Source organism: Burkholderia guangdongensis (assembly GCF_013403875.1).
Taxonomy (GTDB): Bacteria; Pseudomonadota; Gammaproteobacteria; order Burkholderiales; family Burkholderiaceae; genus Burkholderia; species Burkholderia guangdongensis.
Genome location: NZ_JACBNX010000016.1, coordinates 57672 through 115342 on the forward strand (window position 1 = coordinate 57672; position 57671 = coordinate 115342).

The following is a 57671-nucleotide window of genomic DNA, read 5'->3' on the forward strand; positions in this document are numbered from 1 at the left end:
CCTCAATTTTCAGATTGGTCTTATATTCAACGCTGGCTTGAACCGATATCGTCGCGTCATGGTTCCTTGTGCGGAGAAATCCATGACACCGTATCGCGATCTGACCGACGACGAGTGGCGCTGCGTGGCGCAGCAGTTGCCGGAAATGCACCCGCGCGCCGGGGTGCGCGGCAGGCCGCTCACCAACACGCGAGCCGTGCTCAACGGCGTGCTGTGGGTGATCTACAGCGGTGCGACGTGGTCGGCGATGCCGCGCCGCTATCCGTCCTATCAGACCTGCCATCGGCGCTTCAAGATCTGGCACGAATCGGGCGTGCTGAAGCGCGTGATGAGCGCGTTGTACGGCGAGACGGGCGAACTGCTGTGCGACTCGCTGACCACGCGGATGCGCAATCATGCGCACTCGAAAGCCGCGGCGGCGCGCAGCATGATGACCGTGCCCGCGCACCTCGTCGCGCAGCATCTGCCCGCGCAGCATCTACCGTATATCGCCAAAAACCTGACGCGCGCGGCATGACCGCGCGGGGGCTTATTGCTGGCGAACCCAGGTCTGCGACCGGCCGAGCAGCGACACGCCGATGTAGCCGCGCACGATGAGCTTCTGGCCGCCGTCCTCGAGCGTCATCTTGCACTTGTAGACCTTGCCGTTTTCCGGGTCGAGGATGTTGCCGCCGTCCCACGCGTCGCCGTCCTTCTTCATCGCCTTGATGATCGTCATGCCCTTGATCAGCTGATCCTTGCGTTCGTCCGTGCACGCGGTGCAGCGGCGGTCGGGCGTGTCGTTCGCGCCGAGCCCCTTGAGGACCGTGCCGTTCAGATTGCCGTCGGTGTCCTGCGAAATCTGCACGATCGCCTTCGGCTTGCCGGTGCTGTCGTCGATCGTCTGCCACGTGCCGAGCGGGGTATCGGCCTGTGCGAACGCGTGAGCGGCACAGGCGAGCAGCGCGCCGGCCAGGGCGATCGAACGCATCGGGCGGGTCAGGTGAATCATTGTCTTCCTCCTTGTATCGCATTGTCGTTTTCGAGCGGCCCGCGCGACCGCCTGAAACGGGCGGTGCGCTGACGAGCTGGATGCAGAATACGTGAAAGCAGGCGCTACGTTTTGATAGAGGGGACTCTAATCGAAACAGCCCGCGCGGCGTCGGTTGAGCTTCGGCGGGCTGTCGTCGAGGTCAGTAAAGCTGATAGGAGAACGTTGCATTCACGCGCGGGCTGCGCGATGCGCTTTCGACCGGCGCGTCGCCGATCGGCTTCGCGACGGACAGATCGAGGTTGTAGAAGCGGCTGTCCGACAGCCGCACGCCGATGCCGAGCGACGACAGCTTGCTCGGCGAGGGCGTGCCCGTGTGCAGGTAGACGCGCGCCATGTCGTATGCCAGATACGGCGTGATCGTCTTCATGTACGTGAAGCCGGGCGCGAACGAGCGGTTCAGCTCGAGCGACATCCCCCAGCCCGAATCGCCGGACGTTTCGCCGGGCTGGTAGCCGAGCGCATAGCGCTGCGCGCCGAACGAGATCTGCTCGGACGTCGGCAGCGAATCCGGGCTGTACTGGCCGGTCAGCGACACCGACGTGCCGAAGTTGAACGGCCACTGGTTCGTCTGCACGAACGTCGCGCCGGTGCGCACGAACGTCAGCGACACCGGGTTGGTGAGGGCCGCGCCCGAGCTGCTGTCCTCGGACTTCGACGCGCCGAGAATGTCGAACGCCTTCGCGACGTTGAAGCTGAGCTTGCGCACCTGGTTCGGCTCGACGCTCGTGTAGTCGAGTTGCGCCTGCAGCACGCGTACCTGCGAGCGCAGCGCGAGGCTCGCGCCGTTGCTCTGGTTCTGGTAGCGGTCCTCGTTGTGCGACGCATAGCCGGACACCGTGCCGAGCAGGCTGTGCTGGTTGTTCAGCAACAGTGGATAGGACGCCGAAAGACCCAGCTTCTCGCTGATCACCGTGCGCTTCACGTTCGATGGCAGCCCCGGGTTGTCGACCGGATTGCCTCGGTAGGTGCTCGCGTCGAGGCGCGTGATCAGGCCGTCGCTGCCGACCGGCACGGCGCCGCTGAACGCGAAGTAGGTCTGGTTGTCACGCCCCTTCGGCAGCAGCGCCGACACGCTGAGCTGCTCGCCGAGCGACGTCAGGCTGTTCTCGGTCGCGGTGATGAGCCCCTGCACGCCCGGATGATTGAAGTCGATCCCGGTGCTGATGTTGAACGGCTTGCGGTCGACGTTCAGCTCGAGCGTGGTCGCGCCGTCGGTGTTCTGCGGCGGCGGCACGTTGGCCTTCACCGCGACGCCCGGCAGCAGGCCGAACGTGTTCACGTAGCGCTCGAACGTGGAGCGCCGCAGCGGCCGGTCCGCGGTGATGTGCGCGGCGATCGCGCGAATCTTCGATTCCAGCGCGCCCGGCTTGCCCGTCACCTTCACGTCGGACACGTAGCCCTCGACGACGGTTACGTGCACGACGCCGCCCGCGAACGTTTGCGCGGGAATGAAAGCGAACGACAGCGCATAGCCGTGATCCTGATACAGCTTCGTGACGCCGTTCGCGGTCTCGATCAGCTGGCCGATCGTGATGTCCTTGCCGACGAGCGGCGTGAAGCGGCGCGAGACTTCCTCGAACGGAATCGACTTCACGCCTTCGACCTGAAACGTGGTCGGCGTCACGTGGCGCGCGAGCAGTTCCTGTAGTTGCTGGGCCGGCGGCGAGACCTGGACGGTCACGTTCGGGCCGCGCTGCGGCGCGTTGATCTGCGGAAGGGAATCGAGCGGATTGCCTGCTCGCGATTGTGCGTGGACCGTGCCCGCTGTCGCCGCGACGGCGAACAGCATCATCCACGTATCGAGTCTGCGATTCATTGTTTTGTTGTCCTCGTTGGCCTTGCTTCTCGTCTTCTAATACTCGAGCGCGGCATTCATGATGCCGCGCGTCGTGTGCCCTGATGTCGATTGTAATGACAAGAACCGCACGTTCGCTGAGGTTTCGAACGTGCGGTTCCGTTTTTGCTTACTTCGCGATGCTGCCCAGCGAGCCGAGTGCGCCAGTCACCGGCGCGAGGAGGCCGGTCGAGCCGCCGCCCGCCGCACTGGTCACCGTGCCGGTGACAGTATTCAGCAAACCGGTGACGGGAGCGAGCGGATTCCCGCTGCCCGTGCCGCCCGTCGCGCCGCCGAGCGTGCCGGTTGCGGTCGACACGAGGCTGGTGACGGGCGCGAGCGCGTTGCTGCCGCCGGCCCCGCTGCCGAGTGCGCCGAGTGCGCCGGTGACCGGCGCAAGCGGATTGCCGCCGCTGCCGCCGAGCAGGCCCGTGATCGGGGCGAGCGGGTTGGTCGCGCCCGAGCCAGACGGTGAGCCGGGCTGCACGGTCGTCGTCGAGGCGCCGGCGAGGCTCGTGATCAGGCCGGGAATCGGCGCCGCGCCGTTCGGGCCGTTCGGGTCGACGACGCCACCCGCGTTCGTGACCGTGTTGCCGAGCACGCCGACGAGCTGGCCGACGTCGCCGACGACCGGCTGCGACGAACTCGCGCTGACCTGCTTGCCGGCCGAGCTGAGTGCGCCGCCGACCTGGCCGAGGAGGCCCGACACCGGTTGCCCGACGCCCGTCGCCGTGCCGACCGCCTGTGTCGTCTGGCCGGCGGTGATGACGAGCGGCGTGATCGCCGAGCTGACCTGCTGCCCGACCTGCTGCACAGGGCCCGACGACAGCGTGGAGTAGAGCGTCGTGCCGCCGGCGTAGAGTGCGTTCGCGACGGTGTCGAGCGTCGAGCCGACGGGCGTCGTGACCGGCGCGAGCGGTGACAGCGGACCGGCGCCGAGCGCCTTGACGGTCGTGCTCACGCCTTCGACGGTGCCGCCCGTCGCGCTGACGACGTTGCCGAGACCGGAGGCCGTCGTGCCGACCGGATTCGACGTGGAGCCGATCTGTCCGAGCCCGTTGCTGAGCGCGTCGGCGGTGGCGTCGAGGATCGAGCCGGTGCTCGACACGGTGTTGCCGAGACCTTGCGTGACGCCGCTGCCGAGGCCGGGCACGCTGGTGTTGCCGACCGTGCTGCCGAGCGCGCTGAGCGTCTGGCCGGCCGTGTTGATGGCGCCCTGGGTGCCGGTCGGCGACGTGCTGCTGGTGGTGGTGCCGCTCGGTGTGCTGTTGGTGGTGCCGCTCGTGCTGCCGCCGCCGTTGCCGTTGCTGGACGACGGCGCGGTGATGCCGCCGCCGCCGCAGGCGGCCAGCACGCAGGCGGCCGCGAGCGCGGTGAGGGGCGCGCGCCATTGCCGTAAAGCGGGCGAGGGAATGCGTTGCTGAGTCATGTTGGACTCCCCGTGGTCTTTTTCAGTCATGAATGGAGTGATGCCGATTTACTTGTGCGTGCCGCCGAGCAGCGACGTGATCGGCGAGAGCAGGCCGCCCGCGCCGGTCGTGCCGCCCGATGCCGAGCCGCTGGTCGCGCCCGCCGAACCGCTCAGGCCGCCGCCGAGCGCGCCGGTGACGGTCGACACGAGGCCGGTCACGGGGGCGGCCGTGTTGCTGCCGCCCGTCGCGCCGCCGAGCGCGCCGGTGACGGTCGATACGAGGCCGGTGACCGGTGCGGCCGTGTTGCTGCCGCCGCCTACCGAGCCGCCGAGGCCGCCGGTGACGGTCGACACGAGACCGGTGACGGGTGCGAGAAGGCTGCCGCTGCCGCCCGCCGAGCCGCCGAGGCCGCCGGTGACGGTCGACACGAGACCGGTGACGGGCGCGAGCGGGCTGCCGCTGCCGCCCGCCGAGCCGCCGAGACCGCCGGTGACGGTGGACACGAGGCCGGTGACGGGTGCGAGCGGGCTGCCGCTGCCGCCTGCCGTACCGCCGAGGCCGCCGGTGACGGTGGACACGAGACCGGTGACGGGCGCGAGCAGGCTGCCGCTGCCGCCCGCCGTGCCGCCGAGGCCGCCGGTGACGGTCGACACGAGACCGGTGACGGGTGCGAGCGGGCTGCCGCTGCCGCCTGCCGTACCGCCGAGGCCGCCGGTGACGGTGGAGACGAGGCTGGTCACGGGCGAGAGCGGGCTGCCGCTGCCGCCCGCCGCACCGCCGAGTGCGCCGGTGATCGGTGACAGGAGGCCGGTCACCGGTCCGAGCGGATTCGCCGTGCCGCTGCCCGTCAGCAGGCCGCCGGCGGTCTTCACGGTGGTGCCGGTTGCCGACACGGTTTCGCCGAGGCCCGTCGTGACGGGGTTGCTGCCCGTCGACGCGAGCAGCGCACCGGCCTGGCTGACGCCGTTGCCGATCGTCGTGAGCAGCGAGTTGACCGGCGTGCCGACGCCGGTCGCGTTACCGATGGTCTGGGTCGTCGTGCCGACCATCGCCGTGATCGGCGTGATCGCGGAGCTGATAGTCATCGTGACTTGCTGGACGGGGCCCGTCGACAACGCGTTCGTCAGCGTTGCGCCGCCGCCGGTCACCGCGTTGCCGAGCGTCGACACGGCCGCGCCGAGCGGCGTGGTGAGCGGCGCGAGCGGCGACAACGGACCGTTGCCGAGGCTCGACACGAGATTGCCGGTTTGCGTGACCGCGCCGCCGAGCTGACCGACCGCGCCGCCCGTGCTGGCGAGCGTCGTGCCGACGGGGTTGTTCGACGCGCCGAGTGCGCCGAGGCCGGTGCCGAGCGCCGACACGGCGGCGCCGACGTGCTGCACGATGCCGCCGGCATCCTGCGTGGTTTGCGGGTTGACGGCGGGAAGCGTCTGGTTGCCGATGACGGCGCCGAGGCCCGACAGGGTCTGCCCTGCGCCGTCGACGATGCCGGTGCCGCTTGCGAGGAGGTTGCTCGTCGGGTTGACCGACGCCGTGCCGCTCGACGATCCGCTCGTGCTGCCGCTGGTCGACCCGCTGGTGGAGCCGCTCGTGCTACCGCTGGTCGATCCGCTGGTGGAGCCGCTCGTGCTGCCGCTGGTGGAGCCACTCGTGCTGCCGCTGGCCGACGCGTTGGCGGAACCGCTGGTCGATCCGCTCGTGCCCGCCGTGGACGCCGTCGCGGCGCCGCTGGTGGAGCCCGAGCCGCCGAGGCCTTGACTGAGGGTGCCGGAGCCGCCGCAGGCGGTGAGGGAGAGCATGGCTGCTACGGTGGCCGCGATCAAAGTCGTCCGGAGCGTGCCATGAGAGATCGTCTGAATGTCCATTTTTATCCTCGCATTTGCCCATGTTGTGTGGTGCTGCGAGGAATACTCTGCAACTGTCATGCCATGTTATCGGCAGCTTCGTAGATCAATGTCTTCAAACAAAATAATTCCTTACCGGAAAAGGACTTACGTGACGCGCAGGATTGTTGAAAATCGTTGAACACGAGTCGGCGAACGTGATTTTTGCGCGTTCGTAACGTAACGCCGCGGGACTGGCGTTACGCAAACGGCGTAACGCAACGGGCAGCGCTCGGTCAAAAGCGTGGCTTGCCAATTCATGGATGAATTAGGTATGCGCATCTAACCTATCGTAAGTCCGGATGGGTAAAACATGCCGAAGTCCTTTACAAGTACACAGCCCGTTCAGTCAATGCTTCCGATCAAAATTGTTGAAAAATGTTGGAAACGTGGGGGATCGGAGATAAGATCGGGCGAGCGCGTAGAGCTTGGCAATCGAACGGCGGAAACATGCCGTCGGCGCCAATGTCAATTTGTATCAAAATGTGACACGCGCGCTTAAAAGGGCACTATAAAGAAGGGGCGCCGCACGCCGTAGTACCGTAGGCGATGCGGTGCGGGGGCCAGATACGTGGGAACGTATTAATGGCCAAAGAGAAAGTACATGGGCACGAGGAATATAAAATGAAAGCATTGATTCATCGCTTCCTGGCGGAAGAAGCTGGGGTGACCGCGATCGAGTATGGGCTGATCGCGGGTCTCATCGCTGTCGTGATCATTGGGGCCGTGAGCGGCATCGGCACCAATCTCAACACGATATTCACGAATATCAAGACCTGTCTCGCGAGTTCCGCCACCTGCACCGGCTGATCGTCGTATTTTTCGCGACGGCAAACGGGGCGTTTTAGCGCCCCGTGCGCCGTCGCATCTGCGGTCGGCTTATATGGCACGTCTTTTCTTCGCTGCGCTTTTTCTGGCTTGGGCGACGCTCGTCACGGCCGGCGATATTCGTTTGCGGCGCGTTTCGAATCCTCTCGTTGTCGCGGGCGTGATCGGCGCATTTGCCGGCACGTTTATCGGCGCGAATCCATTCGGTATTTCTCCGGTGCAGGCTTTGATTGGCGCGGCCGCTGGTCTCGCCGGCCTGTTTCCGTTTTTCGCATTGCGCGTGATGGGTGCGGCCGACGTGAAAGTTTTCGCCGTGCTGGGCGCGTGGTGTGGCGTGCACGTGCTGTTGTGGCTCTGGGTTGCCGCGAGCATCGCAGCCGGCGTGCATGCGCTCGGTCTGATGCTGTTGTCGCGTACGTCGCCGCGCGCGCTGTGGCGGCGCGGCGCACCCGCGATGACGCTGGGCGGACGCCGTTCGACACCGTATGCGGCGTGCCTCGCGGTGCCGGCGGCCGCATGGCTCGTGCATTTGATGATCGTCGGAGGCGCGTGATGAGTCGGAAGCAGCAGCCGCACGGGCGGCGGTGTCAGCGTGGTGCGACGGCGGTCGAGTTCGCGCTCGTGTTTCCGCTGTTCTTCGTGATTTTCTACGCGATCGTGTCGTACGGGCTGATCTTCGCGATCCAGCAGAGCCTGACGCTCGCGGCGGCAGAAGGCGCGCGCGCGGCGCTGAACTACGTGTACGAGTCGAACGGCTCGTCGTCGCAGGCGCTGACGGACCGCGCGAGCGCCGCGCAAACGACCGCGAAGAACATGACCAACTGGCTGCCGAACGTATCCGTGCAAACGCCGACGCCCGGCCCCTGCAGCTACAGCGCATCGATGTATTGCGTGACGGTGACCGTCAGCTATCCGTACTCAACGCATCCGCTGGTGCCGCCGCTGCCGCTTCTCGGCCTGGTGATGCCGGCCGCGCTGACGAGCACGGCGACCGTGCAGATCGATCCGGTCAACATCATCTAGCGGCCGGGACGCAACGCGCTCACGACAGACAACAGGCATCCAGAACATCACACACGGCACCGACATTCCAATATGGCCAACAATTTGACGAAGATCATCGCCGGGCTGCTGATCGCGATCGCCGTTCTGCTCGGGATCTATGCGTGGCTGCTCGGGCGCAGCGGCGCACATCAGGCCGCTGCGGCCGCGCCGCAGTCCGCCGCCGCGACGCCGGTGTCGATCGTGGTCGCGACGCGCGCGCTGCCGGCCGGCCAGCCGATCACCGCCGACGCGCTGAAGGTCGTGCAGACCACCGCGGCGCCGGCCGGCGCGTTCACCGATCCGGCCGCGATCGTCGGCCGCGTGCCGGCGGCCGACATTCTCGCGTCGTCGCCGGTCGTCGCCGGCGCGCTGGCCTCCGGTCTCGCCGAGGACGTCGCGCCGGGCGAGCGCGCGGTTGCGATCCGCGTCGACGAGACGACCGCGGTCGGCAACCGGCTGCGGCCCGGCAATTTCGTCGACGTGTTCCTGAACCTGAAGCGCGAGGGCGGCAACGGCCCGGTCGACGGCGAGGTGTCGCGGACGCAGGCGCGGCTGCTGCTGTCGAAGGTGCGCGTGCTGTCGTTCGGCGATGCGACGCCCGAGCGCGACAGCAACGCGAACGGCAACAACGGCCAGCCGGGCGGCACACGTATCGCGGTGCTCGCGGTGCCGACCGCGCTGGTCGATGCGCTGACGCTCGGCGAATCGAGTGGCCGCCTGACGCTCGCGCTGCGTAACCCGCACGACGACGAGATGGCCACGCAGACGGTCGCGGTGCGCGCGCAGGTCGGCCTCGCGCCGTCCGCGCTCGCGGCGGCCGGCGTGTCGCTCGAGCAGCTGTCCGGCTCGCACGGCGGCACCGCGAACAGCGGTGGCGGCAGCGGCAGCGTGAATCTGCCGCCGTTGCCGCGCCTGTCGCCGGTGGTGCGGCCGAGCGGCGGCGGCAGCATCGAGGTGATTCGCGGCGGCCATACTGAAACGGTTGCGTATTGAACGAGATAGACGGTCATCGACAGCAGCGACAAGGAAGGGAGGGCCGCGTGACGGTCTCGGGGACAATGAAGAACACACTGTTTGCATTCGTGATTGCCGTCTGGACCCTGGCGCTCGCCCCACTGGCGAACGCGGCCGGAACGATCCAGCTCGCGGTCGGCGCGCAGCGGCAGATCAGCGCCGGCCGGGCGCTGCAGCGGGTCGCGGTCGGCGATCCGACGGTCGCGGACGTGCTCGTGATGAAAGGCGGCCGCGCCGGCTCCGTGCTGCTGGTCGCGAAGGCGCCCGGCGCGACGAACGTGATGCTGTGGGAGCGCGGCCGCGACGAGCCGCAGGTCTGGAACGTCGAGGTCGTCGACGCGGCCGCGCACGCGGTGCTCGACGGCGCCACGCCCGACGTGAAGGCGTATGGCGGCACGGCGGTGCTGAGCGGCGCAGCGGCGTCGCTCGACGCGCACGAGCGCGCGGTCGCGATCGGCAAGAGCATGGGCGCGAAGGGCGGCGTGATCGACACGTCGACGATCGGCGGCAAGAGCGTCGTGCAGGTCGACGTGCGCGTCGTCGAGTTCAGCCGCTCGGTGCTCAAGCAGGTCGGCCTGAACTTCTTCAAGCAGTCCAACGGCTTCTCGTTCGGCGCGTTCTCGCCGGGCGGGCTGCAGTCGTTCAACGGCGGCGGCACGTCGGCGTTCACGATGACGGCCGCACAGCCGGTCGCGGCCGCGTTCAATCTCGTCGTGAACGCGGCCGGGCACGGGATCTTCTCGAACCTGTCGCTGCTCGAGGAGAACAATCTCGCGCGCGTGCTCGCGCAGCCGACGCTCGTCGCGCTGTCCGGGCAGAGCGCGAGCTTTCTCGCCGGCGGCGAGATCCCGGTGCCGTCGCCGCAGGGGCTCGGCTCGACCGCGATCCAGTGGAAGCAGTACGGCGTCGGGCTCACACTGACGCCGACCGTGCTGAACCAGCACCGGATCGCGCTGAAGGTCGCGCCCGAATCGAGCCAGCTCGACTTCGTGAACGGCGTGACGATCAGCGGCGTCACGGTGCCCGGGATCACGACGCGCCGCGCGGACACGACGGTCGAGCTCGGCGACGGCGAGAGCTTCGTGATCGGCGGGCTGATCGACCGCGAGACGGCGTCGAACGTGAGCAAGGTGCCGGTGCTCGGCGACCTGCCGATCATCGGCGCGTTCTTCAAGACGCTGAGCTATTCGCAGAACGACAAGGAACTGCTGTTCATCGTGACGCCGCATCTCGTCGCGCCGATCGCGAAGGGCGCGGCGCTGCCCGCGACGCCGGGCGAGCTGTCCGAGCAGCGCGACGGGCCGGTCTGGCGGTCGTATCTCGGTGGCATCGCGTCGCCGGACGCCGCGCCGGGGTTTTCGAAATGAGTGCCGTGGATCGTGTACCGCCGCGCGTCATTGTGGCGCGCGTAACCGGGGGTGTTCATCATGAATGCGCGAACCCTGTCGTTGTCTGAGCCCGCCGTGACCGATTATTTCGTCTGCGCATCGCCGCAGGAAGCGCATGTCCGCTGGCTCACCGGCACGCTCGCATCGGCCGGCACGGTCGAGGCCGCGCCGCTCGAGCCGGGCGCGCTCGCGCAGCGCATCGCGGGCCTCAATCCGGCGCTCGTGTTCATCGATTTCACCGGCGCGAACGCAGCGGCGAGCACCGCGGCCGCTTCGGTGCGCGTATCGCACCCGGGGCTGCCCGTCGTCGCGCTCGGCTCGCTCGCGGAGCCGGAGAGCGCGCTCGCCGCGCTGCGCGCCGGCGTACGCGACTTCATCGACGTATCCGCGCCGGCCGAGGACGCGCTGCGCATCACGCGCGGGCTGCTCGCGCACGTCGGCGAGCCGGCGAGCCGCCACGGCAAGCTCGTCACGCTGCTCGGCGCGCGCGCCGGCATGGGCGTGAGCACGCTCGCCGCGAATCTGGCCGTCTGGCTGCAGAAGCGCGCGGCCGGCCCGGGTGGGGCCGGCTCAGGCGCGGCCGGCCCGGGCGCCGCGCCGCTCGGCCGGCATACCGCGCTCGTCGATCTCGGCCTGCCCGCCGGCGACGGCGCGCTGTTCCTGAACACGCGCTGCGAGTTCCATTTCGTCGACGCGGTACACAACGTGCGCCGCATCGACCGCACGTTCGTGAACACAGCGCTGACCCGCCACGCGAGCGGCGTCGCGCTGACGACGCTGCCGCCGAATCTCGGCGACCTGCGCGACGTGTCGTACTCGTCGTGCGTCGGCCTGCTGAACCGGCTGCGCGCGTTCTTCGACCAGCAGGTCGTCGATCTCGGCGGCTTTTCGAACCGCGATTTCATCGCGCAGATCGCCGCGTCGGCCGACGAGGCGTGGCTCGTCTGCGACCAGGGCGTCGCGTCGATCGTGTCCGCGGTCGATCTGCTCGACGGGCTGCGCGACGCGGGCGTGGATACCGACCGCGTGCAGCTCGTCGTCAACCAGTACGATGCCGCGCTCGACCTGACGCCCGCGCAGATCGCCGAGCGCCTCGGCATCGCGCTGCTCGCGACGCTGCCCGCGCGCCGCGTCGCGATCGGCCACGCGGCGAACCAGGGGCGGCTCATCGTCGAGACGGCCGAGCGCGACCCGTACGTGCGCGCGCTCGAGTCGCTCGCCGCGCGGCTCGCCGGCTCGGCCGCGTCGTCCACGGCATCGCGCGCGGCGACCGGCCTGTCCGCACTCAAGCGTTTCATTCAACCTTCGTCCAAGCGGGCGTAAGCGATGGCACACGACATTCAATTCGCCGACGGCGCAGCGCCGTTCTCCCAGACGCAGCAGTTCCACGACATCAAGAATGCCGCGCACGAGCATCTGCTGACGCGCATCGAGGAGCTCGGCGCCGAGTTCGGCCGCTGGTCGCGGCAGGCGATCAACCAGTTCGTCGACCTCGAAATCGACAGTTTCGTGCGCCTGCGCCGCATTCCGCTGAACGAGAACGAGGTGCGCGCGATCGCCGAGGCGCTGACGAAGGAGCTCGCCGGCTTCGGGCCGATCGAGGATCTGCTGGCCGATCCGCATGTCGAGGACATCCTGATCAACGGCTACAGCGACGTCTACGTGTCGCGCCACGGGATCCTGTCGAAGCTGCCGGTGCGCTTCGCGGACAACGCGCACCTGCTGCGGATCGTGCGCCGGATCCTCGCGCCGATCGGCCGCCGGCTCGACGAGTCGAACCCGATGGTCGACGCGCGGCTGCCGGACGGCGGACGCGTGAACGTCGTGATCGAGCCGCTGTCGATCGACGGGCCCGTCGTGTCGATCCGGAAATTCCGCAAGGATCCGCTGAAGCCGGCCGACCTGCTCGCCAACGGCACGTACAACGACGAGGTCGGCGCGCTGCTCGAGGCCGCGGTCGACGCGCGCTGCAACATCCTCGTGTCGGGCGGCACGAGCTCGGGCAAGACGTCGCTACTCAACGCGCTCGCGTTCCACATTCCGGAGCCCGAGCGCGTCGTGACGATCGAGGATACGGCCGAGCTGTCGCTGAACCACCCGCACGTCGTCCGGCTCGAGAGCCGGCCGGGCGGCTTCGACGGCACCGGCGTCGTGACGATCCGCGACCTGCTGCGCAACACGCTGCGGATGCGGCCGGACCGGATCATCGTCGGCGAAGTGCGCGGCGGCGAGGTGCTCGAGATGCTGCAGGCGATGAACACCGGTCACGACGGCTCGATGGGCACCGTGCACGCGAGCTCGCCGCGCGAATGCCTGTACCGTCTCGAGATGCTCGCGGGCTTCGCGGGCTTCCAGGGCACCGAGTCGAGCCTGCGCCGGCAGATCTCGAACGCGATCGATTTCATCGTGCAGATCGGGCGGCTGTCGAACGGGCGGCGGCGCATCCTGTCGATCACCGAGGTCACGGGGCTGTCCGACAACATCATCGCGACGCAGGAGCTCTATCGCTACGAGGCGCGCGTGAGCGCCGACGGCGAGGAGATCGACCACTGGGAATCGCTCGGCATCCATCCGCATTCGCCGAAGCTCGCGCGCTTCCGGCAGACGCTGTCGGGCGGCGGCGGTGGCGGTGGTGGCTTCGGCGGGTTCGGTGGTGGCGGCTTCGGCCGCGGTGGCGGAGGCTTCAATGTATAGCGTGGCGGCGTGGGCGCTCGCGCTGGCGCTGATCTGCGTCGCGGCCGCGCTCATGCTGTGGCGGCACGCGGAGGTCAAGCGCGTGCGCACCGGCGCGCAGCGCTTCATCGACAGCCGGATCGAGCCCGCCGCGCGCGCGGCCGCGCGGCCGATGCCGGCGAGCCCGCCGCAGCACAACATGCCGTCGCGCGACATGCCGCCGCCCGCGGCGCGCAACGCGCCGTCCGGCCCGTTCGCCCGCTGGCGCGCGGCGGCCGACGAATATCTGGCCCAGCTGACGAGCCGCGCGGGGATCGAGGATGCGCGCGGCAAGATGGTCGCCGCGATCGTCACGCTCGCGGCGATCGCGCTGCTCGCGGGCAGCCGGGGCGGCGCGCTCGCGTTCATCGCGGCGCTCGCCGGCGGGATCTCGCTGCTCTGGTTCTGGCTCGCGTCGCGGATCCAGCGCCGCCGGCTGCGGATCGTCCAGCAGATTCCGTCGTTCCTCGACGGGATCGTGCGTCTCGTCACGCTCGGCAACAGCGTGCCGGCCGCGTTCCAGGCCGCGCTGCTGACCACCGAGGCGCCGCTGCGCGGCTGCCTCGACCACGTGTCGCGCATGCTGCGCACCGGCGTCGAGATCGACCGCGCGATGATGCATATCTCGCAGGTCTACCGGACCCGGGAGTTCGAGCTCGTCGGCTCGGTGCTGCGGCTGTCGGTCAAGTACGGCGGCCGCGCGGACGTGATGCTCGACCGGATGGCGGTGTTCATGCGCGACCTCGAGCAGGCCGAGCGCGAGCTGATGGCGCTGTCGTCGGAGACGCGGCTGTCGGCGCTCGTGCTGATGGCGCTGCCGGTCGCGATCGGCGGCTTCGTCGTCGCGACCAATCCGTCGTATCTGCACGGCATGTGGATCGACCCGACCGGCCGGCCGATACTTTTTGTCGCGTTCGTGCTGCAGCTCGTGGGGGCAGCATGCTTGTACCGGATGGCCCGGCTCAGGTGACGTCATGACGCCCATTCAACTCGGATCGATCGCACTGGCTCTCGCCGCACTCGGCGTGCTGATGTTCGCGGTGACCGCGCTGTTGCGCGCGAGCGCGGTTACGCGCGCCGAGCGCGCGCTGTCCGACGCGCTCGACCGGCGGATCGCCGCGCTCGAGGCCGCGAAGGCGCGCGGCGCGGCGGACGACGGCGTGCCGCGCGCGGCGCCGGCTGCGCCGAGCCGCGAGCGCATCGCGCGCTTTCTCGAGCGGCTGTCGACGACCGGGATGCGCTGGCTCGACACCGGCTTCGGCCAGCGCGTGGTTGCGGAAGAGGACCGCCGTCTGCTCGAGCAGTGCGGCTTCGTCGACGCGCGCACGCGCGGCCTGTTCCTGAGCGCGCGGATCGCGGGCGGGACCGTGCTGCCGCTGCTGTTCGCGGCGTTCGCGAGCGGACGCGTAGGCGGCGCGCACTGGATGACCGGGATGACCGTCGCGTTCATCGTCGGCTTCATGCTGCCGAAGCTGTACGTGAAGCGGCGCGCGGCCGCGCGGCGGCAGGGCGTCGTCGACGAGCTGCCGCTGCTCGTCGACATGCTGCGCCTGCTGCAGGGCGTCGGGCTGTCGCTCGACCAGAGCCTGCAGGTCGTGACGAACGATTTTCGCGGGATGCTGCCGGTGCTGTCGTCGGAGATGGGGATCGCGCAGCGCCAGTTCGCGGCGGGCCGTTCACGCGAGCAGTCGTTGCAGCGGCTGTCGACCGGATTCGACAACGAGGATCTGCGCGCGGTCGTGCGGCTGATGATTCAGGTCGACAAGCATGGCGGCGCGGTGCAGGAGCCGCTGAAGCAGTTCGGCGAGCGGCTGCGCGAGACGCGGCGCTCGATGCTGCGCGAGCGCATCGGCCGGCTGACGGTGAAGATGACGGGCGTGATGATCCTGACGCTGCTGCCGGCGCTGCTGATCGTGACGGCCGGCCCGGGGATGCTCGCGGTGTTGCGCGCGCTGTCGTCGGTGCAGCACTGACGGATGGAAGGAACGACGATGAAGCGAATCGGCGAAACGGTGAAGCGGGTGGTGAAGCGGGCGGGCGTGGTGGCGGCGGCGCTGCTGCTCGGCGCGTGCGCGACGAAGGAAGGCGGGTACGGCGTCGGCGCGCAGACCGAGCGCGCGGCGCTGCTGCAGGCGGCCGGGCAGAAGCAGGACGTGCCCGATACGCCAGGCATGTATCTGGGCCTGATCGAGCGGATGCAGACGCAGGGGCTCTATTACGCGTCGCTCGCGCACATCGACGCTTACGAGAAGCAATACGGCGTGTCGCCCGACTCGATCCTGCTGCGCGCGGACGCGCTGCGGATGACCGACCAGCCGGCCGCGAGCGCGGCCGTCTACACGCAGTTGCTGAAGACGCCGCTCGCCGCGCGCGGCTATCGCGGGCTCGGACTGCTCGCGGGCGCGGCGGGCGACTTCGATCGCGCGAAGCAGGCGCTGTCGCAGGCATCGCAGCTCGCGCCGACCGACGCGTCGCTGCTGTCCGATCTCGCGTATGCGAAGCTGCGCGCGGGCGACATCGTCGGCGCGCGCGTGCCGCTGATGAAGGCGGCCGAGCTGGACCCGAAGAATCCGAAGATCGTCAGCAATCTCGCGCTCTACCTGCTCGCGGCGGGCCGCGCGCAGGACGCGCAGCGGCTGATGGTCCAGCAGAATCTGCCGGCGGACATCCGCGGCGACATCCGCAACGATGCGATGAAGGTCGTCGCCGCGTCGCGCGCGCTGCAGCGCGCGGTCGCGACGCCGCCGGTCGTGTCGCGGGGCGGCGGGCCGGGTGGGCCGATCGCGCCGATCGCGCCGATGGCGAACAACCAGGGCTACGATCCGACCTTGCCGCTGCTTCAACGATTCGCACAATGACGAGACGTCCGGGAAAAGACATGAACAACGACAAGATGGGCCGAAACGGATGCGCGGGACGTATCGCGGTGCTCTGCGCAATCGTGTGCGCGGCGCTGGGCACGACGGCCGCATATGGGCAGGACGGGGCGCCGAATGCGTCCGACGTCGAGCGTTCGACGAACGAGTGGCTCGCGCTTCAGCGCGAGAACCGCGCGGCGGCACCGGTGCAGCCGGTGCTCGGCGACGTCGCGACGATCGTCTATCAGCGCTATGTCGATTCGTTCAAGAACAAGATTCCGGACTCGATGAGTTCGCAGCTGGGTGGCGGCGGGTCCGGCGGCGGTGGGTCGGGCGGCGGGCAGGCAGCGCAATAGGCGAGACGGCGATGCGGGCAGTTCAATCACACGTGGCTCATGCGGCTCAGCGCAAGCGCTCCGGCCTGTCGCGACGGCGCCGTCAGCGCGGTGCCGTCGCGATGCTCGCGGCGATCTGGGTGTCGGTCGCGATCATCTCGCTCGCGACGATCGACATCGGCAACCTGTTTTACCAGCGGCGCGATCTGCAGCGCATCGCGGATCTGGCCGCGCTCGCCGCGGTGCAGTCGATGGATCCGACGGACACGACCTGCGGCGGCAGTGCGAACGCGGCGAAGCCGAATGCGACGTCGGTTGCGTTGAGCAATGCGCAGAAGAACGATTCGAACACGGTGAGCACGAGCGCGCCGGTCGCCGGCAGCGACCAGCTGTCGCTGACGTGCGGCCGCTGGGATGCGAGCGGCACCGGCGTCACCTATACGCCGGCGACGGCCGGAACGACGCAGCTGAACGCGACGCGTGTAACGATGACGCGCGCGATGCGCTATTTCTTTCTCGGCGATTTTTCGTGGCTCGGCGCGGGGCCGGCGACGGTGTCCGCGAGCTCGACCGCGCGCGCGAGCCAGATCGACACGTTCTCGGTCAGCGGGACGCTGCTGAACCTGAACCCGACCTGGCTGAACGCGATCCTGAGCAAGCTGCTCGGCGCGAACGTCAATCTGACGCTGGCCGATTATCAATCGCTTGCGGGCGCGAGCATCAAGCTCGGTGACCTGGCGACGGCATTCGGCGTCGGCTCCGTGAACGGGCTGATCACGATGGGCGCGACCGACACCGCAACGCTGGCCGGCAAGCTGAATACGTATGTCGGCGTGGTCAAGCCGGGCACGGATTCGTCTGGCATCAGCCACAGCAGCGGCTATGTCGCGCAACTGCAGGCCGCGTCGTCGACGCTCGGGAAGCTCGTGGGCTTTGGCCTCGCGAAGCAATCGCTGAGTCTCGCGAGTTCCAGCGCGTCGAGCGCGTCGGCGCTGAAGATCGGCCTCGGCAATCCGCAGGCGGGCGCCAATTCGACGATCAACCTGTTCGATCTGTTGTTGACCTCGGCCGAAGTCGCGAACGGCACGAACGGGATCGCGCTGAGCGGGACGCTGCCGCTCGGAACATTGACGCAGGGCACGCTGACGCAATGTCCGTCGGGATCATGTGCGATCAGTGCGACGAACGTGCAGTTGCAGATTCTGAGCCCGCCGTCGATCGCGATCGGTGAGGCGGGCCTGCTACCGGATGGGGTGACGTGGCGCACACAGGCGTCGTCGGCCGAGATCGGTCTGTTTCTCGACGTGGTGACGCCGACGCTGAACGTGTCGATTCTCGGTCTCGTCGGCGCGCAGCTGAGCGGCGTGTCGCTGCCGCTGTACCTGGTCGCGGGCGGCCCGGCCAACGCGTGGCTCGCCGCGACGAATTGCCAGGCGAGTGCCGCGCAGAGCACGATCACGATCGGCGCGCAGCCGCACATCGCGCGCTTGTGCGCGAGCAGCCCGCCGGGCGGCACGCTCAATCTGAATAACACGAGCAGTTGCCCGGCCGCGTCGGGCACGCTCCAGATCGCGACGCTGTCCGCGACGCTGGTGGGCCTTCCGCTCGCGTCCGTGCCGATCTCGGCGACTGTTGCGAATCCGCTGCTGCAGATCGGCAGCAGCGACACGCAGAAATACTACAGCGCGCCGTACACGGAGCCGAGTACGCTGACGGGCAACGCGTATCCGGCGAACACGCCGTACCAGTTCTGCAACGACACGGTGAACTATCCGTCGCCGGCCGTGTGCCCGGACGGCTGGTCGAGCAATCCGTACTGGACGACGTACAACAACAACCTCGGCTCGCAGCTCGGGAAGGCGGTGACCAATTTGAACCTGCAGCAGCTGAATGTCTCGGTGACGACGATTCTGGGCGTCACGATTCCGCTGACGATCCCGGTCGCCACGCTGACCACGATTCTCGGCGACATCCTGACGCCCATCCTGTCGTCGCTCGATACGCTGATTGTCCCGTTGCTGAACACGCTCGGCGTGCAGGTCGGCCAGGCCACCGTGCATCAGATATCGCTGACCTGCAACGCCGCGCAACTCGTCAACAATTGAAGTCGCACCCGAATTATGAGAACCACGCCAGCAATCGAAGAACTCGACCTGTACGTCTGGGAAGGCAAGGCGGACATCGTCGATCGCGTCGCCCGGTGCATGGCGAGCTTCGACGTCGAAGTGATCCGCGCCGACAACGCGGAAATTTCCCCGGAGCGCACCGTGATGCGCCCGTCGCTCGCGATCATCAGCGTGACGATGATCGAGAGCGGCGCCGCGTTCCTGCGCGACTGGCAGGCCAATATCGGCATGCCGGTCGTATGGGTCGGCGCCGCGCGCGATCACGATTCGTCGCAGTATCCGCCCGAGTATTCGCATATCCTGCCGCTCGACTTCACGTGCGCGGAGCTGCGCGGGATGATCGGCAAGCTCGTCACGCAACTGCGCGCGCACGCGGCCGAGACGCTTCATGTGTCCGAGCTCGTCGCGCACTCCGAATCGATGCAGGCGCTGCTGCGCGAAGTCGACACGTTCGCCGACTGCGACACCAACGTGCTGCTGCACGGCGAAACCGGCGTCGGCAAGGAGCGCATCGCGCAGCTTCTGCATGAAAAGCACTCGCGCTACCGGCTCGGCGAGTTCGTGCCGGTCAACTGCGGCGCGATTCCGGACGGGCTGTTCGAGTCGCTCTTCTTTGGCCATGCGAAAGGGTCGTTCACCGGCGCGGTGGTCGCGCATAAAGGCTACTTCGAGCAGGCCGCCGGCGGCACGCTGTTCCTCGACGAGGTCGGCGATCTGCCGCTCTACCAGCAGGTCAAGCTGCTGCGCGTGCTCGAGGACGGCGCGGTGCTGCGCGTCGGCGCGACCGCGTCGGTCAAGGTCGATTTCCGCCTCGTCGCGGCGAGCAACAAGAAGCTGCCGCAGCTCGTGAAGGACGGGCTGTTCCGCGCGGATCTCTACTATCGGCTCGCGGTGATCGAACTCAGCATCCCGTCGCTCGAGGAGCGCGGCGCGGTCGACAAGATCGCGCTGTTCAAGTCGTTCGTCGCGGAGATCGTCGGCGAAGCGCGGCTCGCGCAACTGCCGGATTTGCCGTACTGGCTCGCGGACGCGGTCGCCGACAGCTATTTTCCCGGCAACGTGCGCGAGCTGCGCAATCTGGCCGAGCGCGTCGGCGTGACGGTGCGGCAGACGGGCGGCTGGGACGCCGCGCGGCTGCAACGCCTGATCGCGCACGCGCGCAACTCCGCGCAGCCGGTGCCGGTGGAGAGCGCGGCGGAGGTGTTCGTCGACCGCAGCAAGTGGGACATGGGCGAGCGCAGCCGCGTGATCGCCGCGCTCGACGCGAACGGCTGGCGGCGCCAGGACACCGCGCAGCAACTCGGCATCAGCCGCAAGGTGCTGTGGGAGAAGATGCGGAAATACCAGATTTTCGACGAAGAGCCGGAAGTCCGCGAAAGCGAGTAGGCGTGCCGGCGGTCAATAATGAGATAATCGCGGCGAGCATTACAACGCATCGTAGCGGGAATAATTACATGAGCCAGATGACGGGGTTGGGGCGAGCATGCGTCATGCTCGCCGTATGGGGATGTGCGCAGGGCGCGCACGCACAGGCGTTGGCGACCGGCATGGGGACGCCGGCGGCCACGCAGGCGGTGCAGCCGGTCTCGTCGACCGTTGCCGCGCTGCCGTCGGTCGACACGCAGGTTCAGCCGGGCGAAACGACGGGCCAGAGCACGATCGACGAGCTGCAGCGCCAGATCCAGGCGCACGCGCTGACCGAAATGCGCACGAGCTACAACGGCAGCTACGGCGCGAGCCTGTTGTTCAATGTCGGCGACGGCACGTATTTCGTCGCGCTGTTCCAGCAAAAGGCATTCTGGCGCGTGATCAGGACGGACAACGACACGCGCGCGGAAGCGATCTATCGCGACTTTTCCCGTCAGGCCGAGCGCCTGGCGACGAACGAGCTGCAGGCGGCGAAGCTGGCTTCGCAGAAGGCGCAGACGGACCGGCAGATCGCGGTCACGCAGGCGCGCGCGCAGCGCCTGCAGACGGATCTGAGCATCGCGCGCGAGCAGCAGGCGTCAGTGGCCGATCGCCAGCGCGAGGCGCGTAGCGAGACGGTGGCGCTGCAGGCGCAGCAGGCGCAACTGCAGTCGCAGCTTCGCGCGTTGCAGCAGCAGGTGCGGTCGCTGGAGCGCCAGACCGATGCCGGCTTGCCGGCGGCACGCTAGGCGGAGAAGGGCGCGCCGCGCGACGCGGCAAGGATCAAACGAAAAGGGCAAGCATTCGCTTGCCCTTTCGCATTTCCGGCTGCCCGGCCGGCCTTACTGGCCGTCCGGCACGATCCGCCGGCGGCGCGTGACGATCACGGGCCCGTTGGTGTTGCGCGTGTCGGACGATCCCGTCGATCCCGGCGAACCCGACCGGTCGCCGCCTTCGCGTGATCCCGATCCACCACCGTACGATTCTCGTGATCCGCCACCGTACGATTCGCGCGATCCGCCGCCATACGATTCGCGCGATCCACCGCCGTACGACTCGCGAGATCCGCCGCCATACGGTTCGCGCGGTTCGCGCGGCTCACGCGGCCCGTGACCTTCGCCGCGAGACTCGCGAGAGCCGCCATGCGAACCGTACGGGCTGTGCCCGCCGCCTTCGCGGCCGCCGGGGCGGCCGCCGCCACCGGGGCGCGGGCCGCGCGGGCCGCCGCCGCCCGGACGGGCGCCGCCGGTGTCGAGCTGGATCGTCGAGATCGCGCGCTTGTAAATGCCTTGCAGACCCACGGGGGTGCGCAGCATCACCAGGTATTGGTCGAACGACTCGATGCAGCCCGTCAGGCGAATGCCGTTGACGAGATAGATTTCGACGCGCTTGCGTTCCTTGCGCGCCGCATTGATGAAGTCGTTTTGCGGATGGGATTCTGCGGGATTGGCCATTGAGATGCGGCAGGAGCCTGCGTCAGAAAATATGTTGTGCGTATGGGCGTAGCGTGAAAAAACACGAGCCAGTTGGCCGAATTCTACCCTGTTCGATCGGCAAGCGCGCGCCTGCGTTCGTGCTCAGCCGTTTCCCACTATAGACGGTTCCGCCCGTTTGCGCGATTCGGCCGAATGGACGAATGACTCTGTTACGTTGCGTTACGTCTCTCGCATCGGCGTTGCACCCCGGCGCGCGCGATTCGTCTACAGTCCGGATCGCAAGCCGGGCAGGCCGGCGCATAGAGATCAGAACATGAACAAGAGGCGAATGGTGATGTGGCTGGGCGGTGCGGCGTGGCTCGCATCGGGCAGCGCGATGGCGGCGCACGTCGACGTGGCGGTCGGGCTCGGCGTACCGGTCTATGCCGAACCGCCGCCGGTCTATGTCGCGCCGCAGCCGGCGGTCGTCGCATATCCGGGCTATGACGGTGGCTACGACGACGAGGACCGCGACCGCTACCGCGAGTGGCGCAAGCACGAGTACAAGCGCTGGCACAAGCATCACGAAGACGACGACGAGGACTGATCGCCGCCCGGGCGGCGCGGATGGCGCCGCTCGAAACCGATCGTGAGTTCGTGCGACGGATAGCCGTTCGGGTCGTTTCGGATGGACTCGCACAGCCGCGTCACGTGCGCTCACGCATCGGGCTTCCCGTTCAGCTTCGCGATCTCCTCGTCGCGCAGCGCGCGGCGCAGGATCTTGCCGACGTTGGTCTGCGGCAGCGAATCGCGGAACTCGACGATCTTCGGCATCTTGTAGCCGGTCAGGTTCTTGCGGCAGTGCGCGAGCACGTCGTCGACCGTCAGCGCCGGATCGCGCCGCACGACGAACACCTTGATCCGCTCGCCCTGCACCGGATCCGGCACGCCGATCGCGGCCGCCTCGCTGATCCCCGGATGCATCACGAGCACCGCCTCGATCTCGTTCGGATACACGTTGAAGCCCGACACGAGGATCATGTCCTTCTTGCGGTCGATGAGCCGCGTGTAGCCGCGCTCGTCCATGATCCCGACGTCGCCGGTCGCGAGCCAGCCGTCGGCGTCGATCACCTTCGCGGTCTCGTCGGGGCGCTGCCAGTAGCCGCGCATCACCTGCGGGCCGTGCACGCACAGCTCGCCGGCCTCGCCGATGCCGGCCCACGTGCCGTCCTCGCGGCGAAAGCGCACGACCGTCGACGGCGCCGGCAGCCCGATCGACCCGCTGAACGCCTGCATGTCCTGCAGGTTCACCGGATTCATCGTGACGATCGGCGAGCATTCGGTGAGGCCGTAGCCTTCGATGATCGGCTTGCCGGTCACCTGCTGGAAGCGCTCCGCGACCGCGCGCTGCATCGCCATCCCGCCCGCCATCGCGAGCTTCAGCTTCGAGAAATCGCGCTTCCTGAATTCCTCGTCGTCCAGGAACGCGTTGTACAGCGTGTTGATCCCGGTGATGCCGGTGAACGTCTCGTGGCGGATGATCTTCATCACCATCTTTGTGTCGCGCGGGTTCGCGATCAGGATGTTGCGCCCGCCGAGCCCGAGGAAGATCAGCGCGTTCACCGTCAGCGAATAGATGTGATAGAGCGGCAGCGGCGTGAGCACCGTCTCGGCGTCGCCGGTCATCTGGTCGGCGGTCCACGATTTCGCCTGCAGCAGGTTCGCGATCAGGTTGCCGTGCGTGAGCATCGCGCCCTTCGCGACGCCCGTCGTGCCGCCCGTGTACTGCAGGAACGCGAGATCGTCGCGCGTGAGCTTCACAGGCCGCGGCGCTTCGCGCGCGCCGGCCGCGAGCGCCGCGCGCAGGCCGACCGCCTGCGGCAGATGGTAGGCGGGCACGAGCTTCTTCACGTGCTTCAGCACGAAGTTGATCAGGCGGCCCTTCGCGTTGAAGCCGTCGGCGAGCAGGTCGCCGAGCGCGGTGACGAGCACGTGCTTCACCTGCGTTTCCGGCAGCGCCTCCTGCAGCGTGTGCGCGAAGTTCTCGAATACGACGATCGTCCGCGCGCCGCTGTCCTTCAGCTGATGCGCGAGCTCGCGCGCGGTGTACAGCGGATTCACGTTGACGACGATCGCGCCGGCCTTCAACGCGCCGAACAGCGCGACCGGGTACTGGAACGTGTTCGGCAGCATGATCGCGACGCGCTCGCCCGGCTGCACGCCGATTTGCTGCAGATATGACGCGAACGCGGCCACCTTCCGGGCGAGCCCGCGATAGGTCAGCGACGCGCCCGCGCTGACGAACGCGACGCGCTGCGCGAACTTCGTCGTGCACTCGTCGAAATACTCGACGAGCGATGCGTACTGCGTGACGTCGATCTCGCGCGGCACGCCGGGCGGATACGACGCGTACCAGATGCCGTCGGTGTTCGGCGGCGTCCGCGCCGCTGTCTGCGTGGCTGGCTGCGCTGCCTGGTTCGCTGCTTCGTGCGCCGTGGGGGTGGGCATGGCGGGTCTCCGGTGTCTCGTCAGGTCGCGTGATCCAGCGCCGCGCTGACGGCGTCCTGCGGGATCGCGAGCTCCATCGCGCCGGCATCGTCGAGCACGGCCGCGAAGATCGCGAGCTGTGCGCTGTCGGGCAGCGGGGCCTTCAGCGCGGCGACGATCAGCGACGACAGCCGCGCGATCATCTGCACGTCGTTCATCGTGCGGCCTTGCGAGAATTCGTCGATCAGGCTCTCGGTCTCCGCGCCCGCGAGCGCGCCGGACAGCGCGCCGATCGCGAAGTGCAGCCGCCAGCCGAGCTCCGCGCGCGGCAGGTTCGGCAGCGCGCGCTGGAACGCGTCGAAGAAGCGCACCGCGACGCTCGCGTAGTGCGCGGTCAGGAAATTGCGCACGAACGACGACGGATCGGTGTACGCGCGGCCGATCAGGCGCAGGAACGCGGGGCCGCCGCGCGCCGGATCGCGCGACGCCTTCAGCGCGGGGATGAACATCGCGCCGAGCACGTGCTCGCACGTGACGTGCGGGCCGAGCTGCGCGTCGAAGCGGTCCAGCAGATGCAGGCGCTCCTCGTTCAGCTGGTCGAGCCGCCGCGACAGCATCGCGTGGATCAGCGCCTCCTTGCTGCCGAAGTGATAGTTGACCGCGGCGAGATTGACCGCCGCGCGCGACGTGATCTGCCGCATCGACATCGCTTCGAAACCATGCTCGATGAAAAGGTCTTCGGCCGCGTCGAGAATGCGCGCCTTGGTTCCGCCGGACTGCCGGCTGCCGGCCGGGCGGCCCGCCTGACGAACTGTCATGCCTGTCTCCGATGCCCCGGGCCGGACTGCCGGCCGCGAACGGGCGATTCAAATAGCTAATTCAAACGGCTGTTTCGCGTAAAGATAAAAAACCGGGAGCGATATCGGCAAGCGTTGAATCTCGACCAAACCCTCTAGATCGATGTGCGGCCGCAAAAAAAATTGCCGCGCGGCCCGGGCAAATCGGGCCGCGCGGCATGCTGCGATGCGTAAGAGCGACGCGTCAGGTCGCGGGGGCGGGTGCCCGGACCGATTGCGTCATGTCGACCCCGCGCCGCTCGCGGCTGAACAGGATCAGGACCGCGATCACGATCGCGACGGTGCCGGCGACGACCGCCAGCGCGAGCGCGTAATCGTTGCCGTGCGACTCCGCGAACTTCGCCTGCATCGTCGCGTTGCCGGACGCCAGCAGATTGCCGAGCTGGTACACGAAGCCGGGGAACGTCGCGCGCACCTCATCCGGCGAGATCTCGTTCAGGTGCACCGGAATCACGCCCCACGCGCCCTGTACCGAGATCTGCATCAGGAACGCACCGGCGGCGAGCGCGAACGCGCCGCTCGAGAACGCCCACAGCGGCAGCACCGGCAGCGCGATCAGCGCCGCGATGAAGATCGCGCGGCGGCGGCCGATTCGCTCCGAGATATGCCCGAACGCCAGCCCGCCGACGATCGCGCCGACGTTCAGCACGATCGTGAGCAGCGATACCGTATGCGCGTCGAAGTGGTGCTGCTCGCGCAGGAACGTCGGATACATGTCCTGCGTGCCGTGCGAGAAGAAATTGAACGCGGTCATCAGCACGACCGCGTAGATCGTCAGCTTCCAGTTGCCTTTCAGCGTCGCCGCGAGGCTCGGGCGCGGACGCTTTTCCATCTGCACGAAGGCGGGCGACTCCGGCACCTTCGAGCGGATGTAGAGGATCAGCAGCGCGGGCAGCACGCCGACCATGAACATCCCGCGCCAGCCGATGTACTGGTAGAGGAGGCCGAATACGACCGACGCGACCAGGTAGCCGCTCGGATAGCCGGCCTGCAGCAGTCCGGACACGATCCCGCGCGAATGCGTCGGCACGGTCTCCATCGTCAGCGCGGAGCCGACGCCCCATTCGCCGCCCATCGCGACGCCGAACAGCGTGCGCAGCACGAGCAGCGACGCGAGGTTCGGCGCGAAGCCCGACGCGAGCTCGAGCAGCGAGTAGCACGCGATATTGATCATCAGCGTCGGACGGCGGCCGAAGCGGTCCGCCAGGCGGCCGAAGATCAGCGCGCCGAGCGGGCGCATCGCGAGCGTCAGCAAGATCGCGACCGTGACATCGGAAATCTTCGTGTCGAACTCGGCGGCGATATCCTTCAGCACGAAGACCATCAGGAAGAAGTCGAACGCGTCGAGCGTCCAGCCCAGATAGGCGGCGATCGTCACGTTGCGTTGCTCTCGGGTCCAGCTCATCGCAGGCGTCTCCTCGGTGGCGCGCGCCATGACGGACCGCATGCGCGCCGCCCGTCGGGCGCACGGCGCGGACGGCGTATCAACGAGTGTACGCCGCCGCGACGCGTCGTGTGGCGCTGCGCTTCGCGTCGCGCATCGGGAAAAATCCCTAGGGTCGCGACGCGCGTAGCCGTTTTGTCGACGTGTGTCGCGCATGCGCGAAAAAAGTTGCGCGCGCATCGTCCCGCGCCGATCGTTCGACGCGCCCGCGCCGGAAATCGTCGGCCGCCGCGTGCGCGGGCTTAACGGCGAACGCTTTCCGGGGTATCGTTGCGTGACTTTTGACGACTACGGAGCGATTCCATGACATTCGGCACCGACGTCCACCTGATTCCCGTCAGGCTCGACACGCTGCGCCCGACCCAGATGACGGTCGGCTATCGCGAGGTGAAGGCGAAGCGCAAGCACTGGAAGGCGCTCGACAAGAAGGCGCGCAAGGCCGCGATCGAGTCGCACTGGTTCCCGGCCGTGCTCGGGCCCGGCGGGCAGCACTTCATCACCGATCATCACCACCTCGGGCTCGCGCTGATCGAGGAGGGCGAGAGCGACGTCAACGCGATGCTGATCAAGGATCTGTCGTGGCTCGACGAGACGATCTTCTGGCGGATGATGGAGCACAACCAGTGGGTGCATCCGTTCGGCGCCGATGGCTCGCGCCGTGACTACGCGAAGCTGCCGAAGCTGTTGACCGGTCTCGAGGACGATCCGTACCGGAGCCTCGCGGGCGAGCTGCGCGGCGCGGGCGGCTACGCGAAGGATGCCACGCCGTTCAGCGAATTCCTGTGGGCCGACTTCCTGCGTCAGCGCGTGACGCTCGACGCGATCCGCAAGAACTTCGACAAGGCGCTCCAGACCGCGCTTTCCCACGCGCACGAGCAGGACGCGCGCTATCTGCCCGGCTGGTCGGGCGTGATCGCCGCGAAACCATAACGGACGCGCGCCGATGCCCGCCCCCACGCCCCATCCGGATGCCGGCCCGCAGCGCGCCGAGCATTTTGCGGCGCTCGATGCGCCGCCCGTGCCGCCGCGGCAGCGCGCCGGCCGCGACGCGCTCGCCGGCGTATCGATCGCCGGGCTGCTGATCCCGGAAGCCGTCGCGTATGCGGGGCTCGCGAACCTGCCGCCGCAGGCCGGCCTGATCGCGCTGCTGTCGGGCCTCGTCGTCTATGCGCTGACGGGCAGCAGCCGGTTCGCGATCGTGTCGTCGACGTCGTCGTCGGCCGCGGTGCTCGCGGCGACGGTGTTCGCCGAATCCGGGATCGGGCCCGCCGCGCAGCTCGCGCTCGCGGCCGCGATGGTCGCGGCGACCGGCGTGCTGTTCATCGTCGCGGGGCTGCTGCGGCTCGGCGGGATGTCGGACTTCATCGCGCGGCCGGTGCTGCGCGGCTTCGCGTTCGGGCTCGCGGTCACGATCGCGATCAAGGAGTTGCCGAAGATCCTCGAGATCCATGTCAGGCACAGCGACACGCCGCACATCGTGCTCGACATCGTGCAGGGCGCCGCGCAGGCGAACGTCGCGAGCCTCGCGCTCGGCGCCAGCGCGCTCGCGCTGCTGTTCCTGCTCGGGCGCAGCAAGCGCGTGCCGGCGACGCTCGTCGTGATCGTGCTGTCGATCGCGCTCGGCTACGTGCTCGACTGGCAGCACTACGGAATCGCGATCGTCGGGCATATCGACCTCCAGAACCTGTCGTTCGACCTGCCGCGGCTCGACCGCAACGCGTGGCTGCAGACGGCCGAGCTCGCGGTCGCGCTGATGCTGATTCTCTACGCGGAGTCGTACGGCTCGATCCGCAACTTCGCGCTGAAGCACGGCGACACCGTGTCTCCGAACCGCGATCTCGTCGCGCTCGGCTGCGCGAACCTCGTGTCCGGGCTGCTGCACGGGATGCCGGTCGGTGCCGGCTATTCGGCGACGTCCGCGAACGAGGCGGCCGGCGCGCAGAGCCGTTTCTCCGCGCTGTGGGCGGCGGGCGTGATCGCGCTGATCGTGTGGCTGCTGCTGCCGCAGCTCGCCCGCACGCCGGAGCCGGTGCTCGCGGCGATCGTGATCTTCGCGGTCAGCCATTCGCTGCATCCGTCGGTGTTCCGGCCGTACTGGACCTGGCGGCGCGACCGCCTCATCGTCGCCGCCGCGCTGCTCGCGGTGCTCGTGCTCGGTGTGCTGCAGGGGCTGCTCGCCGCGATCGGCGTGAGCCTGCTCGTCACGCTGCGCAAGCTGTCGGAGCCGAACGTCAGCGTGCTCGGCCGGCTGCGCGACAGCCACGACTTCGTCGACGTGTCGCATCACGCGGACGCGAAGGCGATTCCCGGCGTGCTGATCGTGCGGCCCGAGGCCCAGCTCTTTTTCGCGAACGCGGACAAGATGCTCAATCGCGTGCGCGCGCTGCTGAAGGCGACGCCGGATACGCATACCGTGATGCTGAGCCTCGAGGAGACGCCCGACGTCGACGGCACGACGATCGAATCGCTGAAAACGTTCGCGGCCGAATGCTCGGCGCGCGGCCAGCGTCTCGCGCTGGTGCGGATGAAGCAGCACGCGCTGAACGCGCTGAAGCGCGCCGCCGACGACACGCTGCGTGCGGACGCGATGTCCGAGCTCAGCGTCGACGAAGGCCTGCAGACGATCGGGGCGGGCGGGGTGGGCGGCGGTGCGGCGGCTTGATGTGACGCACTGATGTGAAGCCTTGACGTGACGCGTGCCGCTCAGCGCGCGTCGAGCACCTCGAACCGGTACGCGATTTCGGTCGGCGCGCCCGGGCTCAGCGCGAGCGCGGTGCGCACGCCGCGCGCGTCGATCGGATTTGGCGCGAGCGACGCCGCGCAGCCGAGTTCGAACGCGGCCGCGACCGGCTCGACGCCGACGCACAGATTGCGGCCGTTCCACGGCGCATGCGTGCGGCCGCGGTTGCTGATCCACAGCAGCAGCGACGGCAGCGCGTCGGCATCCCAGGTCAGGCGATAGCGGGTGCGTGCGGCGTCGTCGGCCAGCGTGACGGTGCCGTCGATCCCGCAAAGCTGCACGATTTCCTCGGTCGCATCCGCAAGCGGCAGGCGGTCGAACGCGCCGGTGCCGCCGCCGCGCAACGGCACGCTGCCGAGCGAGTCGAACGTCGCGCCCGCGAGCGCACGCGACACGCCGGGCTCGGGGCCGCCCGGATGGACCATCCCGAATGCGAACGCACCCGGCTCGATCCGGAACGCGCCGGTGAGCGCCGGCAGCGCGAGGTTCGGATGCAGGCCGACGGGGCGGCGCGCGGCGGCGCGCGCGTCGATCCGCAGCACGACGTCGAGTGCCGCGCACGACGGGTCCGCGCGCACGATTCGCGTGAGCCGCCTGATCGGCGAGCCCTCGGGATAGTCGAGTGCGATCTCGATCTCGTGCGCGCTCTGCCGCATGAGCGTCCACGCGCCGGTGCAGCCGTAGCCGTGCTGCAGGTCGTCGCTCGCGTCGTGCGCGGCATCGCGCGCGTCGATCGGCGTGACGACCGCGTCGCGCCAGCCGCCCGGCAGGCCGTCGTCCGGTAGCGCGGCACGCGCATACGGCACGCCGAACGGCACGCACGGGAACTCGCTGCGCATCACGCCGAGCAGGCCCGCGGGTTGCGGCTCCGGCCGGTCGAGCCACGGTGCTTCGTAAAACGGCCGGATCGTGCGGCCGCCGAGCGCGAACGCGACGCCGCCGAGCATGCCGCCGTTCGCGTGGACGTCGCACGCGCCGTGCGCCCATTCGAGATGCCAGGTTGTATCCACTCAGTTTTCCTCTTCGCGCCAGCACGTGTCGTGCCGTGCGAGCAGCGCGCTCGCCTGCGCCGGCCCCCAGTTGCCCGCCGCATACGGCTTCGGCGCGCTGTCCACGCCGAGAATCGGCGCGACCCAGCGCCACGCCGCTTCCTGCTCGTCGCGGCGCACGAACAGCGCGAGCCGGCCCGCGATCACGTCGAGCAACAGGCGCTGATACGCCTCCATCCGGTCCTGCTGGAAGAAGCGGTCGAACGCGAGATCGAGGTACACGCCTTGTAGCGTCATCCCGAGCCCCGGTTGCTTCGCGAGCGCGCTCATCCGGATCGATTCGTCCGGCTGCAGCCGGATCGTCAGCCGGTTCGAGCCCGAGCGCAGCGCGGCGGGCCCGAGCGCCGAATGCGGCACCGGCCGGAACGTGACGACGATCTCCGCGACGCGCTCCGCGAGCCGCTTGCCGGTGCGCAGAAAGAACGGCACGCCGGCCCAGCGCCAGTTGTCGACTTCGGCCTTCAGCGCGATGAACGTCTCGGTCGTGCTGTCGGGTGCGATGCCGGATTCGTCGAGATAGCCGGGCACCGCGTGGCCGCGGATCGCGCCCGCGCGGTACTGGCCGCGCACGACGCTCTGGTGCAGCGCATCCTCGGGCAGCGGCTTCAGCGCGCGCAACACGCGCAGCTTCTCGTCGCGCACCGCATCGGCGGCCATCGACTGCGGCGGCTCCATCGCGACGATCGCGAGCAACTGCAGCAGATGGTTCTGCACCATGTCGCGCAGCGCGCCGGTGTGGTCGTAGAACGCGCCGCGCCCGCCGACGCCGAGCTCCTCCGCGACCGTGATCTGGATGTTGTCGATCCATTCGCGGCGCCACAGCGGCTCGAACATCACGTTGCCGAAGCGCAGCGCGAACAGGTTCTGCACCGCTTCCTTGCCGAGGTAATGGTCGATCCGGTAGATCTGCTCCTCGGCGAAGATCGCGCCGACCGCATCGTTGATCGCGGCCGACGATGCAAGGTCGTAGCCGAGCGGCTTCTCGAGCACGACGCGCGACGACGCCGGCGCGAGGCCCGCTTCCGACAGCGCGCGGCAGATCGGCACGAACAGCGACGGCCCGGTCGCGAGATAGAAGATGCGGCGGCCCGGCACGTGCACGAGCGCGTCGCCGAGGCGCGCGAACGCGCCGGGCTGGCTCGCGTCGAGCTCGACGTACGCGAGCCGCTCGATGAAGCCGCGCCACGCGTCGTCGTCGAACTGCGCGTCCTTCACGTGCGGGCGCACCGATTCGTCGACCCAGCGCAGATAGCCGTCGCGATCGAGCGGCGTCATCGCGACGCCGACGATGCGGCCTTCGGGCGCGAGCAGGCCGTCGCGGTGCGCGGTGTAGAGCGCCGGCAGGATCTTGCGCATCGCGAGATCGCCGGTGCCGCCGAACAGCACGAACGCGAACGCGTCGCGCGCGGAGAAGGGCGTCGGCGTGCTCATCGCGGCTGCCCGGCCGCGTGCGCGTCGATCATCGCGTTCACTTCGGCGACCGTCGGCGCATACGCGCCGGCGCGCGACGCGACGACCGCCGCGCACGCGGCCGCGAAGCGCAAATGGGCGGCCGCCGGCGCGTCGGGGCGCATCAGCAGGCTCGCCATCCAGCTGCCGACGCACGAGTCGCCGCAGCCGACCGTGTCGGCGACCGTCACCTCGAAGCCGGGCTGGAACACGGTCTGGTCGCCGACGAGCAGTTCCATCCCGGCCGCGCCGCGCGTGACGAGCACCGCGGCCTGCGGCGCCCACGCGCGGATCTGCGCGAGCGCGGCGGCTTCGTCGAGCTCCGGGAACAGGCCGGTCAGATCTTCGTCGGACACCTTCAGGTAGTCCGCGAGGCCGGCCATCGTGCGCAGCGTGTCGCGATACGCCGGATCGGCCATCGGCGCGCGGAAGTTCGGGTCGAACGAGATGCGCTTGCCGGCCGCGCGCGCGGCCTTCGCGACGTCGATCAGCCGGGACGCGAGCGGTTCGCGCACGACGCCGAGCGAGCCGAAGTGGACGATCTCGACGGTGTCGAGCCAGCCGGCCGGCAGTGCGGCCGGGTCGAACGCGAGGTCCGCGCTGTTCTCGCCGATGAAGAAATACTGCGGCGGCTGTTTCGATACGACCATCGCGAGGAACGGCGCCCGGTCGACCTGTCGCGTGAAGCGCATGTCGAGGCCGGCCTCCGCGCTCTGCTGCATCAGTTCGTCGCCGAACACGTCGCGGCTCACGGTGCCGGCGAAGCCGGTCGGCACGCCGAGGCGCGCGCCGACGCGCGCGACGTTCCAGCACGAGCCGCCGGCGAGGCTATGCCAGTGATTGGCGTCGTCGCGGATGAAGTCGGTCAGCGCTTCGCCGAATATGACCAGTCGGGGGAGGTTCATCGTGCAGTCCTGATTGTCAGGTTGCGGCGCGGCGCCGCGCGTTGTAACGGTTGATCAACTGATTCGTCGAGCCGTCGTGCGAGCTCACCGGGCCCGGCGCGGCCAGCTCCCGCTCGATCGCGACCGCGAGCTTCTTGCCGAGCTCGACGCCCCACTGGTCGAACGAGTTGATTTGCCACACGACGCCCTGCACGAACACCTTGTGCTCGTACAGCGCGATCAGCGCGCCGAGCGACGCCGGGTCGAGCATGTCGATGCAGATCGTGTTCGTCGGCCGGTTGCCTTCGAAGTTGCGGTGCGGCTCGTCGACCGAGCGCGATCCGTTCATCAGCGCCTCGGACTGCGCGAAGCAGTTCGCGACCAGGATGTCGTGGTGCGCGTCGAGCGTGTGATGCGGCCGCATGCAGACGATGAAGTCGGTCGGGATGATCGCGGTGCCCTGGTGCAGCAGCTGGAAGAACGCGTGCTGGCCGTTCGTGCCGGGCTCGCCCCAGATCACCGGGCCCGTCGCGTAGTCGACGCGCTCGCCGCCGAGCGTCACCGACTTGCCGTTGCTCTCCATGTCGAGCTGCTGCAGATACGCGGGCAAGCGGTGCAGATAGTTGTCGTACGGCGCGATCAGCTGGCTCGTCGCGCCGAGGAAGTTCTGATGCCAGATGCCGATCATCGCGAGCAGCACCGGCAGGTTGCGCTCGAGCGGCGCGTCCGCGAAATGGCGGTCCATCGCGTGCGCGCCGTCGAGCAGCTGTTCGAACGCGTCCATCCCGGCCATGATCGCGATCGGCAGCCCGATCGCCGACCACAGCGAATAGCGGCCGCCGACCCAGTCCCAGAACTCGAACATGTTCGCGGTGTCGATGCCGAACGTCGCGACCGCGTCCGCGTTCGTCGACACCGCGGCGAAATGCTTCGCGATCGCCGCTTCCGGTGCGCCGGACGCGAGCAGCCACGCGCGCGCGGTGTGCGCGTTCGCGAGCGTCTCGCGCGTCGTGAACGTCTTCGACGATACGATGAACAGCGTCGTCTCCGGGTTCGCGCGTTTCAGCACTTCGGCGATGTCCGCGCCGTCGACGTTCGACACGAAGTGCATCGTGAGCCGTTCGTGCGCGTAAGGCTTCAGCGCCTCGCAGACCATCTTCGGGCCGAGGTCCGAGCCGCCGATGCCGATGTTCACGACGTCGGTGATCTCGCGGCCGGTGTGGCCGCGCCACGCGCCCGAGCGGACGGCGTCGGAGAACGTGCGCATCCTGGCGAGCACGGCCGCGACCTGCGGCCATACGTCGACGTGGTCGACGCCGTCGACGATGCGCTGCGCGCCCGAGCGATCGCGCAGCGCGACGTGCAGCACCGCGCGTTGCTCGGTGCGGTTGATCCGCTCGCCGGCGAACATCGCGTCGCGATGCTTATCGACGCCGGCCTCGCGGGCGAGCGCGACGAGCCGCGCGATCGTGTCGGCATCGACCGGGTTCTTCGAGTAGTCGACGAAGAGCCCGGCCGCGTCGAGTGAGAAGCGCGCCGCGCGTTCGGGATCGCGCTCGAACAGCGCGCGGATCGAGATGCCGGCCAGCGCGTCGCGATGGTCGGCGAGGGCCCGCCACGCGGGCGTCCGTGTCAATGAGGTCATGGTCGTTCAGCCAGGATGAGGTCGAAGCGGATCAATGCGGGATCAGCGCGGGATCGGTGCAACGCTCAGTGCGAGCCCCAGCCCTTGTAGCCGCTCACGTTGTCGCGGGTGACGAGCAGCGGGTCGAGCAGGATCATCGGGTTCGCGGGCTTCTTGCCGTTCATGATCCCGTAGCCGACGGTGACCGCTTCCTTCGCCATCGCGAACGGATCCTGGCTCGCCGACGCCTGCACCAGCGTGTTCGACTTCAGCGCGGTTTCGATGTCCGGCGCACCGTCGACCGACGTGATCACGATGTTCGCGCGATTGAGCTGCTTCGCCGCGAGGTCGCTGCCGACCGCCTGCGGATCGTTGATCGTGAACAGGCCATCGAGCTTCGGAAAGCGCGTCAGGTAGCCCTGCATCGCGGCCATCCCGCCTTCGCGCGAGCCCTTGCCGTCCTGGTCGGCCGACAGGATCTTGATCCCCGGGTTCTTCGCGAGCACCGCCTTGCAGCCGTTCACGCGGTCGACCACCGCCGACACCTGCGGGCCGTTCTCGATGATCACGTTGCCTTTGCCGCCGATCTTCTTCGCGAGGAACTCGCAGGAAATCTGCCCGGCCTTCACGTTGTTGGTCTGCACGGTCGCGTCGGCGCCGGCCGCGGCGACGTCCACCGCGATCACCGGGATGCCGGCCGCCTGCGCCTTCTTCACGGCCGGCGCGATCGCCTTCGGATCGGCCGCGTTCAGCAGGATCATGTCGACGTGCGCGGAGATGAAGTTGTCGATCTGCGTGAACTGCTTGTTCAGATCGTAATCGGCCGACACCGCGACCACCTTCGCGTTCGGATTGAGCGCCTTGGCCTGGGCCTCGGCGCCCTTGACGACCGTCACGAAGTACGGGTTGCCGAGCGAGCCGACCGTGACGCCGATCGATTTCAGCTGCTTGTCCGCCGCGTGCGCGGCGCAGGCCGCGAAGGCCAGCGCGCAGGCGAGGGTGGTCTGAAGGGCTTTGCTCTTGATCTGGAACATGTCGTGTTGTCTCCGTTGGGTCCGGGAAGGCGGCGCGCACGAGGACCGGCATGCGCGCCGAACGTCAGGATTTCGTAATATTTCGAGGGGTGCGACGGGATGGCGATGATGCTCAGGTGCGGGCGCCGCTCTGGCGGTAGCGATCGAGCGCGACGGCGCCGATGATCACGAGGCCCTTGATGATGTATTGCCAGATGTCGGACACGCCGAGCAGCACGAGGCCGTTGGACAGCACCGCGATGATGAGCGCGCCGACGAGCGTGCCGACGATCGAGCCGACGCCGCCGACGAAGCTGGTGCCGCCGAGAATCACCGCGGCGATCGCGTCGAGCTCGTACGACTGGCCGAGCTGCAGGCCGTTGGCCGCGTAGAGGCGGGCGGCGGACATCAGCGCGCCGAGGCCGGCGAGCAGGCCCGACGCGGCGTAGACGAACAGCTCGATGCCGCGCACGTTGATGCCCGACAGGCGGGCGGCCTCGGGGTTGCCGCCGACCGAGTAGATGCGCATGCCGAGCACGGTGCGGCGCAGGATGAACCAGGACACGGCGACGACGACGAGCGCGATCACGACGAGCCAGGGCACGCCGAGGATCGAGCCGTTGCCGATGAACGCGAACGGCAGCTGCGGATTGAAGATGGTGGTGTCGTTGCCCATCAGGCGGGCGATGCCGCGCACGGCGGTGAGTGCGCCGAGCGTGACGATGAACGGCGGCAGGCGCAGGAACGAGATCAGCGCGCCGTTGACGAGGCCGAACACGAGGCCGATCGCCAGCGCGACGGGGATGCCGAGCCAGCCGAGGCCGGGGATGTTGGACGCGATCAGCGCGCCGACGGCGGCCGCGGCGAGGACGGAGCCGACGGACAGGTCGATGCCGCCGGTAAGGATCACGAAGGTCATGCCGGCGGCGAGGACGATGTTGATCGACGCCTGCTGGGCGACGATCGACAGGTTCTGCAGTGACGCGAAGCCGTCGGTCATGAAGCCGAAGCCGATGCAGAGCAGCACGAGCACGGGCAGCATGCCGGCGGTGCGCATCAGCGACTGCATGCGGGCGCGTTTTTCGGCGCGGCGCGCTTTCTGCGCGAGTTCCGGCGTGGCGGGCGCGGTGGCGACGTCGCGCGGTTGGGTCTGGTTCATGTCGGTATCCTGAATGTGGGATGACTAATCGTCGGCGGGGATCAGCGCTCAGTGCTCAGTGCTCAGTGCGTCGGTGCCCGCTCGGTTTGCGAACCGGTGGCGAGTGCGATGATCGCCTCCTGTGAAATCGGCTCGCCGCTATGTCCGCCGAGCTCGCCGGCGATCCTGCCTTCGCGCATCACGAGCACGCGGTCGGCGACGCCGATGATCTCGGGCAGCTCGCTCGAGATCACGATCACGCCGACGCCCGAGTTCGCGAGCGCATTGATGATTCGGTAGATTTCGGATTTCGCGCCGATGTCGACGCCGCGCGTCGGCTCGTCGAGAATCAGCACGCGCGGCTTCGTTTCGAGCAGCCGCGACAGCAGCACCTTCTGCTGGTTGCCGCCGGACAGCGCGCCGACGTTCACGTTCGCGTTCGGCACGCGAATCGACAGCGACGCGATCGAATCGCGCGCACGCTCCGCGCCGCGCCCGAGGTCGAGCACGCCGCCGCGCGCATCGCGGCTCGCCACCGAGATGTTGATGTTGTCAAGCACGCTCATGTCGAGGAACAGGCCCTGGCGCTTGCGGTCTTCGGTCAGATACACGAGGCCCGCGTCGATCGACTCGCGCGGCGAGTGCGCGCCGAACGTCTTGTCGCCGATCTTCACGTCGCCGCGCGTGCGTGGCTCGGCGCCGAAGATCAGCCGCGCGAGCTCGGTGCGGCCCGCGCCGACGAGCCCCGCGATGCCGAGCACCTCGCCCGCGTGCAGGTCGAGGCTGCAGCCGCGCACGCGGCCGGCGTCGGCGACGTCGCGCACGGACAGCAGCAGGTGGCCCGGATCGTACGGCGCGTGCTCCTTCTTGTAGAACCCCGAAATGTCGCGGCCGACCATCATCGACACGAGCCGCTCGGCCGACAGCGATTCGCGTTCGAGCGTGCCGACGTACGTGCCGTCGCGCAGCACCGACACGCGGTCGGACAGTTCGTAGATCTCGGCCATCCGGTGGCTGATGTAGATGATCGCGAGGCCTTCCTCGCGAAGCTGGCGGATCAGCGCGAACAGGTGCTCGGTCTCGCGCGACGACAGCGGCGTCGTCGGCTCGTCCATCACGAGGATCCGCGCTTTCGTATGGACCGCGCGCGCGATCTCGACCAGTTGCTGCTCGGCGATCGACAGCGAGCCGACCAGCGTGTGCGGGCCGAAGCTCGCGCCGAGGCGGTCCAGCACGTCCCGGCAGCCCTGCGCCATCGCCGCGCGGTCGATCGTGCCCCAGCGCGCGCCGCCACGGCGCAGCTCGCGGCCGACGTAGATGTTCTCGGCGACGGTCAGGTTCGGCGCGAGGCTGAGCTCCTGATAGATCACCGCGACGCCGGCGTCGCGCGCGGCGAGCGGGCCGTCGACGACGATCGGCTGGCCGTCGATCAGGATCTGCCCGCCCGGGTCGGCCTGATAGGCGCCGGACAGGATCTTCATCAGCGTCGACTTGCCGGCGCCGTTCTCGCCCATCAGCGAATGCACTTCGCCGGGGTAGACGGTCAGGCGCACGTCGTCGAGCGCGCGCACGGCGGGGAACGTCTTGCTGATCCCGCGCATCTCGAGCAGTGGACGTGACGACTCAGAACGAGACATAGGTGACCTCCTGCGTATCCACGCTTGCGCCCTTCAGGATGCCGGCGCGCGGGGAGAAGTTGAAGAACATCGGGAGCGTCGCGGCGCCGATCGCGCCGGCGTCCGGGCCGAACGAGCCGCGCACGAACGTCGGCGTGCCGCGGGCTTCCGGGGTGATCGCCGCGAGCGCGGTGGACAGGCGCGCCATCAGCGTGTCGAGCAGGCCCGCGTCGGTATCCGCGTCGAGCACGACGACCGGCGAATCGAGCACCGACAGCACCGCGCGCAGCGCGGACGCGAGCGCGTCGACGCAGTCGTCGATCCATTCGTCGACGGCCGGCACGCCGCGCGCGATGCACGCTTCGAGTTCCGCGCGGGTATCGACCGTCTCGCCGCAGTAGCGCAGATGGCGGATCAGCGAGCTCAGCGACGTGCGGGTCAGCAGGATGTCCCACGCGGCGAGCGGCGCGGGCGCGGACGGCAGGCGGCTCGGCAGCACCGGCATCACCGCGAAGTCGCCGGCGTTGCCGGTGCGGCCGCGCAGGCAGTCGCCATCGACCGCGATCCCGCCGCCGATCACCGGCCCGAGAAACAGGTAGACGAAATCGTCGCACTGGCGGCCGCAGCCGTAGAACAGCTCGGCGATCGCGGCCGCGTTGCCGTCGTTCTCGCTGAACACGGGCAGATCGATCGCGCGGCCGAGCTCGGCCGCGAAGTCGACTTCGGCCCACGCGCGGAACGCGTCGACCGGCAGGCCGAGCTCGCGCAGCCACGCGCCGAGGTTGAACGGCTGCGCGACGCCGACGCCGGCGAGGCGCTCGCGCTCGTGCAACGGCAGCAGCTGCCGCATCTCGTCGATGTCGCGGCGGACGATCTCGAGCACGGCGGCGGGCGGGGGGAGGAGCGTGTCGTGCGAGCGGCGGGCGATCACGTCGCCGGCGAAGTTCACGAGCGCGGTCTCGATGCGCATCCGGTCGAGGCGCACGCCGATGCCGAACGCGCCGCGCGGGTCGAGGCGGATCAGCGACGCCGGCTGGCCGCGCTGGCCTTCGACGCGCCGGCCGGTGAACTCGATCAGCTTCGCGTCGGCGAGCGACGTGATGATGCTGCCGACTGCGGTGCCGGTCAGGTTCGCGAGGCGGGCGAGGTCGGCCTTCGACGCGCTGCCCGCGCGCCGCAGCGCCTTGAGCAGCAGGCGCTCGTTGTAGCGGCGCACGTTGACCGAGTTGCTGCCCTGGCCGATGTGCGGACTTCTCATGATGTCTCCTCCGGGCGGCGCCGCTCGTCTGCGCCATTAATTAAATCAAGTTGATTTATTTAAACCCGACTAGAGGAAAATGTCAGCCTAGGGAAATCCCGGTTATGGCGGTGGTGGGGAGGGAAGGAGGTGGGGTTTCGATATGGAGCGCCGCGCCGGACGGCGACGCGTGACGGTTGGCTCGCGGTGCTCGGACTGCTGAGCGCGGGGCATGAAGGTTTGACCGCCGAACTCGGGCCTCTGGGCGCCGCTCATGGCGGTCTGAGCGCCGTATTCGAGGCTCTGACCCTCGATCACGAGGATTTGACTTCCGCGCACGGGCCTCCGACCTCCGTGTACACGAGGGTTTGACCTCGACGCACGGGCCTCCGGGCTCGGCACATGGGTCTCCGGCCTTCGTGCGCGAGGATTTGACCTCGGCGCACGGGCCTTTGACTTCCGAGCAAGACGATCCATCCGCACCCTACGCTCGGCGAGTCGATCCGGATGGCCGCGCTGCGCTTCGGCTGGAACGCGCCGGTGCCGATTGGGTGAGAAACGGATACGGCTCGCGAAGGTAACTTATCGAACCGAGTTCACCGCAAAAGCGCATCGTCCGACCTTCGTTATCCTGATTTATTGATCAGGCTCAAGCCATCATGAAGGTAGATATGGATACTCATGCCGTTCGCGCTTGGCGCAGATATCCGGGCGTTTCATTTGTTGATCAACCACGACGCCCGATTGCATGTAGGCATGTAGGCATGCAGATGCGGCAAGTGCGCGTGGCATCCCCCTCGGCATATGAAGCAAGGAGACTTAACGGCCATGAGGCGATACAACCTGAGAGAGAACGACAACTCGACCAGCGGCGGCGTCGTGATCGAGGGTATCCCCGACGATACTCTTGACGGCGTTCCGTTGACCTTCCTCGGTGCGAAGGTCGTATGTCCAGTATGCAAACAGACGGGCGTAATCGTTGGTCAGGGGCCGCGGTATCCCGATACCTCCATGGGCAAACAACCCGCGCTGGATGACGACATCTGTGTGTGCGGTTGCGAACCGTCTCCTCGCATGATTGCATCGCAGAACAAAATGTTCGAGGACCATCTGGAAAGCAATATCGCAAAACCGGGGTTTGCCAGCAAGAGTCCGTCTCAGTTGGCAGCAGCGGCAGGAACCATCGCAATGGCCGTCGCCTATGACGAGAGGTTCACTCTACGAAGTGTCGATGGGCGTGCGCTTGCATATGCCGCCTACGCGCTGCGCCGTGAAACCGGTACTTTCGAATACGGAGAGGCAGACGGGAACGGACACACGCATCTGCTTTCAGCAGTTGATGCGACTGAAGACATCCACGTGTTTCTTGCAGGGTGAGCGGCAGGACATGATGCGTGGAATCGCCCAGTGGCCCCCGGCCCATCAACTGTATGCCAATGGGCATACGCATTTATTATCGTCCGTTGCTCGCGCCAAAGACACCAACATCTATGTTAACCCATGACAACGCCTGAACCGATTCATATTGGCCCCGATGGTACGCGGTATCAGTTAATTGCCACAAAGACGACCACCCCGACTAGTGACACATCACCTAAGCCGGTCACCGTCAGGTTCAAGACCTTTTGGAAAACTACTCGGAAATGGAGCGATGCTGAGATTGCCGGATATCAGGATGCAGTGCCGCGACTGGCGAAGCAAATTCGTCAGGAGCAGTATTGGGACCGGCAAGGCAGCGTCAAAGAAAATCGTTTCACTTGCGAAGATTTTGCCATTCGGGTGCTTGTCCAGTTCGCCTCCTCAAGAGGACTGCCACTGAAGCTGGAAACGGGAGTGCGGACTTACCGGAATGTGGAGGTCCATGGTCAACCTGAACATGAACGGTATGATTCGACCATGTACGGATTTGTCGATATGGTTGAATTGACCTATGGCGCACCGGACATGCAACGTATCACAACAAACACTGTTTCCTTGAGTGGACCGGAAGCATTGTTGCCAGGCGATATTCTGGCCTTGGCGCACGATTGGAAGGGCCGCCATTCGGGCGGTGCTGCGCACCATATTCAACTGGCTACCATGACGTCATCCTCGTCCATTGAAATATATCAGGGCAATTCAGACAGTACGATCCATAGGCCAATTACATGGTTCAATAAACTGCGCGGGAGGAACGCTGCTGACCCACAACAGGCCGCATATGCGGGGCTCCCCATCGAAACAGGGCGCTTTACGAGGGATGGGGCCAAGTGGAATTACCGAAATGATGTGACGGGCAACAGTGAGTCGGACTATCTGAAATTCTTTGACCTCTACCGCTGGAACTTCATGGAGTTCAATCGTTGAGCACAAACATTCAAGCGCTTTTTTCAGTTCTGACGGACGATCCGAGCGGTGCGATCTGGATCATCGCCGTGCTCAATTTGTTAAGCATCGCGTGTGGAACACGCCCGCGCATCTGGCAGGCAAAAGCATTCAAGATACTGATTTTTGCGCAACTATTACTCATCCCAATAGTTGCAGCTATCGGATTCCATTACGCCGTCCGACCGCCTGCGTGAAAGGTCAGCGCGATTTTTCCGGCGATTTCGCGCGTCGAATGCGCGGCGTCAGATCGATCGGCACCGGCGCGTTCCAGCCGAAGCGCAGCGCGGCCATCCGGATCGCGAAGCCGGCGCCGATCGTCACCGGCGCGGCGAGCGCGTCGGCGACGTGCGCGCCCGCAACGAGCCCGACGTGGAGTACGCTCGCGATGCCGGCGGCGATCGCGTAGACGGGCCCCGGCTGCACGAGCTGCGGCTGATCGCCGGCGAGGATGTCGCGCAGCACCCAGCCGCCGATCGCGTTGATCGTGCCGACGAGGATCGCGGCGAGCGGGCCGAGCCCCGCGTGCAATGCCTTCGACGCGCCGACGACCGCGAAGAAGCCGATCGACAGCGCGTCGAACACGACGAGCAGCGGATGCACCCAGCGGATCACGGTCGAGAAGAAGAAGCCGATCGTTGCGCAGATCAGCACGGTCAGCAGGTAGATGTAGTCGGTCAGGATCACCGACGGCCCGCTCTGCAGCAGCAGGTCGCGCATCATGCTGCCGCTGACGCCGGTGCTGAGCGTGAGGCAGAACACGCCGCTCAGGCCGAAGCGGCGCTCGACCGCGAACAGCGCGCCGGACAGCGCGCCGACCGCCGTCGCGCCGACCGCGAAGATCTGCGGGCCGCTCGCGAGATCAATCATGGCCGGCCCCCGGCAACGTGCACGTCGAAACGATGCTTGAACGCGTCATGGTGTCTCCCGTCGGCGGTCGTGTCTGTACGCGAGGGGCGCCCGCAAGCGCCCCGTCCGCGTTTTGCCTGCCTGTTACCGTTACTTCTTCTTCATCGGCGGCAGATCGGTGCAGGTTCCCTCGAACACCTCGGCGGCCATTCCGATCGACTCGCCGAGCGTCGGGTGCGGATGGATGGTCTTGGCGATGTCTTCCGGATGGCAGCCCATCTCGACCGCGAGGCACACTTCGCTGATCAGGTCCCCCGCATGCGTGCCGACGATCCCGCCGCCGATCACGCGATGCGTCTCTTCATCGAAGAGCAGCTTCGTGAATCCCTCGTCCCGACCGTTCGCGATCGCGCGCCCCGACGCCGCCCACGGGAACACCGCCTTGCCGTACTTGATCCCCTCGGCCTTGCACTGGTCCTCGGTTTTGCCCGCCCACGCGACTTCCGGATCCGTATAGGCGACCGACGGAATCTGCCGCGCATCGAAGTAGGCCTTCTCGCCGTGCGCCGCCTCCGCCGCGACGTGCGCCTCGTGCACCGCCTTGTGCGCGAGCATCGGCTGCCCGACGATGTCGCCGATCGCGAAGATGTGCGGCACATTCGTGCGCATCTGGTTGTCCACCGGGATGAAGCCGCGCTCCGTCACCGCGACGCCCGCCGCGTCCGCGCCGATCTTGTTGCCGTTCGGGCTGCGCCCGACCGCGACGAGCACCAGGTCGTAGCGCTGCGCGTCCGCCGGCGCCTTCTCGCCGTCGAACTTCACGTAGATCCCGTCCTTCCTCGCCTCGGCACCGACCGTCTTCGTCTTCAGCATCACGTTGTCGAAGCGCTTCGCGTTCATCTTCTCCCAGACCTTCACGAGGTCACGGTCCGCGCCCGCCATCATCCCGTCGAGCATCTCGACCACGTCGATCCGCGCGCCGATCGTCGAGTAGACCGTCGCCATTTCGAGGCCGATGATCCCGCCGCCGATCACGAGCATCCGCTTCGGTACCGACGCGAGCTCGAGCGCGCCGGTCGAATCGACAACGCGTGGATCCTCGGGCATGAACGGCAGCTTCACCGCCTGCGAGCCCGCCGCGATGATCGCCTTCTGGAAGCGCACCACCTTCTTCGCGCCGGTCGTCGCCTGGCCGTCGCCGTCGGTCACCGCGACCTCGACGTGATACGGATCGAGAAAGCGCCCGACGCCGCGCACGACCTCGACCTTGCGCGCCTTCGCCATCCCGGCCAGACCGCCGGTCAGCTTCTTGACGACACCTTCCTTGAAGCCGCGCAGCTTGCCGACGTCGATCGCGGGCCGGCCGTATTCGATCCCGTGATGCAGCAGCGCGGCCGCCTCGTCGATCACGGCCGCCGTGTGCAGCAGCGCCTTCGACGGAATGCAGCCGACGTTCAGGCACACGCCGCCGAGCGTCGCGTAGCGCTCGACGAGCACGGTCTTCATCCCGAGATCGGCCGAGCGGAACGCGGCCGAGTAACCGCCCGGGCCCGCGCCGAGCACGAGCATCTCGCATTCGACGTCGACCGTGCCGGTGTATGAGCCCGCCGGCGCGGGCGCAGTGACGGGCGCGGCGGGCGCGGCAGGGGCCGCCGCCAGTGCGCTTGCCGGTGCGGCCGGCGCGGCAATCACCGCATCACCGGCTGCCCCGCCGACCACGTCGAGCACGACGATCGTCGCGCCTTGCGACACCTTGTCGCCGACCTGGATGCGCACCTCGCGGACCGTCCCCGCGTGCGATGCCGGCACCTCCATCGTTGCCTTGTCCGATTCGAGCGTGACGAGCGGATCCTCGACCTCGATCCGGTCGCCGACCTTGACCAGCACCTCGATCACCGGCACGTCCGTAAAATCGCCGATGTCCGGCACCTTGACTTCGATCGCGTTAGCCATCGATTTCCCCCTAGACGAGCACGCGCCGCAGATCGGCGAGCAGATTGGCGAAGTAGACGTTGAAGCGCGCGGCGGCCGCGCCGTCGATCACGCGGTGATCCCACGACAGCGACAGCGGCAGCGTGAGCCGCCAGTCGGACTGCCTGCCGTCGGGCGACACCTGCTTCCAGAACGACTTGCACACGCCGAGGATCGCGACTTCGGGTGCGTTGATGATCGGCGTGAAGTGCGTGCCGCCGATCCCGCCGAGCGACGAGATCGTGAAGCTGCCGCCCTGCATCTGCTCGGGCTTGAGCTTGCCGTCGCGCGCGAGCTTCGCGAGTTCGCCCATCTCCTGGCCGATCTGGATCACGCCCTTCTTGTCGGCGTCGCGGATCACCGGCACCACGAGGCCGTTCGGCGTGTCGGCCGCGAAGCCGATGTGGTAGTACTGCTTGAGCACGAGGTTGTCGCCGTCGAGCGACGCGTTGAACTCGGGGAACTTCTTCAGCGCGAACACCGACGCCTTGATCAGGAACGCGAGCATCGACAGCTTGACGCCGGCCTTCTCGTGCTCCTTGTTCAACTGCACGCGGAACGCCTCGAGGTCGGTGATGTCGGCCTCGTCGTGGTTCGTCACGTGCGGGATCATCACCCAGTTGCGGTGCAGGTTCGCGCCGGAGATCTTCTTGATCCGCGACAGCGGCTTCGCCTCGATCGGGCCGAACTTCGTGAAGTCGACCTTCGGCCACGGCAGCAGGTCGAGGCCGGCGCCGCCGGCCGACGCGGCCGCGGGCTTCGCCGCTGCCGCCGCGCCGCCGCCTTTCGCGAACGCGTCGACGTCCGCCTTCGTGATGCGGCCGTGCTCGCCGCTGCCCTTGACCTTGCCGAGATCGACGCTCAGCTCGCGCGCGAGCTTGCGCACCGCCGGGCTCGCGTACGCGAGGCGGAACGCGGCTTCGTCGATCGCACCGGCGGGCGCGGCCGCTGCGGCCGCTGTGCTCGGTGCAGCGGGGGCGGTGGCCGCCTCCGGGGAGGGCGCGGCCGCAGCGGGTGCCGCGGCGGGCGAGGGCGCCGCGCTCGCCGCGCCGTCGCCCGTCTCGAGCGTCAGGATCACGGTGCCCTGCGACACCGCATCGCCGATCTTGACCTTCAGCTCGCGCACCACGCCGCCGAGCGGCGCGGGCACGTCCATCGTCGCCTTGTCGGATTCGAGCGTGACGAGCGCGTCCTCGGCTTTCACGACGTCGCCCGGCTTGACCAGCACCTCGATCACCGGCACGTCGGTGTAGTCGCCGATGTCCGGCACGCGCACCTCGGCGATGCCCCCGGGCGCGCTGACCGCGGCCGGCGGCGGCACGACCGACGGCATCGACGGGGCCGGCGCCGCCGGCTCGACGCCGTTGTGCGTCGCGGCCGCCGCGCTTTCGAGCAGCAGGATCAGCGTGCCCTGCGAAACGGTGTCGCCGACCTGGATCTTCAGTTCCTTCACGACGCCGGCCGACGACGACGGCACCTCCATCGTCGCCTTGTCGGATTCGAGCGTGACGAGCGCGTCTTCTGCCGCGATCACGTCGCCGGGCTTGACGAGGATCTCGATCACCGGCACATCGGTGAAGTCGCCGATGTCCGGCACGCGGATTTCATTGATTGTCGACATGTCTTCCCCATGAACACTTCGGTGCCGGTGCGCCGGCCGGCCGCCAACGCGGCCGTGCTCGACGCACCGGGCGGATTGCGAACGGGCGCGGCCGCGTCAGACCGTCCACGGATCGGGACGCTCGGCGTTCAGGCCGTACTTGCGGATCGCCTCCTCGACGAGCTCGGGCTTCACCGTGCCGTCGTCCGCGAGCGCCTTCAGCGCGGCCGCCGCGACGTAGTAGCGGTTGACCTCGAAGAACTCGCGCAGCTTCACGCGGTAGTCGCTGCGCCCGAAGCCGTCGGTGCCGAGCGTCACGTAGCGGCGCGGCACGTGCTCGCGGATCTGGTCCGCGTAGTTGCGCATGTAGTCGGTCGACGCGACGACCGGCCCCGCATGGCCGTCCAGGCAGGTCTCGACGTACGACTGGCGGCGCGGCTGCGTCGGATGCAGCAGGTTCCAGCGCTCGGCGCTCATCCCGTCGCGGCGCAGCTCGTTGAAGCTCGTCACGCTCCAGATGTCGGCGACGACGCCGAAGTCGTCGCGCAGCAGGTCGGCCGCCGCGATCACCTCGCGCAGGATCGTGCCGGAGCCCATCAGCTGCACGCGCGGCGCGTTCTTCGTCTTGGCCTTGCCGCCGTCGCGGAACAGGTACATTCCCTTGACGATCCCTTCCTCGGCGCCTTCCGGCATCGCCGGCTGCCGGTAGTTCTCGTTCATCAGGGTCACGTAGTAATAGACGTCCTCCTGCTCCTGCAGCATGCGCCGCATGCCGTCGCGGATGATCACGATCACCTCGTACGCGAACGTCGGGTCGTACGACACGCAGTTCGGAATCGTCGACGCGAGGATGTGGCTGTGGCCGTCCTCGTGCTGCAGGCCTTCGCCGTTCAGCGTGGTGCGGCCCGCGGTGCCGCCGAGCAGGAAGCCGCGCGAGCGCATGTCGCCGGCCGCCCACGCGAGATCGCCGACCCGTTGCAGGCCGAACATCGAGTAATAGATGTAGAACGGGATCATCGGCACGTCGTTGGTGCTGTACGACGTCGCGGCCGCGATCCACGAGCACATCGCGCCGGCCTCGTTGATCCCTTCCTGCAGCACCTGGCCGGATTTGTCCTCGCGGTAGTACATCAGCTGGTCCGCATCCTGCGGCTTGTACAACTGGCCGACCGCCGAGTAGATGCCGAGCTGGCGGAACATCCCCTCCATCCCGAACGTGCGCGATTCGTCCGGCACGATCGGCACCACGTGCTTGCCGATCTGCTTGTCGCGCACGAGCGTGCCGAGCATCTGCACGAACGCCATCGTGGTCGAGATCTCGCGCTCGCCGGAATCCTTCAGCAGGCGCTCGAACGTGGACAGCGGTGGCACCTCGAGCGACGTCGACTTGCGGCGACGCTGCGGCAGGTAGCCGCCGAGCGCTTCGCGGTGGCGGCGCAGGTACTGCATTTCCTCGCTGTCGTCGGCGAAGCGAATGAACGGCATCTCGTCGAGCTGATCGTCGGCGATCGGGATCTGGAAGCGGTCACGGAACTGCTTCAGCGAATCGTCCGTCATCTTCTTGGCCTGGTGCGCGATCATCTGGCCTTCGCCGGATTCGCCCATCCCGTAGCCCTTGACGGTCTTCGCGAGAATCACGGTCGGCTGGCCGCGATGCTTGACCGCCGCCGCGTACGCGGCGAACACCTTCGCGGGGTCGTGGCCGCCGCGGTTCAGGCGCCAGATGTCATCGTCGCTCATGTCGGCGACGAGTTCTTTCAGTTCGGGATACTTGCCGAAGAAGTGCTCACGCACGTACGCGCCGTTCTTGGACTTGAAGTCCTGATACTCGCCGTCGACGCATTCCTCCATGCGCTTGAGCAACAGGCCGGTCTTGTCCTTCGCGAGCAGGCGGTCCCAGCCGCCGCCCCAGACGACCTTGACCACGTTCCAGCCGGCGCCGCGAAACACCGATTCGAGTTCCTGAATGATCTTGCCGTTGCCGCGCACCGGGCCGTCGAGACGCTGCAGGTTGCAGTTGATCACGAACACGAGGTTGTCGAGCTTCTCGCGGCCGGCGAGCGAGATCGCGCCGAGCGATTCGGGCTCGTCGCATTCGCCGTCGCCGAGGAAGCCCCACACCTTGCGGCCGTCGGTCTTCGCGAGGCCGCGGCCTTCGAGGTACTTGAGGAAGCGCGCCTGATAGATCGCCATCAGCGGGCCGAGGCCCATCGACACGGTCGGGAACTGCCAGAAGTCGGGCATCAGCCACGGGTGCGGATACGACGAGATGCCCTTGCCGTCGGCTTCCTGGCGGTAGTTGAGCAACTGCTGCTCGGTGAGGCGGCCTTCGATGAATGCGCGTGCGTAGATGCCGGGCGACACGTGGCCCTGCACGTAGACGAGGTCGCCGCCGTGCTGCGCGGACGGCGCGTGCCAGAAGTGGCCGAGGCCGATGTCGTACAGCAGCGCGGACGACTGGAAGCTGGCGATGTGGCCGCCGAGCTCGGACGATGCCTTGTTCGCGCGCAGGATGATCGCGACGGCGTTCCAGCGGATCGCGGAGCGGATCTTGTGCTCGATCGCGCGGTTGCCGGAGGAGGGGGCCTCGAGCTCGGGCGGGATCGTGTTGCAGTAGGCGGTGGTCAGCGTCGACGGCATGTACGCGCCGACCCGGCGCGCGTCCTGCACGAGCCGCTCGACCAGATAGTTCGCGCGATCGTGGCCGCGGTGCTGCTGAACGGCCCGCAGCGCGTCGAGCCATTCCGTGGTCTCCAGAGGATCCTTGTCGGGCATTGCTTCCATGGGTGTCTCACTCCTTGCTCTGATCTGGATAATGACGCTCTTCCTGTTCCGGAAGAGCCGAAACCACTTCGAATAGAGATCCTGAATACCGGTTCTGGACGCCGCTCGCCGGCGACGTCACGCGGTAATCAGCTCGTCGAGCCTGAAGCGCGCGATCCGGTAGATCTCGTCGAGACTGGCGCGCAACTCGTCGGCACGGTTGTTGTTCAGGCGCGATTCGAAGTTCGCGATGATGCCGTGACGGTCGTAGCCGCGCACCGCGAGGATGAACGGAAAGCCGAACTTGTCGCGATACTCGGCATTCAGGCGCTGCAGCTTGTCGAATTCTTCCTGCGTGCATTGATCGAGCCCCGCGCCGCTCTGCTCGCGGGTCGACTCGGCGGTCAACTCGCCGCGCACCGCCGCCTTGCCCGCGAGTTCCGGGTGGGCGTTGATCAACGTGAGTTGCCGCGAGATGCCGGCCGCTTCCACCGTCTCCGACATCGAGCGATGCAGCGCGTCGATGCTCGCATAGGGGCGCCGGTTGGCCGCACTCTCCGCCACCCAGGGCGAGTGCTCGAAAATGCCCGCCAGCGTCGCGACAAACGCGTCGACGGCCATCGTATTCAGTTCGCTCAACGTGCATTGCTTCATGTTCGTGTCTCTTCGTCTCGTCTCAACCGATCGGCGCGGGAGCGGCGCACATTGCGAGGATGGCCCCGCTCCCGGCTCCGGGCGCACCCGGCCGCGTTATTTCGCGGCGCCGCCCTCGAACCACGCGGCGATCTTCTTGCGCTCGTCGTCCGTGATGTGCGTGACGTTGCCGAGCGGCATCGCTTTCAGCGTCACCGCTTGCTGATAGATGCGCTGCGCGTTCTGCGAGATCTCGTCCGGCGTATCGAGCAGCACGCCGGCGGGGGCGCTGCCCATCAGCGTCGGGTGCGCGGAGTGGCACTGGACGCAGCGCTGCTGCAGCACGGGCGCGACGTCGGCGACCGTGAGCTTCGGTGCGTTCGCGGCCTGCGCTTCGGACGCCATCGGCTTCGGTAGCGTCCAGACCAGTGCGCCGAACATCATCGCGACGCCGACGAGCGGCAGATACCACAGCACCTGGCCGCGGTGGCGCATCACGAAGAACTGGCGGATCAGCGCGCCGGCCACCATGATCATCACGAGCACCGCCCAGTTGTACTTGTTCGTGTACGTCATCGCGTAGTGGTTCGACAGCATCGCGAACACGACTGGCAGCGTGAAGTACGTGTTGTGCACCGAGCGCTGCTTGCCGCGCTTGCCGTAGATCGGGTTCGGCTCTTCACCCTTCAGCATCGCATCGACCATCTTGCGCTGGCCGGGGATGATCACGAAGAACACGTTCGCGGACATGATCGTCGCGAGCATCGCGCCCATGATCAGGTACGCGGCGCGGCCCGAGAAAATATGGCACGCAAGGAACGCGGCGATCAGCACGTAGACGGCGACGCAGATGCCAAGCACCCGGTCGTTCGTGCCGAGCGTGCGGCACAGCGTGTCGTACACGATCCAGCCGGCGGCGAGGAAGCCGAGCGCGGCGGCGACGGCGACCACGGGGCCCATGTCGAGCACGTTCGTATCGATCAGGTAGGTGTTCGGCGAGAACAGGTACAGCACCGTGAAGAGCGCGAAGCCGGACATCCAGGTCGTATACGACGGCCACTTCGACCAGTGCAGGTCGTCCGGCATTTCAGGCGGCGCGACCGTGTACTTCTGCATGTTGTAGAAGCCGCCGCCGTGCACGTGCCACAGCTCGCCGAACACGCCGCGCTTGCGCTGGTTCGCGTCGGTCGGCGGTTTCAGACTATTGTCCAGGGCGACGAAATAGAACGATTCGCCGATCCACGCGATCGCCGCGATGACGTGAAGCCAGCGAATCGCGAGATTCAGCCAGTCGGTGATAAAGCCTTCCATGAAACGCCTCCGCTTCGTAAGCGCAAAACACACAATGGCCTGTCGATGTGCGGCCACGGCCGTCGTGCCGACGCCGTGGCCGCGGTGAATGTCGATGCTTCGGTCAGCTGCCGCGATACGTGCTGTACGACCACGGCGACACCAGCAGCGGCACGTGATAGTGCGCGGCCGCATCCGAGACGCCGAAGCGCAGCACGACGCGGTCGACGAAACGCGGCTGCGGCACCTTCACGCCGCGCGTGGCGAAATAGTTGCCGACGTGGAACACGAGCTCGTACTCGCCGGTGACGAGCGCATCGCCTTCGAGCAGCGGCGCGTCGCAGCGGCCGTCGTCGTTCGTGGTGGTGGTTTTCAGTGCGCGGCGGCTGTCGCCGGTGACGGCGAACAGTTCGATCCTGATGTCCGCGCCGGGACAGCCGTTGGCGGTGTCTAGCACATGGGTGGTGAGCTTGCCCATCTGGAATGTTCCTCAGGTTGAAAGTGAAGCGTTCTCGGCGATCCGGCCGGAATGCACGGGTGAATGAGCTCGGTAATGCGGCAGTCGTTACCTGGCCGCCGACGGCTTGAGCGCGGTCTCGTGGACGCGCGCGTGAGCGGGCGGCACGCATTCGCGGGTGTCGCGCGGCTGCGCCGGCGGCTTGATCAGCATGCTGACCGTATCCGATACGAGGTTGCGCAGCCAGCGTACGTCGTCGGAGTAATGGCAGCGTTCGTGCCAGAGCTGGTAATAGCGCATCGGCGGAAAATCGAGCGGCGCCGGCAGCACCGCCAGCGGCATCGCCTTCGCGAAGTGATCGGCGAAAATGCGCGTCGTCGTGAAGATCAGGTCGGACTGGATCAGCGCGTACGGCACCAGCGTGAAATACGGCAGCGTGACGACCACGTGGCGCTTCATGCGTTCGCGCGACAGGCGGATGTCGATCGTGCCGCGCTGGCCGACCGAATCGGCGGGGGGCGCGACGTGCGATGCGCTCAGATACTGCTCGAGCGTCAGGTAGCCGCTCTTCGCGTGGCGATGGGTGTTGCTGACCAGGCAGACGACCTGATCGACGAACAGGTTCGACAGATGCAGTTGCTCCGGCGGCTCCGGCCAATTGCCGATCACGACGTCGAGCGTGCCTTCTTCCAGCGCCTGCTCGTAGTCGAACGACGGCCCGAGCGATTGAAACTCGAGCGTCGCGCGCGGCGCGGCTTTTCGGAAGCGCTCGATGATCGTCGGCATGAACAGTACGTTCACATAGTCGGGGCAGCCGATCCGGAAACAGCGGACCGACGTCGCCGGATCGAAGTCGCGCTGCTGAACGCGAATGCGCTCGATCTCGCGCAGCGCGATTCGCGTCGGCTCGATCAGGCGCAGCGCATATTCGGTCGGAATCAATCTGCCTTTGCCGCGAACGAGCAGCGGATCGTCGGTCAGCTCGCGCAACTTGCGCAGCGCGACGCTGATCGCGGGCTGCGATTGATCCAGCTTGACGGCCGTGCGCTTAACGCTGCATTCAGCCAACAGGGTGTGCAGAACACGCAGCAGGTACGTGTCTATCACTGAGCGTTGTTGAGTCATGTCTTTACCCAAACAGATCAAACAGCCGGGTGGATTCCGAGCAACGTGCACGCTCTATCGGGAATCCGGTAAAAAATTTGACATGCTAAGGATCGGGAATCGATTCAGGGACGCTCAGACATCCTTGCTCAAATCACCTCTTCGATATCCGGTTGGGTATCGTTTTCGAACGCCGGCAACGTCAGCCACCATTCGTCGCGAAATGCCTCCTTCAGAAACTGGATCAGCTCGGTCACCTTGGCCGGCACCAGTTTCGGCGACGGGTACACCACATGAATCTCCTGATCGGGCAGCATGTGATCGCCCATGATCTGCCGCAGGTGCCCGGTGCGAATCGACTCGCTCGCCGCGTAATACGGCACGATCGTGATGCCCATGTTGTTGCGGGCGGCCGTGATCAGCGACGACAGATTGTTCGAGCGCAGCCGCCCGTTCAGATACACCGATACCCGCTCGCCCGCCGGGGTGCGCATGCGCCAGTAGTCGTCCTCCTGAACGCTGCTGTAGATCAGGCATTCGTGGTCGGGCAATTCGACGTGCGTCCTCGGTTCGCCATGCTGTTTCAGATAGTCGGGCGATGCCACCATCACCCACGGATTCAATCCCAGATACCGGCCGCCCAGCGACGAATCGGCGAGCGAGCCAAGACGTATCGCCGCATCGAGACCCAGCGCAACGAGATCGACGTATCGATCGTCGTGGTTCATGTCGACGCGCAGATGCGGATGCGCCTGCATGAATTTGACGAGCAGCGGAGAAATGATTTGGCGTCCGAACGTCAGCGAAGTGCCGACGCGCAACAGGCCGTCGATGTGGGCGTCCCGGCCGGACACGACGCGCTGCGCATCTTCGTAGTCGCGCACGACGCACTTGCATTTCTCGTAGTACCGCGCACCGAGTTCGGTGAGGCTGATCGCGCGCGAGTTGCGGTTGAGCAGTCTCACGTTGAGGCGGCGCTCGATCGAGTTGATGTGCTTCGTCACGGTGGGCTGGGTCAGTTTCAATTCTCGTGCCGCCTTGGAGAAATTCCCCAGTTCAACGACGCGTGTGAAGACCTGCAGTTCCGTGAGTCGATCCATGTTTGCTCTCGATTGGTGCGTTTAATATAGGCTAACTCGCCGTTCGCTTGTTAGCTACTAGTCATTCCATGGAAGAATAGGTGGTATGCAAGTTCGCCCCGTTGTGATGCCGATTGCATCTGCCTAGCATCGGTCCACACCTCAACCCATCGACCGGGAGCAAGGGATTGCGATGACGCGGATGATTGCCGTAATGGGTGTCGAGCGGATGATGAACCACATCACGCTCCACGTCGACGACGTACCGGTCAGGCCGCCGCATATCGACGGCGCAGCGAACGGTGCATTCGGCAGGAAGGCTTGCGTGCTCAATACGATAGGTGTGCCACATATCGTCGCCGCACGTCATTTCCCTATGTGCGAACCACTCGATCCGGCTGCCATTGGTCAGGCCGGTCCGGTCGGCACGATCGACAAGATCGACGGAGGCGGAGGCGGATTCGGGTTACCCCGCATTCATTGACCGCCCATCGGGTATCCGCATCGAAACATTGCACGCGTTGCATGTAGACCGGCAGGCGGCCGGTCGCCGGATATGAAAAGTGCGTCCAGCACACCCACTTTCGAGACAGTCGGCTTTATATCAGGAGACCCCATGAACAAATCGACACATCCGGTCGACGAGGTACTGCCATTCGGGCAAATGCTGACCGTCGGGATCCAGCACGTGCTCGTGATGTACGCGGGCGCGATCGCTGTCCCGCTGATCATCAGCGCCGCGCTGAAGCTGCCGAAGGATCAGGTTGCATTTCTGATCAGCTCGGACTTGTTCGCGTGCGGCATCGTCACGATGATCCAGTGCATCGGCGTCTGGAAGTTCGGCATTCGCCTGCCGGTGATCATGGGGGTGAGCTTCGCGCCGGTCGGGCCGATGGTCGCGATGGCCGGGTCGGGGATGGGGCTGCCGGGCATCTTCGGCGCCACCATGGCCGCCGGCGTCTTCGCGATCCTCATCGCGCCGTTCTTCGGCAGGCTGATGCGGTTCTTTCCACCGATCGTCACGGGCACGATCATTCTGACGATCGGCGTCACGCTGTTCCCGGTGGCGATCACCTGGGCGGGCGGCGGGCACGACGCGCCCAATTTCGGCGATCCGATGAACCTGATGATCGCCACGATCGTCCTGGCCGTGATTCTCCTGATCAATAAGTATCTGTCCGGATTCCTGGCGAATATCTCGGTGCTGCTCGGCATGATCCTGGGGTTCGGGATCGCGCTCGCGCTCGGGATGGTGGATTTCTCCGGCGTCGGCGACGCCGGATGGTTCGCGCCGGTCTATCCGTTCGCATTCGGCATGCCGACGTTCAATCTGACCGCGATCGCGTCGCTGTGCCTCGTGATGGTCGTCGTGATGGTGGAGTCGCTCGGCATGTTCCTCGCGCTCGGCGAGCTCACGCGGCGCCCGGTCACCCATGAAGACGCGTCGCGCGGATTGCGCACCGACGGGCTCGGCACGCTGATCGGCGGCATCTTCAATACGTTTCCGCACTCGTCCTTTTCGCAGAACATCGGCCTCGTCGGCATTACCGGCGTGCGCAGCCGGTGGGTGGTGGTCGTGTCCGGCGCGTTGCTGACGTCGCTGGGGCTGTTGCCGAAGCTGTCCCACCTGATCGCGTCGATCCCGGTCGTCGTGCTGGGCGGAGCGGGCATCGCGATGTTCGGGATGGTCGCCGCCACGGGCATCAAGATCCTCGGCAAGGTCAACTACGAGAACAAGAACAATCTGCTGATCGTCGCGATCAGTCTCGGGGTGGGCGCGATTCCGCTCGTCTCCCCGACGTTCTTCCACAAGCTGCCGCACTGGACCGGCGCGCTCACCCACAGCGGCATCACGCTGTGCGCGATCGTGTCGATTCTGCTGAACGCCGCTTTCAATCGCGCCGAGACCGTCGAGGAAGTCGAAAGAGAGCTGGCCGGCGAATTCGGAGATTCATCGCACTGAAACCCGTTCCGTTTCGCGTGCGCGGCCACGATCGATTCGTCAGCGTTCCTGGTCGACGGTTCGACGATTCGACGCTGGAATAGCTGGTATGCAATCTCTTTGCATTGTGATGCCGCACAGCGAAACCTAACATCGCATTACGCTCCAATCCACAAAGCCGAGGAAGGTGAAAACGATGACGCGCATGACTGCCGTAGACGCTGCCGTACTGGTGATGGAGAAGGAAGGGATTACCCATGCCTTCGGTATTCCGGGGGCGGCCATCAATCCGCTGTATGCCGCGATGAGGCGGCGGGCCAGCATCACGCACACGCTCGCGCGGCACGTCGAAGGCGCGTCGCATATGGCCGAGGGCTACACGCGCGCCGAGCCGGGCAACATCGGTGTGTGCATCGGCACGTCGGGGCCGGCCGGTACCGACATGATCACCGGCCTCTACTCGGCGTCGGCCGATTCGATTCCGATTCTCTGCATCACCGGGCAGGCGCCGCGGGCCCGTCTATATAAGGAAGACTTCCAGGCAGTCGACATCGAGGCGATCTCGAAGCCGGTCACCAAGTGGTCGGTGACGGTGCGCGAGCCGGCGCTCGTGCCGCGCACGTTTCAGCAGGCGTTCCATTTGATGCGCTCGGGCCGGCCGGGCCCGGTGCTGATCGATCTGCCGTTCGACGTGCAGATGGCCGAGATCGAATTCGACATCGACACGTACGAGCCGCTGCCGGTCTACAAGCCCGCGGCGACGCGCGCGCAGATCGAGAAGGCGCTCGAAATGCTGAACGAGGCCGAGCGCCCGCTGATCGTCGCCGGCGGCGGCATCATCAATGCGAACGCGCCGGAACTGCTCGTCGAGTTCGCGGAGGCGACCGGCGTGCCGGTGATCCCGACGCTGATGGGCTGGGGCACGATTCCCGACGACCATCCGCAGATGGTCGGCATGGTCGGTCTGCAGACCGCGCACCGCTACGGCAACGCGACGCTGCTCGAATCCGACTTCGTGCTCGGCATCGGCAACCGCTGGGCGAACCGGCATACCGGCGGCGTCGACACCTATACGAAGGGCCGCAAGTTCGTGCACGTGGACATCGAGCCGACGCAGATCGGCCGCGTGTTCTGCCCGGATCTCGGCATCGTGTCCGATGCGAAGGCCGCGCTCGAGCTGTTCGTCGCGGTCGCGAAGGAATGGAAGGCCGCCGGCAAGCTGAAGGATCGCAGCGCGTGGCTCGAGCAGTGCCGCGAGCGCAAGCGCACGATGCTGCGCAAGACGCACTTCGACGAGGTGCCCATCAAGCCGCAGCGCGTGTACGAGGAAATGAACAAGGTGTTCGGCAAGGACACCTGCTACGTGAGCACGATCGGCCTGTCGCAGATCGCCGCCGCGCAGTTCCTGCACGTCTACAAGCCGCGCCACTGGGTCAACTGCGGGCAGGCCGGCCCGCTCGGCTGGACGATTCCGGCCGCGCTCGGCGTGTGCGTCGCCGATCCGTCGCGGCAGGTGGTCGCGCTGTCCGGCGACTACGACTTCCAGTTCATGATCGAGGAACTGGCCGTGGGCGCGCAGTTCAAGCTGCCGTATATCCACGTGCTCGTGAACAACTCGTATCTCGGGCTGATCCGCCAGTCGCAGCGCGGCTTCAACATGGACTACTGCGTGCAGCTGTCGTTCGAGAACCAGAACGCGCCGGAACTGGGCGAGTACGGCGTCGATCACGTCGCGGTGGTGGAGGGGCTCGGCTGCAAGGCGCTCAGGGTGTTCAAGCCGGAAGACATTCTGCCCGCGTTCGAGCAGGCGCAGAAATGGCTGAAGGAGTACAGCGTGCCGGTGGTCGTCGAAGTGATTCTCGAGCGTGTGACGAACATCGCGATGGGCGTCGAGATCGACAACATCACGGAGTTCGAGGATCTCGCGGCGGACGCGCGCGTCGACGCGCCGACCGCGACTGCGATGCTGGACTGACGGCGGCCGGGCACCGCGCCGGCCGCGGGCAGATGAACTGCCCGGCCGGCGTGACGTGCCACGGTGCGGTGCGATGACCATGGACCCGGCACCCGCGTATCGCGGTGCCGGCGATAAATGATATGCATTCCTGAGAATGAGCGAAGGAGACGCAGCATGCCGCGGTTCGCAGCCAATCTGACGATGCTCTTCAACGAGGTGGATTTCCTGGACCGGTTCGCGGCCGCTGCGCGGGCCGGCTTCAAGGGCGTCGAGTATCTGTTTCCGTATCCATACCCGAAGGCGCAGCTCGCCGACCAGCTCGCCGAGCACCAGCTGACGCAGGTGCTGCACAACCTGCCGGCCGGCGACTGGGCCGCGGGCGAGCGCGGGATCGCGGTGCTGCCCGATCGCGTCGGCGAGTTCCAGGACGGCGTCGGCCGCGCGATCGAGTACGCGAGCGCGCTCGGCTGCAAGCAGGTGAACTGCCTGGCCGGCATCGCGCCGAGCGGCGTCGCGCCCGACAAGATCCGCGCGACGCTCGTCGACAACCTGAAGTTCGCGGCCGGGAAGCTCGGCGAGGCCGGCATCCGGCTGCTGATCGAGCCGTGCAACACGCGCGACATCCCGGGGTTCTATCTGAACCGCAGCCGGCAGGCGCTGGATGTGATCGGCGAGGTCGCCTCCGACAATCTCTGGTTGCAGTACGACATCTATCACATGCAGATCATGGAAGGCGACCTCGCGCCGACGCTGCAGCGCACGTTGCCGTATATCGCGCACATGCAGCTCGCGGACAACCCGGGCCGCCACGAGCCGGGCACCGGCGAGATCCATT

Annotated in this window: 49 protein-coding genes and 1 pseudogene (1 of these 50 only partly in view); 25 read left to right on the forward strand and 25 right to left on the reverse strand. The window is 67.3% G+C overall.

Annotated features, from left to right (window positions below; translation table 11 throughout):
• Positions 1-82 precede the first annotated feature (82 nt).
• On the forward strand, positions 83-517 hold the full coding sequence (locus tag HZI36_RS16040; RefSeq protein WP_179403634.1) for a transposase: 435 nt from the start codon (positions 83-85) through the stop codon (positions 515-517).
• A 12-nt stretch (positions 518-529) separates the two neighbouring features.
• Here HZI36_RS16040 and HZI36_RS16045 read toward each other — a convergent pair whose 3' ends face one another.
• From HZI36_RS16045 to HZI36_RS16060, 4 genes are all read right to left on the reverse strand, one after another.
• A complete protein-coding gene (locus tag HZI36_RS16045; RefSeq protein ID WP_179403635.1) occupies positions 530-991 on the reverse strand; it encodes a DUF2147 domain-containing protein in 462 nt (153 codons plus the stop codon).
• A 181-nt stretch (positions 992-1172) separates the two neighbouring features.
• On the reverse strand, positions 1173-2849 hold the full coding sequence (locus HZI36_RS16050) for a ShlB/FhaC/HecB family hemolysin secretion/activation protein (protein ID WP_179403636.1): 1677 nt from the start codon (positions 2847-2849) through the stop codon (positions 1173-1175).
• A 148-nt stretch (positions 2850-2997) separates the two neighbouring features.
• The gene (locus HZI36_RS16055) at positions 2998-4296 is read right to left on the reverse strand and encodes a collagen-like triple helix repeat-containing protein (RefSeq protein ID WP_179403637.1); all 1299 of its coding nucleotides are present in this window, start codon (positions 4294-4296) and stop codon (positions 2998-3000) included.
• Between the two features lie 48 nt (positions 4297-4344).
• Positions 4345-6144 carry a collagen-like triple helix repeat-containing protein gene (locus tag HZI36_RS16060; RefSeq protein WP_179403638.1) on the reverse strand — a complete coding sequence of 600 codons (1800 nt, stop codon included), beginning with the start codon at positions 6142-6144 and terminating at the stop codon, positions 4345-4347.
• Between the two features lie 642 nt (positions 6145-6786).
• On the opposite strand from HZI36_RS16060, the gene HZI36_RS16065 reads away from it, so the two are divergent.
• The 14 genes from HZI36_RS16065 (at position 6787) to HZI36_RS16130 (ending at position 20623) form a co-directional block, all read left to right on the forward strand.
• The gene (locus HZI36_RS16065) at positions 6787-6972 is read left to right on the forward strand and encodes a Flp family type IVb pilin (RefSeq protein WP_179403639.1); all 186 of its coding nucleotides are present in this window, start codon (positions 6787-6789) and stop codon (positions 6970-6972) included.
• Positions 6973-7045: 73 nt separating this feature from the next.
• On the forward strand, positions 7046-7543 hold the full coding sequence (locus HZI36_RS16070) for an A24 family peptidase (protein WP_179403640.1): 498 nt from the start codon (positions 7046-7048) through the stop codon (positions 7541-7543).
• Positions 7543-8013 (forward strand): TadE/TadG family type IV pilus assembly protein, encoded by a 471-nt coding sequence (locus HZI36_RS16075; protein ID WP_179403641.1) that lies wholly within the window; start codon positions 7543-7545, stop codon positions 8011-8013. Before HZI36_RS16070 ends, HZI36_RS16075 begins: the two co-directional genes overlap by 1 nt.
• Positions 8014-8085: 72 nt before the next feature.
• Positions 8086-9027 (forward strand): Flp pilus assembly protein CpaB, encoded by a 942-nt coding sequence (gene cpaB, locus HZI36_RS16080; RefSeq protein ID WP_179403642.1) that lies wholly within the window; start codon positions 8086-8088, stop codon positions 9025-9027.
• Positions 9028-9092: 65 nt separating this feature from the next.
• Positions 9093-10415 (forward strand): type II and III secretion system protein family protein, encoded by a 1323-nt coding sequence (locus tag HZI36_RS16085; protein WP_179403643.1) that lies wholly within the window; start codon positions 9093-9095, stop codon positions 10413-10415.
• A 60-nt stretch (positions 10416-10475) separates the two neighbouring features.
• Positions 10476-11759, forward strand: a complete 1284-nt coding sequence (locus HZI36_RS16090; protein WP_179403644.1) for a fimbrial protein — start codon at positions 10476-10478, stop codon at positions 11757-11759.
• A gap of 3 nt (positions 11760-11762) precedes the next feature.
• Complete coding sequence (locus HZI36_RS16095) at positions 11763-13130, forward strand: TadA family conjugal transfer-associated ATPase (RefSeq protein ID WP_179403645.1); 1368 nt, start codon at positions 11763-11765, stop codon at positions 13128-13130.
• Complete coding sequence (locus tag HZI36_RS16100) at positions 13123-14118, forward strand: type II secretion system F family protein (protein WP_179403646.1); 996 nt, start codon at positions 13123-13125, stop codon at positions 14116-14118. Before HZI36_RS16095 ends, HZI36_RS16100 begins: the two co-directional genes overlap by 8 nt.
• 4 nt (positions 14119-14122) lie before the next feature.
• A complete protein-coding gene (locus HZI36_RS16105) occupies positions 14123-15121 on the forward strand; it encodes a type II secretion system F family protein (protein ID WP_179403647.1) in 999 nt (332 codons plus the stop codon).
• Positions 15122-15139: 18 nt separating this feature from the next.
• Positions 15140-16006: a tetratricopeptide repeat protein gene (locus tag HZI36_RS16110; protein WP_179403648.1), complete on the forward strand. Its 867-nt coding sequence runs from the start codon at positions 15140-15142 to the stop codon at positions 16004-16006.
• Positions 16007-16026: 20 nt separating this feature from the next.
• Positions 16027-16362, forward strand: a complete 336-nt coding sequence (locus HZI36_RS16115; protein WP_179403649.1) for a DUF3613 domain-containing protein — start codon at positions 16027-16029, stop codon at positions 16360-16362.
• An 11-nt stretch (positions 16363-16373) separates the two neighbouring features.
• Entirely contained in the window at positions 16374-18446 is a 2073-nt protein-coding gene (locus HZI36_RS16120) for a pilus assembly protein TadG-related protein (protein WP_179403650.1), read from the forward strand.
• A 15-nt stretch (positions 18447-18461) separates the two neighbouring features.
• Positions 18462-19853 carry a sigma 54-interacting transcriptional regulator gene (locus tag HZI36_RS16125; RefSeq protein ID WP_179403651.1) on the forward strand — a complete coding sequence of 464 codons (1392 nt, stop codon included), beginning with the start codon at positions 18462-18464 and terminating at the stop codon, positions 19851-19853.
• 68 nt (positions 19854-19921) lie between these two features.
• Positions 19922-20623, forward strand: a complete 702-nt coding sequence (locus HZI36_RS16130) for a DUF2968 domain-containing protein (RefSeq protein WP_179403652.1) — start codon at positions 19922-19924, stop codon at positions 20621-20623.
• A 93-nt stretch (positions 20624-20716) separates the two neighbouring features.
• Here HZI36_RS16130 and hfq read toward each other — a convergent pair whose 3' ends face one another.
• On the reverse strand, positions 20717-21328 hold the full coding sequence (gene hfq / locus HZI36_RS16135; RefSeq protein WP_179403653.1) for an RNA chaperone Hfq: 612 nt from the start codon (positions 21326-21328) through the stop codon (positions 20717-20719).
• 295 nt (positions 21329-21623) lie between these two features.
• Here hfq and HZI36_RS16140 point away from each other — a divergent pair, with 295 nt between their 5' ends.
• On the forward strand, positions 21624-21896 hold the full coding sequence (locus tag HZI36_RS16140) for a hypothetical protein (protein WP_179403654.1): 273 nt from the start codon (positions 21624-21626) through the stop codon (positions 21894-21896).
• 110 nt (positions 21897-22006) lie between these two features.
• Here the strand turns inward: HZI36_RS16140 and HZI36_RS16145 are convergent, their stop codons facing one another.
• The 3 genes from HZI36_RS16145 to HZI36_RS16155 form a co-directional block, all read right to left on the reverse strand.
• Complete coding sequence (locus tag HZI36_RS16145; RefSeq protein WP_218883974.1) at positions 22007-23797, reverse strand: AMP-binding protein; 1791 nt, start codon at positions 23795-23797, stop codon at positions 22007-22009.
• A 20-nt stretch (positions 23798-23817) separates the two neighbouring features.
• A complete protein-coding gene (locus tag HZI36_RS16150; protein WP_179403655.1) occupies positions 23818-24594 on the reverse strand; it encodes a TetR/AcrR family transcriptional regulator in 777 nt (258 codons plus the stop codon).
• A 223-nt stretch (positions 24595-24817) separates the two neighbouring features.
• Entirely contained in the window at positions 24818-26038 is a 1221-nt protein-coding gene (locus HZI36_RS16155; RefSeq protein ID WP_179403656.1) for an MFS transporter, read from the reverse strand.
• A 342-nt stretch (positions 26039-26380) separates the two neighbouring features.
• On the opposite strand from HZI36_RS16155, the gene HZI36_RS16160 reads away from it, so the two are divergent.
• Positions 26381-27007: a ParB-like protein gene (locus HZI36_RS16160; RefSeq protein ID WP_179403657.1), complete on the forward strand. Its 627-nt coding sequence runs from the start codon at positions 26381-26383 to the stop codon at positions 27005-27007.
• A gap of 13 nt (positions 27008-27020) precedes the next feature.
• Entirely contained in the window at positions 27021-28739 is a 1719-nt protein-coding gene (locus tag HZI36_RS16165) for a SulP family inorganic anion transporter (protein WP_179403658.1), read from the forward strand.
• 41 nt (positions 28740-28780) lie between these two features.
• On the opposite strand, the gene HZI36_RS16170 is transcribed toward HZI36_RS16165, so the two are convergent.
• The 8 genes from HZI36_RS16170 to HZI36_RS16205 form a co-directional block, all read right to left on the reverse strand.
• Complete coding sequence (locus tag HZI36_RS16170) at positions 28781-29827, reverse strand: hypothetical protein (RefSeq protein WP_179403659.1); 1047 nt, start codon at positions 29825-29827, stop codon at positions 28781-28783.
• The gene (gene zwf / locus HZI36_RS16175; RefSeq protein WP_179403660.1) at positions 29828-31297 is read right to left on the reverse strand and encodes a glucose-6-phosphate dehydrogenase; all 1470 of its coding nucleotides are present in this window, start codon (positions 31295-31297) and stop codon (positions 29828-29830) included.
• The gene (locus tag HZI36_RS16180; protein ID WP_179403661.1) at positions 31294-32220 is read right to left on the reverse strand and encodes a carbohydrate kinase family protein; all 927 of its coding nucleotides are present in this window, start codon (positions 32218-32220) and stop codon (positions 31294-31296) included. The genes zwf and HZI36_RS16180 overlap by 4 nt, the downstream gene beginning before the upstream one ends.
• 16 nt (positions 32221-32236) lie before the next feature.
• A complete protein-coding gene (gene pgi, locus HZI36_RS16185) occupies positions 32237-33844 on the reverse strand; it encodes a glucose-6-phosphate isomerase (RefSeq protein ID WP_179403662.1) in 1608 nt (535 codons plus the stop codon).
• 65 nt (positions 33845-33909) lie between these two features.
• Positions 33910-34857 (reverse strand): ABC transporter substrate-binding protein, encoded by a 948-nt coding sequence (locus HZI36_RS16190; RefSeq protein ID WP_179403663.1) that lies wholly within the window; start codon positions 34855-34857, stop codon positions 33910-33912.
• A 112-nt stretch (positions 34858-34969) separates the two neighbouring features.
• Positions 34970-35995 (reverse strand): ABC transporter permease subunit, encoded by a 1026-nt coding sequence (locus HZI36_RS16195; RefSeq protein WP_179403664.1) that lies wholly within the window; start codon positions 35993-35995, stop codon positions 34970-34972.
• 62 nt (positions 35996-36057) lie between these two features.
• On the reverse strand, positions 36058-37611 hold the full coding sequence (locus HZI36_RS16200) for a sugar ABC transporter ATP-binding protein (protein ID WP_179403665.1): 1554 nt from the start codon (positions 37609-37611) through the stop codon (positions 36058-36060).
• A complete protein-coding gene (locus tag HZI36_RS16205) occupies positions 37598-38848 on the reverse strand; it encodes an ROK family protein (protein ID WP_179403666.1) in 1251 nt (416 codons plus the stop codon). Before HZI36_RS16205 ends, HZI36_RS16200 begins: the two co-directional genes overlap by 14 nt.
• Positions 38849-39655: 807 nt before the next feature.
• On the opposite strand from HZI36_RS16205, the gene HZI36_RS16210 reads away from it, so the two are divergent.
• The 3 genes from HZI36_RS16210 (at position 39656) to HZI36_RS16220 (ending at position 41388) form a co-directional block, all read left to right on the forward strand.
• Complete coding sequence (locus HZI36_RS16210) at positions 39656-40204, forward strand: PAAR domain-containing protein (protein ID WP_179403667.1); 549 nt, start codon at positions 39656-39658, stop codon at positions 40202-40204.
• 123 nt (positions 40205-40327) lie between these two features.
• A complete protein-coding gene (locus HZI36_RS27035; protein ID WP_246327102.1) occupies positions 40328-41173 on the forward strand; it encodes a hypothetical protein in 846 nt (281 codons plus the stop codon).
• A complete protein-coding gene (locus HZI36_RS16220; RefSeq protein ID WP_179403668.1) occupies positions 41170-41388 on the forward strand; it encodes a hypothetical protein in 219 nt (72 codons plus the stop codon). The genes HZI36_RS27035 and HZI36_RS16220 overlap by 4 nt, the downstream gene beginning before the upstream one ends.
• A gap of 4 nt (positions 41389-41392) precedes the next feature.
• On the opposite strand, the gene HZI36_RS16225 is transcribed toward HZI36_RS16220, so the two are convergent.
• From HZI36_RS16225 to HZI36_RS16265, 9 genes and pseudogenes are all read right to left on the reverse strand, one after another.
• Positions 41393-42061: a trimeric intracellular cation channel family protein gene (locus HZI36_RS16225; protein ID WP_179403669.1), complete on the reverse strand. Its 669-nt coding sequence runs from the start codon at positions 42059-42061 to the stop codon at positions 41393-41395.
• Between the two features lie 129 nt (positions 42062-42190).
• Positions 42191-43993: a dihydrolipoyl dehydrogenase gene (gene lpdA / locus HZI36_RS16230; RefSeq protein WP_179403670.1), complete on the reverse strand. Its 1803-nt coding sequence runs from the start codon at positions 43991-43993 to the stop codon at positions 42191-42193.
• 10 nt (positions 43994-44003) lie between these two features.
• Positions 44004-45632: a dihydrolipoyllysine-residue acetyltransferase gene (gene aceF / locus HZI36_RS16235; protein WP_179403671.1), complete on the reverse strand. Its 1629-nt coding sequence runs from the start codon at positions 45630-45632 to the stop codon at positions 44004-44006.
• 96 nt (positions 45633-45728) lie between these two features.
• Complete coding sequence (aceE, locus tag HZI36_RS16240; RefSeq protein WP_179403672.1) at positions 45729-48395, reverse strand: pyruvate dehydrogenase (acetyl-transferring), homodimeric type; 2667 nt, start codon at positions 48393-48395, stop codon at positions 45729-45731.
• A gap of 117 nt (positions 48396-48512) precedes the next feature.
• Complete coding sequence (uraD, locus tag HZI36_RS16245) at positions 48513-49028, reverse strand: 2-oxo-4-hydroxy-4-carboxy-5-ureidoimidazoline decarboxylase (protein WP_179403673.1); 516 nt, start codon at positions 49026-49028, stop codon at positions 48513-48515.
• A gap of 96 nt (positions 49029-49124) precedes the next feature.
• A complete protein-coding gene (locus HZI36_RS16250; RefSeq protein WP_179403674.1) occupies positions 49125-50318 on the reverse strand; it encodes a urate hydroxylase PuuD in 1194 nt (397 codons plus the stop codon).
• A 103-nt stretch (positions 50319-50421) separates the two neighbouring features.
• Positions 50422-50775 carry a hydroxyisourate hydrolase gene (uraH, locus tag HZI36_RS16255; RefSeq protein ID WP_179403675.1) on the reverse strand — a complete coding sequence of 118 codons (354 nt, stop codon included), beginning with the start codon at positions 50773-50775 and terminating at the stop codon, positions 50422-50424.
• Positions 50776-50952: 177 nt separating this feature from the next.
• Positions 50953-51879 (reverse strand): annotated as a pseudogene (locus HZI36_RS16260) (LysR substrate-binding domain-containing protein); the annotation flags it as partial.
• Between the two features lie 128 nt (positions 51880-52007).
• On the reverse strand, positions 52008-52958 hold the full coding sequence (locus tag HZI36_RS16265; protein WP_179403677.1) for a LysR family transcriptional regulator: 951 nt from the start codon (positions 52956-52958) through the stop codon (positions 52008-52010).
• A gap of 172 nt (positions 52959-53130) precedes the next feature.
• Here HZI36_RS16265 and HZI36_RS16270 point away from each other — a divergent pair, with 172 nt between their 5' ends.
• From HZI36_RS16270 to hyi, 4 genes are all read left to right on the forward strand, one after another.
• Positions 53131-53421, forward strand: a complete 291-nt coding sequence (locus HZI36_RS16270) for a thiamine pyrophosphate-dependent enzyme (protein WP_179403678.1) — start codon at positions 53131-53133, stop codon at positions 53419-53421.
• A 132-nt stretch (positions 53422-53553) separates the two neighbouring features.
• Positions 53554-54900, forward strand: a complete 1347-nt coding sequence (locus tag HZI36_RS16275; protein WP_179403679.1) for a nucleobase:cation symporter-2 family protein — start codon at positions 53554-53556, stop codon at positions 54898-54900.
• 175 nt (positions 54901-55075) lie between these two features.
• The gene (gene gcl, locus HZI36_RS16280) at positions 55076-56854 is read left to right on the forward strand and encodes a glyoxylate carboligase (protein WP_179403680.1); all 1779 of its coding nucleotides are present in this window, start codon (positions 55076-55078) and stop codon (positions 56852-56854) included.
• Between the two features lie 156 nt (positions 56855-57010).
• A protein-coding gene (gene hyi, locus HZI36_RS16285) for a hydroxypyruvate isomerase (RefSeq protein WP_179403681.1) crosses the window boundary here: on the forward strand, positions 57011-57671 show its 5' portion. 119 nt of this gene lie beyond the right edge of the window; the window shows 661 of its 780 coding nt (coding positions 1-661); it begins with the start codon at positions 57011-57013; its stop codon lies beyond the right edge, outside the window.

Bases quoted from the DNA above. Each gene is read 5' to 3' on its own strand.
- HZI36_RS16040 (WP_179403634.1), top strand. From the start codon at position 83: ATGACACCGTATCGCGATCTGACCGACGACGAGTGGCGCTGCGTGGCG.
- HZI36_RS16045 (WP_179403635.1), bottom strand. From the start codon at position 991: ATGATTCACCTGACCCGCCCGATGCGTTCGATCGCCCTGGCCGGCGCG.
- HZI36_RS16050 (WP_179403636.1), bottom strand. From the start codon at position 2,849: ATGAATCGCAGACTCGATACGTGGATGATGCTGTTCGCCGTCGCGGCG.
- HZI36_RS16055 (WP_179403637.1), bottom strand. From the start codon at position 4,296: ATGACTCAGCAACGCATTCCCTCGCCCGCTTTACGGCAATGGCGCGCG.
- HZI36_RS16060 (WP_179403638.1), bottom strand. From the start codon at position 6,144: ATGGACATTCAGACGATCTCTCATGGCACGCTCCGGACGACTTTGATC.
- HZI36_RS16065 (WP_179403639.1), top strand. From the start codon at position 6,787: ATGAAAGCATTGATTCATCGCTTCCTGGCGGAAGAAGCTGGGGTGACC.
- HZI36_RS16070 (WP_179403640.1), top strand. From the start codon at position 7,046: ATGGCACGTCTTTTCTTCGCTGCGCTTTTTCTGGCTTGGGCGACGCTC.
- HZI36_RS16075 (WP_179403641.1), top strand. From the start codon at position 7,543: ATGAGTCGGAAGCAGCAGCCGCACGGGCGGCGGTGTCAGCGTGGTGCG.
- cpaB (WP_179403642.1), top strand. From the start codon at position 8,086: ATGGCCAACAATTTGACGAAGATCATCGCCGGGCTGCTGATCGCGATC.
- HZI36_RS16085 (WP_179403643.1), top strand. From the start codon at position 9,093: ATGAAGAACACACTGTTTGCATTCGTGATTGCCGTCTGGACCCTGGCG.
- HZI36_RS16090 (WP_179403644.1), top strand. From the start codon at position 10,476: ATGAATGCGCGAACCCTGTCGTTGTCTGAGCCCGCCGTGACCGATTAT.
- HZI36_RS16095 (WP_179403645.1), top strand. From the start codon at position 11,763: ATGGCACACGACATTCAATTCGCCGACGGCGCAGCGCCGTTCTCCCAG.
- HZI36_RS16100 (WP_179403646.1), top strand. From the start codon at position 13,123: ATGTATAGCGTGGCGGCGTGGGCGCTCGCGCTGGCGCTGATCTGCGTC.
- HZI36_RS16105 (WP_179403647.1), top strand. From the start codon at position 14,123: ATGACGCCCATTCAACTCGGATCGATCGCACTGGCTCTCGCCGCACTC.
- HZI36_RS16110 (WP_179403648.1), top strand. From the start codon at position 15,140: ATGAAGCGAATCGGCGAAACGGTGAAGCGGGTGGTGAAGCGGGCGGGC.
- HZI36_RS16115 (WP_179403649.1), top strand. From the start codon at position 16,027: ATGAACAACGACAAGATGGGCCGAAACGGATGCGCGGGACGTATCGCG.
- HZI36_RS16120 (WP_179403650.1), top strand. From the start codon at position 16,374: ATGCGGGCAGTTCAATCACACGTGGCTCATGCGGCTCAGCGCAAGCGC.
- HZI36_RS16125 (WP_179403651.1), top strand. From the start codon at position 18,462: ATGAGAACCACGCCAGCAATCGAAGAACTCGACCTGTACGTCTGGGAA.
- HZI36_RS16130 (WP_179403652.1), top strand. From the start codon at position 19,922: ATGAGCCAGATGACGGGGTTGGGGCGAGCATGCGTCATGCTCGCCGTA.
- hfq (WP_179403653.1), bottom strand. From the start codon at position 21,328: ATGGCCAATCCCGCAGAATCCCATCCGCAAAACGACTTCATCAATGCG.
- HZI36_RS16140 (WP_179403654.1), top strand. From the start codon at position 21,624: ATGAACAAGAGGCGAATGGTGATGTGGCTGGGCGGTGCGGCGTGGCTC.
- HZI36_RS16145 (WP_218883974.1), bottom strand. From the start codon at position 23,797: ATGCCCACCCCCACGGCGCACGAAGCAGCGAACCAGGCAGCGCAGCCA.
- HZI36_RS16150 (WP_179403655.1), bottom strand. From the start codon at position 24,594: ATGACAGTTCGTCAGGCGGGCCGCCCGGCCGGCAGCCGGCAGTCCGGC.
- HZI36_RS16155 (WP_179403656.1), bottom strand. From the start codon at position 26,038: ATGAGCTGGACCCGAGAGCAACGCAACGTGACGATCGCCGCCTATCTG.
- HZI36_RS16160 (WP_179403657.1), top strand. From the start codon at position 26,381: ATGACATTCGGCACCGACGTCCACCTGATTCCCGTCAGGCTCGACACG.
- HZI36_RS16165 (WP_179403658.1), top strand. From the start codon at position 27,021: ATGCCCGCCCCCACGCCCCATCCGGATGCCGGCCCGCAGCGCGCCGAG.
- zwf (WP_179403660.1), bottom strand. From the start codon at position 31,297: ATGAGCACGCCGACGCCCTTCTCCGCGCGCGACGCGTTCGCGTTCGTG.
- HZI36_RS16180 (WP_179403661.1), bottom strand. From the start codon at position 32,220: ATGAACCTCCCCCGACTGGTCATATTCGGCGAAGCGCTGACCGACTTC.
- pgi (WP_179403662.1), bottom strand. From the start codon at position 33,844: ATGACCTCATTGACACGGACGCCCGCGTGGCGGGCCCTCGCCGACCAT.
- HZI36_RS16190 (WP_179403663.1), bottom strand. From the start codon at position 34,857: ATGTTCCAGATCAAGAGCAAAGCCCTTCAGACCACCCTCGCCTGCGCG.
- HZI36_RS16195 (WP_179403664.1), bottom strand. From the start codon at position 35,995: ATGAACCAGACCCAACCGCGCGACGTCGCCACCGCGCCCGCCACGCCG.
- HZI36_RS16200 (WP_179403665.1), bottom strand. From the start codon at position 37,611: ATGTCTCGTTCTGAGTCGTCACGTCCACTGCTCGAGATGCGCGGGATC.
- HZI36_RS16205 (WP_179403666.1), bottom strand. From the start codon at position 38,848: ATGAGAAGTCCGCACATCGGCCAGGGCAGCAACTCGGTCAACGTGCGC.
- HZI36_RS16210 (WP_179403667.1), top strand. From the start codon at position 39,656: ATGAGGCGATACAACCTGAGAGAGAACGACAACTCGACCAGCGGCGGC.
- HZI36_RS27035 (WP_246327102.1), top strand. From the start codon at position 40,328: ATGACAACGCCTGAACCGATTCATATTGGCCCCGATGGTACGCGGTAT.
- HZI36_RS16225 (WP_179403669.1), bottom strand. From the start codon at position 42,061: ATGATTGATCTCGCGAGCGGCCCGCAGATCTTCGCGGTCGGCGCGACG.
- lpdA (WP_179403670.1), bottom strand. From the start codon at position 43,993: ATGGCTAACGCGATCGAAGTCAAGGTGCCGGACATCGGCGATTTTACG.
- aceF (WP_179403671.1), bottom strand. From the start codon at position 45,632: ATGTCGACAATCAATGAAATCCGCGTGCCGGACATCGGCGACTTCACC.
- aceE (WP_179403672.1), bottom strand. From the start codon at position 48,395: ATGGAAGCAATGCCCGACAAGGATCCTCTGGAGACCACGGAATGGCTC.
- uraD (WP_179403673.1), bottom strand. From the start codon at position 49,028: ATGAAGCAATGCACGTTGAGCGAACTGAATACGATGGCCGTCGACGCG.
- HZI36_RS16250 (WP_179403674.1), bottom strand. From the start codon at position 50,318: ATGGAAGGCTTTATCACCGACTGGCTGAATCTCGCGATTCGCTGGCTT.
- uraH (WP_179403675.1), bottom strand. From the start codon at position 50,775: ATGGGCAAGCTCACCACCCATGTGCTAGACACCGCCAACGGCTGTCCC.
- HZI36_RS16265 (WP_179403677.1), bottom strand. From the start codon at position 52,958: ATGGATCGACTCACGGAACTGCAGGTCTTCACACGCGTCGTTGAACTG.
- HZI36_RS16270 (WP_179403678.1), top strand. From the start codon at position 53,131: ATGACGCGGATGATTGCCGTAATGGGTGTCGAGCGGATGATGAACCAC.
- HZI36_RS16275 (WP_179403679.1), top strand. From the start codon at position 53,554: ATGAACAAATCGACACATCCGGTCGACGAGGTACTGCCATTCGGGCAA.
- gcl (WP_179403680.1), top strand. From the start codon at position 55,076: ATGACGCGCATGACTGCCGTAGACGCTGCCGTACTGGTGATGGAGAAG.